At 32.0% G+C, this 57,671-nt stretch carries 51 protein-coding genes and 1 pseudogene (2 of these 52 cut by a window edge); 9 read left to right on the forward strand and 43 right to left on the reverse strand.

The genetic code is table 11. From position 1 onward, the window contains the following. Positions 1 to 510: the 3' portion of a uracil phosphoribosyltransferase gene (gene upp, locus DFQ02_RS07040; protein ID WP_116040290.1), read on the forward strand. 150 nt of this gene lie to the left of the window's left edge; only the last 510 of its 660 coding nucleotides appear in the window; its start codon lies beyond the left edge, outside the window; it ends in the stop codon at positions 508 to 510. On the opposite strand, the gene DFQ02_RS07045 is transcribed toward upp, so the two are convergent. Then, complete coding sequence (locus DFQ02_RS07045; protein ID WP_116040291.1) at positions 481 to 1,422, reverse strand: DUF6427 family protein; 942 nt, start codon at positions 1,420 to 1,422, stop codon at positions 481 to 483. The two genes, upp and DFQ02_RS07045, sit on opposite strands and share 30 nt — an antisense overlap. 160 nt (positions 1,423 to 1,582) lie before the next feature. On the opposite strand from DFQ02_RS07045, the gene DFQ02_RS07050 reads away from it, so the two are divergent. After that, positions 1,583 to 1,810 carry a DUF6341 family protein gene (locus DFQ02_RS07050; protein ID WP_116040292.1) on the forward strand — a complete coding sequence of 76 codons (228 nt, stop codon included), beginning with the start codon at positions 1,583 to 1,585 and terminating at the stop codon, positions 1,808 to 1,810. Here the strand turns inward: DFQ02_RS07050 and purD are convergent. Then, the gene (gene purD / locus DFQ02_RS07055; RefSeq protein WP_116040293.1) at positions 1,805 to 3,076 is read right to left on the reverse strand and encodes a phosphoribosylamine--glycine ligase; all 1,272 of its coding nucleotides are present in this window, start codon (positions 3,074 to 3,076) and stop codon (positions 1,805 to 1,807) included. The genes DFQ02_RS07050 and purD overlap by 6 nt on opposite strands. 148 nt (positions 3,077 to 3,224) lie before the next feature. Here purD and DFQ02_RS07060 point away from each other — a divergent pair, with 148 nt between their 5' ends. Genes DFQ02_RS07060 through DFQ02_RS07070 form a run of 3 tightly spaced genes read left to right on the forward strand, consistent with a single transcriptional unit; the run spans position 3,225 to position 6,799 of the window. Further along, positions 3,225 to 4,538: a phenylacetate--CoA ligase family protein gene (locus DFQ02_RS07060; RefSeq protein ID WP_116040294.1), complete on the forward strand. Its 1,314-nt coding sequence runs from the start codon at positions 3,225 to 3,227 to the stop codon at positions 4,536 to 4,538. A 6-nt stretch (positions 4,539 to 4,544) separates the two neighbouring features. After that, positions 4,545 to 5,639 carry a non-hydrolyzing UDP-N-acetylglucosamine 2-epimerase gene (wecB, locus tag DFQ02_RS07065; protein WP_116040295.1) on the forward strand — a complete coding sequence of 365 codons (1,095 nt, stop codon included), beginning with the start codon at positions 4,545 to 4,547 and terminating at the stop codon, positions 5,637 to 5,639. Beyond that, entirely contained in the window at positions 5,639 to 6,799 is a 1,161-nt protein-coding gene (locus DFQ02_RS07070) for a glycosyltransferase family 4 protein (RefSeq protein ID WP_116040296.1), read from the forward strand. The genes wecB and DFQ02_RS07070 overlap by 1 nt, the downstream gene beginning before the upstream one ends. Here the strand turns inward: DFQ02_RS07070 and DFQ02_RS07075 are convergent. From DFQ02_RS07075 to DFQ02_RS07215, 29 genes and pseudogenes are all read right to left on the reverse strand, one after another. Beyond that, the gene (locus DFQ02_RS07075) at positions 6,796 to 8,151 is read right to left on the reverse strand and encodes an undecaprenyl-phosphate glucose phosphotransferase (RefSeq protein WP_116040297.1); all 1,356 of its coding nucleotides are present in this window, start codon (positions 8,149 to 8,151) and stop codon (positions 6,796 to 6,798) included. The genes DFQ02_RS07070 and DFQ02_RS07075 overlap by 4 nt on opposite strands. A 2-nt stretch (positions 8,152 to 8,153) precedes the next feature. After that, positions 8,154 to 9,140 carry a UDP-glucuronic acid decarboxylase family protein gene (locus DFQ02_RS07080; RefSeq protein ID WP_116040298.1) on the reverse strand — a complete coding sequence of 329 codons (987 nt, stop codon included), beginning with the start codon at positions 9,138 to 9,140 and terminating at the stop codon, positions 8,154 to 8,156. A 10-nt stretch (positions 9,141 to 9,150) separates the two neighbouring features. Continuing rightward, entirely contained in the window at positions 9,151 to 10,308 is a 1,158-nt protein-coding gene (locus DFQ02_RS07085; protein WP_116040299.1) for an ATP-binding protein, read from the reverse strand. A 192-nt stretch (positions 10,309 to 10,500) separates the two neighbouring features. Beyond that, entirely contained in the window at positions 10,501 to 11,901 is a 1,401-nt protein-coding gene (locus DFQ02_RS07090) for a UDP-glucose 6-dehydrogenase (RefSeq protein WP_116040300.1), read from the reverse strand. After that, complete coding sequence (locus DFQ02_RS07095) at positions 11,891 to 13,159, reverse strand: O-antigen ligase family protein (protein ID WP_181896371.1); 1,269 nt, start codon at positions 13,157 to 13,159, stop codon at positions 11,891 to 11,893. Before DFQ02_RS07095 ends, DFQ02_RS07090 begins: the two co-directional genes overlap by 11 nt. Positions 13,160 to 13,168: 9 nt before the next feature. Further along, complete coding sequence (locus tag DFQ02_RS07100) at positions 13,169 to 13,882, reverse strand: WecB/TagA/CpsF family glycosyltransferase (protein ID WP_116040302.1); 714 nt, start codon at positions 13,880 to 13,882, stop codon at positions 13,169 to 13,171. Between the two features lie 111 nt (positions 13,883 to 13,993). Further along, on the reverse strand, positions 13,994 to 14,938 hold the full coding sequence (locus DFQ02_RS07105; protein WP_116040303.1) for a glycosyltransferase: 945 nt from the start codon (positions 14,936 to 14,938) through the stop codon (positions 13,994 to 13,996). Further along, positions 14,938 to 15,780 (reverse strand): glycosyltransferase family 2 protein, encoded by an 843-nt coding sequence (locus DFQ02_RS07110; RefSeq protein ID WP_116040304.1) that lies wholly within the window; start codon positions 15,778 to 15,780, stop codon positions 14,938 to 14,940. The genes DFQ02_RS07105 and DFQ02_RS07110 overlap by 1 nt, the downstream gene beginning before the upstream one ends. A gap of 7 nt (positions 15,781 to 15,787) precedes the next feature. Beyond that, positions 15,788 to 17,089, reverse strand: a complete 1,302-nt coding sequence (locus DFQ02_RS07115; RefSeq protein WP_116040305.1) for an EpsG family protein — start codon at positions 17,087 to 17,089, stop codon at positions 15,788 to 15,790. 22 nt (positions 17,090 to 17,111) lie between these two features. Then, the gene (locus DFQ02_RS07120) at positions 17,112 to 17,666 is read right to left on the reverse strand and encodes an acyltransferase (RefSeq protein ID WP_220340233.1); all 555 of its coding nucleotides are present in this window, start codon (positions 17,664 to 17,666) and stop codon (positions 17,112 to 17,114) included. A gap of 196 nt (positions 17,667 to 17,862) precedes the next feature. After that, positions 17,863 to 18,037 (reverse strand): annotated as a pseudogene (locus DFQ02_RS15435) (DapH/DapD/GlmU-related protein); the annotation flags it as partial. A gap of 418 nt (positions 18,038 to 18,455) precedes the next feature. Continuing rightward, positions 18,456 to 19,325, reverse strand: coding sequence for a glycosyltransferase family 2 protein (locus DFQ02_RS07130; protein ID WP_116040307.1), 870 nt, complete (start codon positions 19,323 to 19,325; stop codon positions 18,456 to 18,458). Then, positions 19,322 to 20,461 carry a polysaccharide pyruvyl transferase family protein gene (locus tag DFQ02_RS07135; RefSeq protein WP_147297742.1) on the reverse strand — a complete coding sequence of 380 codons (1,140 nt, stop codon included), beginning with the start codon at positions 20,459 to 20,461 and terminating at the stop codon, positions 19,322 to 19,324. The genes DFQ02_RS07130 and DFQ02_RS07135 overlap by 4 nt, the downstream gene beginning before the upstream one ends. A gap of 9 nt (positions 20,462 to 20,470) precedes the next feature. After that, the gene (locus tag DFQ02_RS07140; protein ID WP_116040309.1) at positions 20,471 to 22,216 is read right to left on the reverse strand and encodes a thiamine pyrophosphate-binding protein; all 1,746 of its coding nucleotides are present in this window, start codon (positions 22,214 to 22,216) and stop codon (positions 20,471 to 20,473) included. Positions 22,217 to 22,231: 15 nt separating this feature from the next. Next, positions 22,232 to 23,287, reverse strand: coding sequence for an NAD-dependent epimerase/dehydratase family protein (locus DFQ02_RS07145; protein ID WP_116040310.1), 1,056 nt, complete (start codon positions 23,285 to 23,287; stop codon positions 22,232 to 22,234). After that, entirely contained in the window at positions 23,284 to 24,834 is a 1,551-nt protein-coding gene (locus tag DFQ02_RS07150) for a lipopolysaccharide biosynthesis protein (protein WP_220340235.1), read from the reverse strand. Before DFQ02_RS07150 ends, DFQ02_RS07145 begins: the two co-directional genes overlap by 4 nt. Positions 24,835 to 24,869: 35 nt before the next feature. Further along, complete coding sequence (locus DFQ02_RS07155; protein ID WP_116040312.1) at positions 24,870 to 25,946, reverse strand: GDP-L-fucose synthase family protein; 1,077 nt, start codon at positions 25,944 to 25,946, stop codon at positions 24,870 to 24,872. A 5-nt stretch (positions 25,947 to 25,951) separates the two neighbouring features. Next, positions 25,952 to 27,070 carry a GDP-mannose 4,6-dehydratase gene (gene gmd, locus DFQ02_RS07160; RefSeq protein ID WP_116040313.1) on the reverse strand — a complete coding sequence of 373 codons (1,119 nt, stop codon included), beginning with the start codon at positions 27,068 to 27,070 and terminating at the stop codon, positions 25,952 to 25,954. A gap of 85 nt (positions 27,071 to 27,155) precedes the next feature. Continuing rightward, positions 27,156 to 28,169: a UDP-N-acetylglucosamine 4,6-dehydratase (inverting) gene (pseB, locus tag DFQ02_RS07165; protein ID WP_116040314.1), complete on the reverse strand. Its 1,014-nt coding sequence runs from the start codon at positions 28,167 to 28,169 to the stop codon at positions 27,156 to 27,158. A gap of 294 nt (positions 28,170 to 28,463) precedes the next feature. Beyond that, positions 28,464 to 29,612, reverse strand: coding sequence for an aminotransferase class I/II-fold pyridoxal phosphate-dependent enzyme (locus DFQ02_RS07170; protein ID WP_116040315.1), 1,149 nt, complete (start codon positions 29,610 to 29,612; stop codon positions 28,464 to 28,466). Between the two features lie 354 nt (positions 29,613 to 29,966). After that, entirely contained in the window at positions 29,967 to 31,235 is a 1,269-nt protein-coding gene (locus tag DFQ02_RS07175; protein WP_116040316.1) for a nucleotide sugar dehydrogenase, read from the reverse strand. 270 nt (positions 31,236 to 31,505) lie between these two features. Further along, complete coding sequence (gene rfbD, locus DFQ02_RS07180) at positions 31,506 to 32,285, reverse strand: dTDP-4-dehydrorhamnose reductase (RefSeq protein ID WP_116040317.1); 780 nt, start codon at positions 32,283 to 32,285, stop codon at positions 31,506 to 31,508. Continuing rightward, on the reverse strand, positions 32,275 to 32,826 hold the full coding sequence (gene rfbC / locus DFQ02_RS07185; RefSeq protein ID WP_116040318.1) for a dTDP-4-dehydrorhamnose 3,5-epimerase: 552 nt from the start codon (positions 32,824 to 32,826) through the stop codon (positions 32,275 to 32,277). The genes rfbD and rfbC overlap by 11 nt, the downstream gene beginning before the upstream one ends. After that, on the reverse strand, positions 32,823 to 33,689 hold the full coding sequence (gene rfbA / locus DFQ02_RS07190) for a glucose-1-phosphate thymidylyltransferase RfbA (RefSeq protein ID WP_116040319.1): 867 nt from the start codon (positions 33,687 to 33,689) through the stop codon (positions 32,823 to 32,825). Before rfbA ends, rfbC begins: the two co-directional genes overlap by 4 nt. Continuing rightward, the gene (rfbB, locus tag DFQ02_RS07195; protein WP_116040320.1) at positions 33,689 to 34,693 is read right to left on the reverse strand and encodes a dTDP-glucose 4,6-dehydratase; all 1,005 of its coding nucleotides are present in this window, start codon (positions 34,691 to 34,693) and stop codon (positions 33,689 to 33,691) included. Before rfbB ends, rfbA begins: the two co-directional genes overlap by 1 nt. After that, entirely contained in the window at positions 34,694 to 35,761 is a 1,068-nt protein-coding gene (locus DFQ02_RS07200) for a hypothetical protein (RefSeq protein ID WP_116040321.1), read from the reverse strand. Between the two features lie 12 nt (positions 35,762 to 35,773). Continuing rightward, a complete protein-coding gene (locus tag DFQ02_RS07205) occupies positions 35,774 to 37,462 on the reverse strand; it encodes a DUF6909 family protein (protein WP_116040322.1) in 1,689 nt (562 codons plus the stop codon). Positions 37,463 to 37,634: 172 nt separating this feature from the next. Next, entirely contained in the window at positions 37,635 to 39,128 is a 1,494-nt protein-coding gene (locus DFQ02_RS07210) for a GH3 auxin-responsive promoter family protein (RefSeq protein ID WP_116040323.1), read from the reverse strand. Continuing rightward, positions 39,128 to 39,994: a M23 family metallopeptidase gene (locus tag DFQ02_RS07215; RefSeq protein ID WP_116040324.1), complete on the reverse strand. Its 867-nt coding sequence runs from the start codon at positions 39,992 to 39,994 to the stop codon at positions 39,128 to 39,130. Before DFQ02_RS07215 ends, DFQ02_RS07210 begins: the two co-directional genes overlap by 1 nt. 114 nt (positions 39,995 to 40,108) lie before the next feature. Here DFQ02_RS07215 and tatA point away from each other — a divergent pair, with 114 nt between their 5' ends. Continuing rightward, positions 40,109 to 40,291: a twin-arginine translocase TatA/TatE family subunit gene (gene tatA / locus DFQ02_RS07220; RefSeq protein WP_116523741.1), complete on the forward strand. Its 183-nt coding sequence runs from the start codon at positions 40,109 to 40,111 to the stop codon at positions 40,289 to 40,291. A 72-nt stretch (positions 40,292 to 40,363) separates the two neighbouring features. Here the strand turns inward: tatA and DFQ02_RS07225 are convergent, their stop codons facing one another. The 4 genes from DFQ02_RS07225 to DFQ02_RS07240 form a co-directional block, all read right to left on the reverse strand. After that, positions 40,364 to 41,374, reverse strand: a complete 1,011-nt coding sequence (locus DFQ02_RS07225; RefSeq protein WP_116523742.1) for a DUF4837 family protein — start codon at positions 41,372 to 41,374, stop codon at positions 40,364 to 40,366. Between the two features lie 25 nt (positions 41,375 to 41,399). After that, on the reverse strand, positions 41,400 to 42,962 hold the full coding sequence (locus DFQ02_RS07230) for a LysM peptidoglycan-binding domain-containing protein (protein WP_116523743.1): 1,563 nt from the start codon (positions 42,960 to 42,962) through the stop codon (positions 41,400 to 41,402). Positions 42,963 to 43,170: 208 nt separating this feature from the next. Further along, the gene (locus DFQ02_RS07235) at positions 43,171 to 44,358 is read right to left on the reverse strand and encodes a phosphoglycerate kinase (RefSeq protein ID WP_116523744.1); all 1,188 of its coding nucleotides are present in this window, start codon (positions 44,356 to 44,358) and stop codon (positions 43,171 to 43,173) included. Between the two features lie 225 nt (positions 44,359 to 44,583). Beyond that, positions 44,584 to 45,432 (reverse strand): T9SS type A sorting domain-containing protein, encoded by an 849-nt coding sequence (locus tag DFQ02_RS07240; RefSeq protein ID WP_116523745.1) that lies wholly within the window; start codon positions 45,430 to 45,432, stop codon positions 44,584 to 44,586. A gap of 150 nt (positions 45,433 to 45,582) precedes the next feature. On the opposite strand from DFQ02_RS07240, the gene DFQ02_RS07245 reads away from it, so the two are divergent. Both DFQ02_RS07245 and DFQ02_RS07250 read left to right on the forward strand, forming a co-directional pair. Continuing rightward, positions 45,583 to 46,737 carry a DNA polymerase III subunit gene (locus tag DFQ02_RS07245; RefSeq protein WP_116523746.1) on the forward strand — a complete coding sequence of 385 codons (1,155 nt, stop codon included), beginning with the start codon at positions 45,583 to 45,585 and terminating at the stop codon, positions 46,735 to 46,737. Next, positions 46,738 to 47,658: a diacylglycerol/lipid kinase family protein gene (locus DFQ02_RS07250; RefSeq protein WP_116523747.1), complete on the forward strand. Its 921-nt coding sequence runs from the start codon at positions 46,738 to 46,740 to the stop codon at positions 47,656 to 47,658. On the opposite strand, the gene DFQ02_RS07255 is transcribed toward DFQ02_RS07250, so the two are convergent. The 3 genes from DFQ02_RS07255 to DFQ02_RS07265 form a co-directional block, all read right to left on the reverse strand. Continuing rightward, positions 47,655 to 50,006 carry a TonB-dependent receptor domain-containing protein gene (locus DFQ02_RS07255; RefSeq protein ID WP_116523748.1) on the reverse strand — a complete coding sequence of 784 codons (2,352 nt, stop codon included), beginning with the start codon at positions 50,004 to 50,006 and terminating at the stop codon, positions 47,655 to 47,657. The genes DFQ02_RS07250 and DFQ02_RS07255 overlap by 4 nt on opposite strands. A gap of 73 nt (positions 50,007 to 50,079) precedes the next feature. Continuing rightward, positions 50,080 to 51,009 (reverse strand): FecR family protein, encoded by a 930-nt coding sequence (locus DFQ02_RS07260; protein ID WP_116523749.1) that lies wholly within the window; start codon positions 51,007 to 51,009, stop codon positions 50,080 to 50,082. A gap of 54 nt (positions 51,010 to 51,063) precedes the next feature. Further along, positions 51,064 to 51,576, reverse strand: coding sequence for an RNA polymerase sigma factor (locus DFQ02_RS07265; RefSeq protein WP_116523750.1), 513 nt, complete (start codon positions 51,574 to 51,576; stop codon positions 51,064 to 51,066). 387 nt (positions 51,577 to 51,963) lie between these two features. On the opposite strand from DFQ02_RS07265, the gene DFQ02_RS07270 reads away from it, so the two are divergent. After that, the gene (locus DFQ02_RS07270) at positions 51,964 to 52,332 is read left to right on the forward strand and encodes a DUF6438 domain-containing protein (RefSeq protein ID WP_147297743.1); all 369 of its coding nucleotides are present in this window, start codon (positions 51,964 to 51,966) and stop codon (positions 52,330 to 52,332) included. A gap of 169 nt (positions 52,333 to 52,501) precedes the next feature. Here DFQ02_RS07270 and DFQ02_RS07275 read toward each other — a convergent pair whose 3' ends face one another. From DFQ02_RS07275 to DFQ02_RS07295, 5 genes are all read right to left on the reverse strand, one after another. Next, positions 52,502 to 53,017 carry an OmpH family outer membrane protein gene (locus tag DFQ02_RS07275; protein ID WP_116523752.1) on the reverse strand — a complete coding sequence of 172 codons (516 nt, stop codon included), beginning with the start codon at positions 53,015 to 53,017 and terminating at the stop codon, positions 52,502 to 52,504. Positions 53,018 to 53,245: 228 nt separating this feature from the next. Next, positions 53,246 to 54,100, reverse strand: coding sequence for a class I SAM-dependent methyltransferase (locus DFQ02_RS07280; RefSeq protein ID WP_116523753.1), 855 nt, complete (start codon positions 54,098 to 54,100; stop codon positions 53,246 to 53,248). 77 nt (positions 54,101 to 54,177) lie between these two features. Continuing rightward, positions 54,178 to 56,049 carry a tRNA uridine-5-carboxymethylaminomethyl(34) synthesis enzyme MnmG gene (gene mnmG, locus DFQ02_RS07285; RefSeq protein ID WP_116523754.1) on the reverse strand — a complete coding sequence of 624 codons (1,872 nt, stop codon included), beginning with the start codon at positions 56,047 to 56,049 and terminating at the stop codon, positions 54,178 to 54,180. 74 nt (positions 56,050 to 56,123) lie between these two features. Next, on the reverse strand, positions 56,124 to 56,534 hold the full coding sequence (gene ybeY / locus DFQ02_RS07290; protein ID WP_116523755.1) for an rRNA maturation RNase YbeY: 411 nt from the start codon (positions 56,532 to 56,534) through the stop codon (positions 56,124 to 56,126). Next, a protein-coding gene (locus DFQ02_RS07295; protein ID WP_116523756.1) for a DUF4175 family protein crosses the window boundary here: on the reverse strand, positions 56,527 to 57,671 show its end. 2,245 nt of this gene lie beyond the right edge of the window; the window shows 1,145 of its 3,390 coding nt (coding positions 2,246–3,390); the start codon falls outside the window, past its right edge; the stop codon is at positions 56,527 to 56,529. Before DFQ02_RS07295 ends, ybeY begins: the two co-directional genes overlap by 8 nt.

Genomic DNA, 57,671 nt, shown 5'->3' on the forward strand with positions numbered 1-57,671 from the left:
TTGCAATATAAAACCTCTACTATAGAAACTCCTTTGGGTAATTGTAATATTGATTTATTAGAAAATGATATTGTTTTATGTTCTGTTTTGAGAGCGGGAGTCCCTTTTCATAATGGCTTACTAAACTATTTTGACAAAAGTGAAAATGCTTTTATTTCAGCCTACAGACACCACAAGGAAAGCCCAGAAAGTTTTGAGATTATTGTTGAGTATTTATCTTGTCCAAATCTGGAAAGTAAAACACTCATTCTGGCTGATCCTATGTTAGCCACAGGACAATCTATGACTGCAACGTATAAAGCGCTTAAACCTTTTGGAAAACCCCGTGAAATTCATTTGGTGAGTGTTATTGGCTCAAATGATGGGGTTGCATTTGTTAAAAGTCAGTTTAACAATAATACCCATTTATGGATTGCAGCTATTGATGAAACATTAAATAGTAAAGGGTATATTGTTCCTGGGCTAGGTGATGCTGGAGATTTAGCTTTTGGTGAAAAATTGCAACACTAGAAGCACTAATGGCAATACTACTAAAACAAATAAAAAGATTTCTTTAAACCATTTTTCTTTAATGGTTTCAATATAATTGGTTATTATTATTGATAAAGGTGCGAATAAAAACAAAAACTCACTACCGTTTTTATCTGGTGCTTGAAACACAATAAAAAAAGAAATCACTCCAGCTAAGATTATGATTTTAAAGGATGCTCTATAAGCCTTTTTCTGCTTTTTAATATTTTGTAAATAAAACACCGAAGACCATGCTCCAAAAGACAATAAGGTGGTTATAGCAACTATGTAAATAATAGAATTGTAACTACTAAAATCATAACTTGATATTGGTGAAATATTTAGTACTTCAAAAAAACTATTATAACAAACTACTGAAACCCCCATAGAAATAATAATAACTGTGACTACTCCTACAAACGGAATGATCCAATGTCTTATATTATTATCTGCATAAAATGCCAACGCAAGAAGAATCAATAAAAAAAATAAAATGGCCCAAAAGTAAAACAACGATGCTATGGAAATCCAAATAGCTGCATCAAAAAGTTTTCCTTTTTCATTTCTTTGTGAACGCAGGCTCATAATTCTTCTTAATCCTAAAATCATAAAAAAATTAGCAAAAAGAATATTCGCATTAAGTGTTGTACTAGGTATTAATAATAAGAATAAGCTAAATAATAATATTTCATAGTTGTTCAACTTGGTTAAACTATTCTTACTAACAATAAAATTTAGGAGAAGTATTGTGAAATAACAGATAAAAAGTAATCCCAGTTGTTTAGTAATGTAAAATAACGATAGTGTTTCTTTTATCAGTTCAATTCTAGCTACTATAAATGCTAAAAACATGATAAAAAAAACAATAATGAAATTTACTGGCTTAGATTTACTAAAAATACTTGTTATCATTAACTGTTTTTGTATTTTTGCCTCGTAAATATACTAATCATGAAACGAATATGAATTTTCATTGTTCAAAATTCATAAAATAGAATGATTAAAATTTGTATTAGTTACTGAATGTATTCAAATTTTTTGAAACGTTCAAAAATCAAAAAATTTTAAACAGATGAAAGACTTCTTTTACGCAATACAAGATTTATTTGTTAATGTTCTATTTGCTCCTTTTGATGCATTAAGAGCACTAGAATTAGACAACTGGTGGGGTGCCAACACGATATCTTGGATTTTTCTCATTATATTATGTGTTGCTATTGTTTACTGGATGAAGCAACTAAAAATATTTAACGACAATAACGAAGAAGATAAAACGGTTTCTTCGCATTCCTTTTTATAGGTCGAAACCAATATCTTTACGATAATACATCTTATCAAAATGTAGTTTTTCTATGCTTTGGTAAGATTTTTTTATGGCCTCTTGGTAAGTTTCACCATAAGACGTTATTGAGATAACACGTCCGCCCGAGGTCACAACCTTACCATCTTTCAATTGAGCACCCGCATGGAATGGAATGGACTCTTTAATAGTTTCAATTCCAGTTATTTCCTTTCCTTTTTCATAAGCTTCAGGATACCCTCCTGACACTACCATGATGGTTGTTGCTGCGCGATTATCAATTTCAATATCAATGGTGTCTAAGGTTCCTGTTGCCATTGCTTGAAGTACCTCAACCAAATCATTTTTAAGTCTTGGAAATACCACCTCAGTTTCAGGGTCTCCCATTCTTACATTGTACTCTATCACTTTAGGGTCATCCCCAACTTTGATTAGTCCAATAAATACAAATCCAACATAAGGTAATTTGTCTTTTTTAAAACCTTCAATTGTTGGCTTTACAACGCGCTCTTCAATTTTACTTAAAAACTCATTGGTAGCAAATGGAACCGGTGACACCGCGCCCATACCTCCAGTATTTAAACCCGTATCTCCTTCACCAATACGTTTGTAATCTTTAGCGGTTGGTAGTATTTTGTAGTTACTCCCATCGGTTAAAACAAAACAACTCAACTCAATTCCATCTAAAAACTCTTCAATAACCACTTTAGTACTTGCTTCACCAAATTTGGCACCTACCAGCATACTCTTTAATTCAGCTTTGGCTTCGTCTAAATTATTTAAAATAACAACCCCTTTCCCTGCTGCTAACCCATCGGCCTTCAGAACGTAAGGTGGATTTAAAGTTTCTAAAAAGGCGTAACCTTGTTCAACTGTTTCCTTTGTAAAGCTTTCATAAGCAGCCGTTGGTATATTATGTCGACTCATAAACTCCTTAGCAAACTCTTTACTCCCTTCTAATTCAGCTGCTTTTTTCTGTGGTCCTATAACAGGAACATGCTTAATTGCTTCATCATTCAAGAAGAAATCATGAACACCATTAACTAGCGGGTCTTCTGGCCCTACAACTACCAGTTCTATTTGCTTATCTAAAACTAATTTTTTGATAGCTTCAAAATCGTTTACACCTATATTAACATTAGTAGCAACTTCGGCTGTTCCAGAATTACCAGGAGCCACATATAACGCATTACATAATGGACTTTGAGCAATTTTCCAAGCAAATGTATGTTCTCTTCCTCCAGAGCCTAAAACTAAGATATTCATGGTATTTATTTTTGGTTTCCCGTATTCAAGGGAATGACAAATTATTGATTTTTAATGCAAGCATCAAAAGTTTTTATTAGAGTGCAAAAATAGAATTAATGGCTCTAATACACGAATATTTTTTATTTACTTTACAAATATTTGTTTTATGGTAAACTTATTCGATTTTTCATTTAAACTTAAAGGCTTTCCTTTAAAAAAAGCAAAACAACGATTAATTGATATTCAAAATATTGATGAAAACGACTATTTAACTTATTTAGAAAAGCAGAAAAGGGAAATTGTTTCGTATCATTTAAATCATAATAGATTCTATAAGACATTTGCTAAAGATGTTAATCCTGAGGATTGGAATAGTATTCCAGTAATGACTAAGGCAGAATTACAACACCCATTGGAGTCTCTTTTTTCAGAGAGGTTTTCAAAAAAAAATGTTTACATCGATAAAACATCTGGGGCTTCAGGGCATCCCTTTATTTTTTCAAAAGATAAGTTTTGTCATGCCCTAACATGGGCTGTTATACAAGATAGGTTTGGTTGGCACAGTATCAATTTCAACACCTCAAAACAAGCACGTTTTTATGGCATCCCATTAGATAAAAAAGGGTTTCTAAAAGAACAACTTAAAGATTTTGTTGGTAATAGAATACGGTTTAATGTTTTTGACCTTAGTGATAAAGCTTTAGAGGGTTGGTTAAAAACTTTTAAGTCTAATAGGTTTGACTACATGAATGGCTACACTAGCTCTATTGTTCAATTTGCTAAATTCTTAGCAAAACAAAACATAGTACTTAATACCATTTGTCCTTCGTTAAAAGTATGTATGGTCACTTCTGAAATGCTTTTTGATGAAGATAGGTTACTTATGGAAAAACAATTTGGAGTCCCCATAATAAATGAATATGGTGCATCAGAACTGGACTTAATAGCTTTTGAAAACCAGAGTAATGAATGGATAGTTAATAGCGAAACACTTTTTGTAGAAATACTAGATAAAAACAACGATATCTTACCTTTAGGAGAAGAAGGCAGACTGGTTATTACATCATTATATAATAAATCGCAACCTTTTATTCGATATGATATTGGGGATACCGGTGTGCTTTCAAAAGCAAGTACTATTAAAAAACCTATTCTTGAAAAGTTAATTGGCAGGACTAATGATATAGCTATGCTTCCTGGTGGGAAAAAAGCACCTGGACTAACGTTTTACTATGTAACAAAAAGCATTATTGAAGAAGCAACTCATGTAAAAGAGTTTATAATAGAACAACATAAAAAAGACACCTTTAAAGTTTTATATGTTAGCCCTGAAAATTTATCCAAAAGTCAAATAAATAATATGACTGCCGAAATGGAAAAATACCTTGAAAAAGGTTTGAACATAAGATTTGAAAGACAGGAGCAATTAGTTCGGTCTAAAAGTGGTAAATTAAAACAGTTTTCGTCCTACTTAAATTAAATTTATATGACCATTACTATTGTTGCTGGTGCACGCCCTAACTTTATGAAAATTGCTCCTATTATTAGCGCTATCCAAAACAAGAAATCTTTGGGTATTAACATTAATTTTAGGTTGGTTCATACCGGACAACATTACGACAAAAATTTAAGCGATACCTTTTTTGACGAATTGAACATCCCTATACCCGATGTTAATTTAGATGTTAAAAGCGGTACTCAAGCAGAACAAACTGCCGCTATTATGATAGATTTTGAAAAAGAACTCAAAAATAATCCATGTGATTTGGTAATGGTAGTAGGTGATGTTACCTCAACTATGGCTTGCACTATTGTAGCTAAAAAGGCCGGTATTAAAGTAGCCCATATTGAAGCGGGTATTCGCTCTGGAGATATCAATATGCCTGAAGAAATTAACAGAATAGTCACTGATAGTTTAACCGATTATTTTTTTACAACTTCAGAGTATGCCAATAGAAACTTAAAACAGCTTGGTGTACCTGAGAACAATATTTTTTTTGTAGGCAATGTTATGATAGACACCTTACTGAAAAATAAATCTCGATTCAAAAAACCTGAAATTTGGGATACTCTAAAACTTGAAGAAAAAAAGTATTTGGTTATAACATTACATAGACCTAGTAATGTAGATGAACAGAATCAGTTAAGAAGTTTGATTTCTCAAGTAGTAGATCTTGCAAAAAATTTACCTGTTATTTTTCCGGTTCATCCAAGAACCCAAAAAATACTAAACGGTTTAAATCTAAAGTTTAAAAATCTTCACCTTATAAATCCTTTAGGATATTTAGAATTTAATTATCTCGTCAAAAACAGCTTTGGGGTCTTGACAGATTCTGGAGGTATTACTGAAGAGACCACCGTGATGAATATTCCATGTATTACATTAAGAGATTCTACCGAACGACCTGAAACTTGTGAAATAGGAACTAACGTATTAGTAGGGAATGATTCAGAAAAACTGTCTTTAGCTTTTAATAGATTACTTTCTGAGAATTGGAAAAAAGGAGGAACTCCGGAATTATGGGATGGTAAAGCTGCAGAACGCATTGTTAATGATCTTATTGAGATTTATCAATTATAATGAGAGACCTTTTAATTATAACAAATTATTATCCTCCAGAGACTGGTGCAGCCGCCAATAGAATTTTTCATTTAGCTGATGGTTTTCAAAAAAGACATTTCAACGTATCAGTCTTAACACCACTCCCCAACTACCCAAAGGGAAAAGTTTTTAAAGGCTACAGAGGAACGTTTAAAACATTTTCGGTTGAAAATGAAATAAAGTTACATAGGTTGTGGATTTATGCTTGTAATTCAAAAAACAAAGTTCTTAGGTTATTGTCAATGGTTTCTTATAGCATAAGTCTCATTTTGTTTTTTTGTTTCAATAAAGTTCCTAAAACGGTTATCATTCAATCACCTCCTCTTTTGGTGGCATTCACCTCAATCTTTTTTTTAAGATCTAAAAGCAGAAAACTTATTTTAAACGTAAGCGATTTATGGCCTATTGCCGGTCTAGAACTCGGGGCTTTCAAAAAAAATTTCGGCTATACATTACTTGAAAAAATAGAGCGTTTCAATTATAAAAATGCTGATTTAGTTTTAGGCCAAAGTCATGAGATTCTTGATCATATTAAGTCTTTATTTCCAGAAAAAGAGACTTTTTTATATAGAAATTATCCTAAAATTCACAGTCCTAAGGTTAGCTTAACACCTAATCCAACAAATAAAATAAAATTAGTTTACGCTGGTTTGTTAGGCGTGGCTCAAGGTATATACAAATTATGTCATGAATTGGATTATTCTAATTTAGAATTTCACATTTATGGAGATGGAGCAGAACGTTCTCAGATTGAAGGGTTCATTAAACATAATGATAAACTCCCTTTACATTATCATGGAGAAATTTCTAGAAGTAAGCTACATAAAGTACTCCTTGAATATGATGTAACAATCATTCCTTTGCTAAAAAGGATCTATGGTTCCGTTCCTTCTAAAATTTTTGAATACTCAAAATTAGGTATTCCTACAGTTTACTTTGGTGGTGGAGAAGGTGAAACTATAATAAAAGAAAATAATTTAGGGTGGATAGCTCAAGCCGGGAATTATACTGACCTAAATAATGTGATTTCAAACATTAACATTTCAGAATTAAGTATTATTCGGAATTCGATTAAAAAGGCGGCCGATAGAAATTTTGATTTCGATTTACAGTTTGACAGGTTGATTAAAACCATCTAATAGGCTTTCTCTTCTCCTTTTACGGCATTTAAAAGTGTTTGGATTATAACTTTTAAATCTAGTAATATAGACCAGTTCTCTACATAAAAAATATCATATTTTACCCTATTAATAATATCCTTATCCTTCTCAATTTCTCCTCGGTATCCACTTACTTGAGCTAAACCTGTAATACCAGGTTTCACAAAATGTCTTACCATAAATTTATCAACACTCTGTGCATACTTATTGGTGTGGGTCACCATATGCGGTCTGGGACCAACAACGGACATATTTCCAAAGAGAACATTAAAAAATTGAGGCAATTCGTCTATACTGGTCTTACGAATAAAAGATCCTATTTTGGTTATTCTTGCATCTCCTTTAGTTGCTTGATGCAAATGGGCGTTTTTGTTTGGCGTCATGGATCTAAACTTATAACAATCAAACTCTTCATAATTAAAACCATTTCTAGATTGTTTAAAAAACACAGGCCCCTTGGATTCTAACTTGATTAAAATGGCCAAAATAGGTGTTAACCAAGATAGAATAAAAACAATAACAAAAGACGATAACAATATATCAAACGAACGCTTTACAAACTTATTAATAGGCTCTTGCAGGGGTATGTTACGTAATGAAAGTATGGGGATATATTCATAATACTGATATTTTAACTTTTTAGAAAAAATATCCTTATTATCAGGAATAAACTTCAACTCTCTTAAATTATTATCAGCAAAATCTATTAAATTATTAATTTGTTTGTTAGACAATTCAGCAACTGAAAAATATATTTCATCTATATCATTTTCAATAATATATCCATAGCAAGCCTCTAAAGAAAAATTCCTGTCCTTAACATCAAACTTAGACTTGAAAACATAACCAAAATCAGATCTTCTGTCAAAAGTTTTTATGAGTTGCCTTGTGTTTTTATTATCCCCTATAACTATAATATTTCTTAGGTTTCCTCCTAAAATACTTCTATACCTATTCAAAAAAAAATAAACTAAAAATTTAAAAAAAGTTAAAAGCGTAAAAACAGTGAGGATATAATTACCCATATTAAGCCTACTTATATTAGGCTGCTTAAAAAACCCAATATAGGCATATGTAATTACAGAAAATAAGATTATTTGCTTTAGCAAAAGTGCCACAACCTGAATTATTCTTGTAAATCTGTGAACTTCATAAAACTTATTATAGAAAGATAACACAAACCATAAAACAGAAATATAAATATGGAAAGGAGCTGCGTTGATTAGGTTTATTTCAAACAGATATACAACACTATTTATGATAGCCAAATCTGCTAAATAAGATATGGGTTTAATATACCCCGAATACCTGCCTTTTTTAAATTTGCTCAAACCTACTTTTTTATGTGACTTTCAAAATTTTTGTGCTCACTTTTATAGAGCTCCTCTTTGCTTAAAGTTTTGAAATATTCAAACGTAATTTTCAAACCTTTATCACGATTTACTTTAGGCTTCCAATTTAATATTTTTTTAGCTAATGTAATATCTGGTTGCCTTTGCATAGGGTCATCTATTGGTAGTCCTTTATAAACAACATTTTGCTTTGTACCTGTTAATTTAATTATTTCTTTAGCAAAATCTCTAATACTAATTTCGTGTGGATTCCCTATATTAATAGGGTAGACATAATCACTCATCAAAAGTCTATATATACCCTCTACTTGATCGTCTACATAACAAAACGAACGTGTTTGTTTTCCATCTCCAAAAACAGTTAGGTCTTCTCCTCTTAAAGCTTGTCCCATAAATGCAGGAATTACTCTACCATCGTTTAATCGCATTCTTGGGCCATACGTGTTAAATATCCTAACAATTCTCGTTTCTAATCCATGGAATCTATGATAAGCCATAGTAATAGCTTCCTGAAACCGTTTAGCTTCATCATAAACGCCTCTTGGACCAATTGCATTCACATTGCCATAATAATCTTCCGATTGAGGGTGAATCAATGGGTCGCCATAAACTTCAGAAGTAGAAGCAATAAGTATTCTTGCTTTTTTTACCTTAGCCAAACCCAATAAGTTATGAGTGCCTAAAGCCCCTACTTTCAACGTTTGAATGGGGATTTTTAAATAATCTATAGGACTGGCAGGAGACGCAAAATGAAGGATGTATTCTAAATCTCCATCTATTTTAACAAATTCTGTGACGTCATGTTCAACAAACTGAAAATTTGGATTGTCAAACAAGTGACTAATGTTCTTTTTATCGCCAGTAATGTAATTGTCCATTCCAATAACATAAAAGCCTTCTGTAATAAACCTATCACACAAATGCGACCCCAAAAATCCAGCAGCTCCTGTTATTAAAACACGTTTCAATAGACTTATTTTAGTTATCGGTATTTTGAGCTAACAAATTTAAAGGAATAACTTCAAAACCATGGCTTCTTTTTTGATAATCTTCTCCCCCATAGATTACTTTACCTCCTTTAAAACCTGTCATTTTATTCCAATATTTTAATCCTTTAAAATAATCTTGGGTAATTGTCTTTCCCGATTTAATTTCAATTGGCGTAAACACATCAAAATTATCTACTACGATATCTATTTCATTGCCTTTACTATCTCTCCAAAAATATAAATTGTTTGATTCCCCTTTGTTCAAGCGTTGTTTTAACAGTTCTACTACAACCATGTTTTCGAACAAACTTCCTTTAAAAGGGTGTAGCTCCAATTGATTAGCATTTTGAACGCCCAAGAGCGCACAAGCTAAACCAACGTCATAAAAATACAACTTAGGCATTTTAACAACTCGTTTATTAAAGTTATGATGATGGGGAGATAACCTAAACAAAATGAAACTTGCTTCCAGTATACCTATCCAAGACTCTATGGTCTTACTATCGACACCCACCTCAATCGCCAAGGCACTTTTATTTAATAGCTGACCAACCCTTCCTGCACATAATTTCATGAATCTTTCAAAAACAACTAAATTTTCGATGTTCTTTAATTGTCTAACATCTCTCTCAATGTAAGTTCTGATATAGTTTGAAAACCATTTTTGAATTTCAAATGGTTTATCATATAGTGGTGGATAAAATCCTTTAAATAATTTTTCATGTATAGATTTAGGGGCTACCTCCTTTATTTCTGATAAAGTGAATGGCAATAAGTTTAAATAACCAACCCTTCCCGCTAAACTTTGGGAAATGCTTTGTTGTAACAAAAAGTTATTTGAGCCTGTTAAAATGAATTGGGACACTTCTACATTATCATCTAATACCTGTTGCAAATATGAAAACAGTTCTGGTGTACGCTGTACTTCATCTAATATAGCACCATCTGGAAATTGATCCAAAAAGCCTCTTGGATCTTCTAAAGCAAAGCTTCTCGTATCTGGATTTTCCAAACTAACATAAGACTTTGTTGAAAAAACCGTTTTTACTAATGTTGTCTTGCCTGATTGCCTTGGGCCAACAACGGCTATCGCCTTATACTGCCTAGATAAATTTAATAGTTCTTGCTGTGCTTCTCTTAAAACCATGTGTAAAGATATTAAAAATAAACACAATTTCGGAATTGCATTCCGAAATTGTGTTTATAATGTATTATACACCTTAATTATTTATAACAAGAAAAGTCTCTCATTCAAAAGAAGTGCAGCGAATGAAGATCTCTTCCTGCCTATAAAATCTTAGTCTTTGAGATGCTTCGTTGCACTCTGCATGACAATAGGCTATTTGGAACCTTTTCCAATAGTATAACAAGTAAATCCAATGGCTTCAAGGGACTCCGTATCTAAAATACCCCGACCATCAAATACAAAAGCTGGCTTATTCATAGACTCATATATTTGCTCCCAATCATAAGTAGTAAATTCGTCCCATTCAGTTAAAACAGCAATGGCATGCGCATCTTTACAAGCCTCATAAGGATCTTTGCCTACGGTTAGTAGTTCTCGGTTTTCCTCTTCGGAACGAGAATTTAAATATTCTAAATCTCCATAAATCCGCTCTTCGGTTACTTTAGGATCGTAGACGGTTAAATGTGCTAGTTCATTTAACAAATTATCGGCCACCTTGATTGCCGCTGATTCTCTGCTATCATTAGTGTCTTTTTTAAACGCCCATCCTAAAAATGTAATTTTTTTACCAGAAACGGTATTGTATAATGTACTGACTATTTTATCAGAAAATCTGTTTTTTTGATGTTCATTAATTAAGATGACTTGTTCCCAATAATCGGCAACTTCATTTAAACCATAACTCTTCGCTATATAAACAAGGTTTAAAATATCCTTTTGAAAACATGACCCCCCAAAACCAACAGAAGTTTTTAGAAATTTTGAGCCAATTCTACTATCCATGCCAATGGCCTTTGCCACTTCATTCACATCGGCACCTGATTGTTCACAGATGGCCGACATGGCATTGATAGAGGACACCCGTTGTGCCAAAAACGCATTGGCGGTAAGTTTCGATAATTCAGACGACCACACATTAGTGGTTAGAATACGATCCTGAGGCACCCAATGTGCATAGATATCCACTAGAGCCTGAATGGCTCCTTGGCCTTCTTTTGTGGTGTCTCCACCAATCAATACCCGGTCTGGATTCAATAAATCTTGTACCGCTGTCCCCTCGGCTAAAAACTCGGGATTCGATAAGATTTGAAACTGCACCCCATTACCTGTATTGTTTAAAATGTTTTTTATGGCTTCTGCTGTTCGTACAGGAAGAGTCGACTTTTCAACAACAATTTTATCTTGCTTAGCAACCTTAGCTATTTGCCTGGCGCAAAGCTCAATATATTTTAAATCGGCCGCCATCCCTTTGCCTTTCCCATAGGTTTTGGTAGGGGTATTTACCGAAATAAAAATCATATCGGCTTGGTCGATGGCTTGTTCAATAGCTGTTGAAAAGAATAGGTTTCTACCCCGGGCTTCTTTAACTACTTCATCAAGACCTGGCTCAAAAACGGGTAATTGAGTTAAGTCTTTAGCATTCCAGGAGGCAACTCTCGAGGCATTAACATCAACAACGGTAACTTTTATATGTGGACATTTTTGTGCAATGACGGCCATTGTTGGTCCTCCAACGTAACCGGCACCGATGCAGCAAATAGATTTAATTTTCATATTTTTTATTAATTGATTGTGATATAATTAAACAGTAGAAAAAACTAAAAAAAGAAATTCCAGAATATCTTTCGAACATTGACTCAAACAAGAGGTTAACTCCTATGATTAAAATAAAACTAATAATAATCTCCTTAAGTTTATTATTTTTTCTACAAACTTCTATCAATGCATGAAACATTAATAAAAAAGGAATAAATCCAATTATTCCTACATCCAACAGAATTTGAAAATATTGGTTATGGGCATGGTACTTTTCTTTTCTATCATACCATTGTCGTTTAACTGCAAAAACCTCATACAATCTATTATGAGATCCCCCTGCCCCAATTCCTATAATTGGATTTTTTTGAATTAAATCAATTGCTGAACTCCATAACATAACTCTAAAATTCTTTCTATTAGGATCATTATTTTTTATTTGCTTAAAATCTCTAACTTTAATCTCGTCTTTAGTTTCAAAAATTGATTTTCTAAAACTCTCAAACCTTGGGTTCTTTATAAACAAAGTAGTCCCCGTGACTATTAGAAGAAGCCCTCCAAGCAAAGCAATTTTTTTATTTTTAATAATTTTAAATAAATAAACCAATAATATTGATATTAAAACTAAAATTGCAGCCTTGTTTAAAGTTTGAAGAACACCTAAACTCAAAAATGCAATAAATAAATATCTAATTAAAATATTTTTAAAGACCGTTTTTTCATAGAGTAATACAGCTATCGCCAATGACAAATACATTGCAAAATAAACTGTTTGGTGAATTATAGAAAATGGATAGCTAAAAAAATAATTTTTATCATTACTTAATGATTTATTAAAACTAATGCTTTTATCCATTCTAGAATCAAAAACAAAATTTTCAAAATTAATTGAATGAAAAAAAGCTGATAACTCACAATAGCAGAGAGCTAGAATGCAACCTAAAACAAACCACTTTAAGATATTCCTAAAACAAAATATAGCGTTTTCATTCAGGATAAAAATTACAGGAAATGCCAACAACGAAGCTTTTTGTTCAATTATCCCTAATTGCAATTCACTTGAATAAAAAAGAGAACCACAATAAAATAAATAAAGTATAACGGGATACAAAAGCCCCTTTTCAGCATCAATATGCTCTTTTTTTAAAAACAAAATTGATATAATAACTAATAGAACAATATTGATAGTTGAAACTTTTTGACTAATAGGCAGAAAAAAAGCAAAAGAAATTAATAATCCCTGCTTTATTTTATTTAATGTGAAAATATTATCCATTAAATACATTTAGTGGGTTATTCGTTTTTTTAAAACGTAAAAAATAAATTTTGTGTTATTAATTAAATATCTTCTCCATAGTCGTTTTGGTTCTCGTACTAACCTATAAAACCACTCTAAATTTAAATTTATCATCCATTGAGGGGCTCTTTTTACAGTGCCCGCATAAAAATCGAAAACTGCACCTATTGAAACCACAAAGCTAACATCAATTTCATCAATGTTAGAGTCTACCCATTTCTCCTGTTTTGGTGCCGTCATTCCGATAAATAAAATATCTGGTGAAAAATTTGTGATTCTTTCCCTTAATATAATGTTGTCTTTTTCAGAAAACTCACTTTTATATTCTGGGCTAAAAGAACCCACAATAACCGCTGGGTATTCTTTAGAAATTCTTTTTTTAATTTTATCTAGAGTACTATTACTTGCTCCTAAATAAAATACTTTTAAATTATTTTTATTGGCTAGTTTTACTAGATGCTCATGCATGTCTGCGCCAGTAATCCTATTTAATTTTTTATTAGACAAAAACTTAATAGCCTTTACGATACCAATACCATCAGGAATTAAAATATCAGAATTTACTAACGCATTTTTAAACTTTTTATCTTTTACAGCAACACAAAATGAATGCGGGTTAATTGTATTAATTATAGTTTTAGATTTTGGAGGCCATCCTGGGTAATTATTATGTATATTATATTCAAAAAATTTAATGACCATATCTTTTGTATTAAATTGTTTTCATTTCTGCTTTTAAAATTTATTTTTTTAAATATGTAGCTATTAGCTGAACCAATAAATTATACTAATTCTATAAAAGATATTGAAAATCTATTTATTAAAAATTCTATTCTTTATTTCTTGCTTTATTTTTTCTCTTCCTACTTGAGTTTTTAATAAATTGAATCTAAAAAGCAATTTATAAGTTCTTTTAAAGTATTTTAAAAGTTTTTTATTCGAGCTTTTCTTTAATTTATAAAATGGCACAAGATTGAACTCCCTTTTTTCTCCGCTATCAAGATCGTTAACATAAGTATTTATACCTTTACAATGGGTTCCTTGAAGATCAAAGCCAATATTAACAATGAAAGACGAACTTGGAAATACCGCATAATTTTTATTAATAAAATGGTTTAAAGCCCACCGAATGTACCAGGAGTTAATAGTCCCAGATATGGCATTCTTTAGCATTCTAGCCATATCTACTCCACATTTTTTATTAAACTTTCTGAGCAGTTGAGGATCTGATTTTATCAATTCTTCTATTGATTGATAATTAAAGATATCTTCCGACCATCTATCATTCCAGGTGGCCCAACCCCAAGGAAAAGTTCTTTGATGAAAATACACACCGCTTTCGCAATTAATTTTTAAAGAATATCCATTTATCGATTGTATTCTATCATCATCAAAATAATAATTCAGAGATTGATTCATAAAATCAAGAAAATTTCGAGTAGTAACTAAGTCATCTTCTAAAACAATAACTTTATCATATTTTTGAATAATTGTATTTACACCATAAATAATTGAGTTAGCCAAACCTTTATTTTGATTAGATTCAATTATTTCAATCGACTTAAACCCTGAAATTGTTTTTAAATAATTTCTTAATTCTAATACACTCTTTTTATCATTATTATTTTTATAGCCATCTGAAAATATAAACAACTCACTTTTATTAGCTAAAAAATTATTTTTTAAAGCTTCAATTGTTCTAATTGTTTCCTGCTTTCTATTGTATGTAAACAAGCATATTGGAGCCAAATCTTCCATTAGTTTTTCTTTATCTTTTTATACATTGAAGGAAATAATACTCTGGCATATGCTTTAATAGCAAATAGAATCCATTTAGTTCCCCAAAATTTTTTTCTAAAAACAATATACTCTGGATAACTCAAACCTGTTGGAGATTTAAAAAGTTTCAATCTTTTTTTTAAAGGCACTTTAGGGTTTGCCCAATTAGGACTACAGTTAACCTCACACAATCCAATATACTGTCTGGTAGTATAGTTTTTAAATCCTGCATTTATAGCTCTAAGTCCGTAATCAAAATCACCCATAGCATGTGTATAGTCTGGCGACAAATTTCCTAAAGATTTAAAAATTTCTTTAGCAACTAAAACAGCATTTCCATTTATATATTTACATTCTTGTAACTTACCATTGGGCTTAACAGCACCTGTTTCATTCCTGCCTCCATAAGAAAAAGCTAAGTTATTCTTTGGATTTTGAAAAGCGCCTGTAACTATCCCTAGAACACCTTCATTTTTTAAACCTTCTAAATAACAATCCATCAATTCTTTAAGTGCAAATTTACGTAGAATTACATCATCGTTAAGCCATAAATAAAAATCATAATCTTCTGTCTGGCTTGCTTTGTTCCATGCCAATCTCATTCCTCCATTCCAAAACAAATTCCCTGTTCCTTTAATAACATTCACTTTTGGAAAGTTTATTTTTACAGCATCATAAGTCCCATCTGTAGAGCCATCATCAACAAGATAAACATCTAATCTATAAATTGTATCAGGAAGGTCTAATTCCTTTAAATTCTGTAAGCATTCTAAAGTTTTAACTTTCCGGTTAAAACATGCCATTATAACTGCAATTTTCATATAGCCTTTACTTCGAATGTCTTCCTTCGTAATATATTTTCCTTGTTTCTATTGTGGGTTCTGGATAGTTAATATAAGAGAAAAAAGAATTTGTCACCAATTCTGACAGTGGTGCATAAGTCCAAACACCAAATTCTAGCCTATAAGTAAAATAAACTATCATAGTTGTTGACATTAAAAGAGCTAATAAACTACGCTGCTTAAATTTTAATAGAAACAATGGTATTACAAACGGCAAATAAAAAAATAAATAAAAAAACAACCTATTGCTTAATTCAGACTGCTTTAAGTTTAAAACAATAAAAAAAGAAAGAATTATCATGGTTGAAAAGAAAAACTTAACATTTTTTTCAATCTTAACAGATTCAGTTTTTACTTCCGTTTTAGATAATGAATTCACCTCTTCCTGTCTTTCTAATTTTTTTTGAATTACCCCCTTACTGGTAAGAGCAACAATAATCATAGCTGCCATCATTATAAAATTCATAAATTGAAAATTACCTAAATCGAAATGTGTATCTCGGTTTGCCCTTTCCAATATATAATCTAAACTATCATTTACTCCTCCAACTACAAGCAATAAACCATAAGCGATAGATTGATAAAAAAATAAAGCAATTATAATTAAGGTATTTAAAATACCGTATTTTTTAAAATCTCCTAAAAACTTAAAATATATAAAAGAATATAGAAGCAATGATGATGCGTGCATTAATACACCCAACACAGCCATCCACCATCTATTTTTACCATAAAAAATGTTTTCAATCGCAAAATGGATAAATATGCAGCTAGCTATAAATTGTCTAATAAGGTGAGCAGACAAACTAAATAGCTGTGGTAAAAAAGCTCCTAGAACAAGCGCTAAAACCAGAATATAAAGCGGAAATTGAATTTTATAGTAGAATTTTTTAATCGCAAAAAAGAATAAAGAATAAGATACTAATGAGAATGTTAAAACCCAAACCTTTACACTGCCGCCAGAGATATAATACATTAAATAGTTAAACGCATAGCCCAAAGGTTCTTTTCTGATAGCTCCTAAGTACCCCATAAGAGTAAACTTTTCTGCCAACAAGTATTGTGACGAATGAAACATTAAGTCATTTTCAGGAATCTTGGTTAAATTTATAAATGATAAAAATATTGAAAGAAAAATAATCAACAAGTTAACAAGTTTATTTTCATCTAATTTAAGATTGAAAAAAAAGCAAAATAATACTGACATAACCCCAATAAATGGGTTTATTAAAAATATGGTTATGGATACCACAGCCACCTCAAAATTATTTATAGTTTTTTTTGTCATTTAAATTAATTATATCTTTATATTAGACTATTCTCCTTATAAATTTTGCTGGATTGCCCCCCCAAATTTCATTTTTTGGAATATCTTTTGTTACTACAGAACAGGCTCCTACAATTGAGTTTTCTCCAATTGTAACCCCTTTTAATATTGTAGAGTGGGCACCTATAAAAACATTATCCTCTAATATTACTGGTTTAGTTTTAGTACCCTCTATATCCATCTCTTTTATCTGTCTTTTTTGATAATTTAGACTATGAAAATCAGTATCATAAATAACTGAGTTACCACCAATTTTTACGTTATTACCAATTGTTATTTTATTATGGCACACAATTGTAGAAAAACTAATGCCAACATTAAAACCTATTTTCAATTTGCCCCTTTCCCTAACAACAAACGTGCATTTACTATATCTTCCAATAGGATTAGCAAAAACCTTATCGTTAACAGAAAATTGTTTGCCAATTACACATACTCCGCCTTTAGAAATATAGAATTTTGGTGTTCCTATAATTCTATAAGATGAAAAGTCTACATTATTTAAATATAGATTGAAATAATTATATACTTGAAACATTCTAGTAGCACAGAATTTAAGTAAAAACCTAAAAACCTTAAATAAAAAAACAAAAAATACCTTCATAATCTTTAACCCTTCATCATTTCAGACATAAACAACTTAATATCAGAAAAATAAGCCGCATTTTCTTTTAACCAAATTACATCTTTCTTCCACCATTTAAAGTTATTTAAAAAATCTATTTCGTTTTCTTCAAATCTATTCTTTATAAACTTAGCCGGAACACCTCCCACAATGCTATATGGTTTTACATTTTTTGTAACCAAAGCATTTGAAGCGATTATAGCCCCATCACCTATTTGAACTCCTTCCATAATGGATACACCGTCTCCAATCCAAACATCATTACCTATAACTACAGTATATTTTCCTTCTCTATCAATTGGCTTTTCAAACTCCTCGAATAATTGATTCTCGACAAAGGTAACCCCAATTTGTTTTCGTTTAGAAAAAAAAGCAGGGTGCGTTGATACAAAATTTGAAGACGGATGCTTCCCTATAATAATTTTTACGTCTGGGCCAATGGAGGTGAATCTACCTACTTTAGTTTTATTAATTTTCGTATTTTTTCCTAAATAAGATCCAAACCCCATGTGCGATGAGAAAAGCGAGCAACTATCAGAAAGTAAGTTATAACCTTCTAAAGAAGCTTGTCTGTCAATTTTCACCTTTTTACCAAAAATTATATGCTTAGATATTTTTAATTTTCTTTTCAATAAAAAATAATATGTTCGACTTAATATAGGTTTCAAAATCATGGCTTAACTATTAATAATACAATCAACACTATTTATCTACTTTTAATATCTTACTGTAAAAAACCGAAAATACTATATAAAACAAACCACCAAAGTGCTTTTTTAACAAACTAAAAGCTTCCTTGCTATTGTTATTTTTGAACCTATTTTGGATTGAAAAAAATACAATTTTTCCAATAATCATTTTAGCATAAAAATTAAAGTTTTTAAAGGTAGCATGATATGCATATTCTTTATCTAAATCTCTAGAATTAACCGAGAGGTCACTATTATTCTTCTTATAAACAAAAATTGGAATTGGACTATAAACAAACTCGTATTGCATGGCGTACTTTAATATAAACTCCATATCTTCATAATAAGATAAGTCCTCTCTAAAATAGCCAATATCTTCAAATATATTTTTGTTTAGCAAAGTATTTCCGGTTCTTGAAAACACCTTATTCAACCAAATAACTCGTGTTCCGTATTTAAAAACGCCCTCAGATCTTTCTTTACAATATACGTCTAACCTATCGCCTTTTGATACACAAAAGTTGGCAATATAAACTGATTTTCCTTCATACTTATTTACAAGGTTAAACAAGGTTTCAAAAGCATTATTGTATAATTCATCGTCTGCATCCAATAAAAAAATCCATTCACCTTTAGCTCGCTTAACCCCATAGTTTCTCGCATTGGAAACACCTCCGTTTTCCTTTTCGTATATAATTATTCTATTATCTTCTATTTTTTTTACTATTTCTAAACTATGATCCGATGAGCCATCGTCTACAATAACTAATTCAAAGTTATCGAAACTTTGATTTAATACTGTTGCTACTGTTCTAGCTATTACTTTTTCTTTATTGTAAAGCGGTATAACTACAGATATTGCTGGCTTTTTAGAAACTATCATTTAAGATTTTCTTGAAGAAAGGAAACTGAGTCTTTTTTTAAACATTCTACTCTCTCATTTATCTGTGTCCAATTAAAAGCATAATTTAATTTTTCCGGCACTAAATCTTTTGATGAATATATTAACCTGTCCTCTAGTCCTAACTTAGAAAGTATTGAAGTAAAACGGGTCATTCCTCTTCTTTTATTACCATAAATAATAAATGGCTTATTGAATATAATAGAAAAAACACATGCATGAAACGAATCAGCAATCACAAATTCAGCATCGTAAAAGCCTTTTAACCAGTTTTCAACTGGAGGTGCAATTCTTTCCTTTAACGGTACCGATTTATTATATGTTTTCTTATTATTTATTCGAAAAGACTCTATAGCTAAGTGTTTAGAAATTTTTGTTATGGTTTCTGTTATGTCTTCGCTATCATCTAAAATATACACTAACAACCCTCCTTTTGGTTGTTTTTTGTCGCGATCTATTTCATCCACTAACTTGTAATAATGCTCTTTTTCCAAAAGCATGGTAGGGTCTAAAACATGCTTAGCTTCAACTTCAAAATGCTCCTTACATAATTCAACACCTGTATCTTCTCGTACTGAAACTGCTTTAAAAGATTGAATATTTTTTGCACAATTCATTTTTTGAATCGGCGAAAAGTTCCAATCACTAGAACCAAAGGAAGCTGCATAAGACAGTTTTATTATGTTTTTACTTTTTATAAAATCAAAAAAATAATCTTCAATTTTAGAGACATACTGTGGCCTCCAAACCTGATCACTACCAACAATTACAGCATAAAATGAGTGATTATCAATTTTTCTGGACAATTCTTCAGAAGTATAAATAGCCTGGGTTTGAGGGTTAATATGTTTGTTTATGAAAGCTTGGGTATGTACTCTAATTATTCTCTGTTCCTTTTCTTCAAATACAGTTATATTTTTTATTAAAACATACTTTAATAGCATTCGTTTTACAATAGAAAAAGGTTTTTTCCATCTGGCGCTCCTATCTCTATAATTAATCAGCCAAGCATCATAACCATTATTTTTAAGAAACATTTGTAATGCATAAGCTTGCAAGAGCCCTCCATAGTTACTGTGTAATGGTAGTGTTAGTATTCCTATTTTTCTCTTTTGCACTCGAAATAATTATTTTTTTAAGGCTTTTTTTAAGGCTTTTAACCTATTCTCTCCTAAAACTTGCTTTGCAATTTTTTTTACTGACTGTGAAGTATCTTTATCAATATTCACCATCATTTCTAACGCTTTACTTTCATCATCGCTATCTGTAAACACTTCAAAAAGCATTGGTTTATCTGTTATTTTAGGCTCTAAAAATCGATTATATACATTTTCAAATTGTTCTTTATTTGAAGCAGCAAAATACTCAAATCCTAAATTCTCAGCGTAATTTTTAACAAGCACTTCAGATTTATTTCCAAAATGCCCTGCAGCAGCAATATATTTATCCGCTTCAATTCCAAAATGAGCTGCTTTATGGTTAAAGTTTCTAAACTCTGTTCCCTTACCATTATTTATCAAAAGAATTCTAATGTTATTTCCAAAATGCCGATTACCTAATGAATTCATATCGTAAAAGAAAGCTAAATCTCCAACAACACCGTAAAACAATTTATTTTTATTGCTAAGTGAGGCACCTAAAAGTGTAGAAATATTGCCATCTATTCCGAAACCACCAACCGACGATATAGAATTTATTGTATTTGATATCTCGAAAAAATTCCAAGACCGCAAACTATTTAAAATTCCAAAATGAATACAAGATTTTTCAGGCAAAAATTTAGAAAGTTTTGAGGCTACCCAAATATTTGAAAATGGAATATCTGGAATTCTATTATAAAAACTTTCTAATCGAATTTTACATGAATTAAAAAAATCATTCTGCTTCGTTCCTTTCTTATTATTTGTATAATTCTCAAAAAAGGATTGCTCTGGCATTTCGAAAACATACCTCAATTTACCAAATGTATCTCTTATTTCGCCATCTTCATTAACTCTCCAAATTTGCTTTCCTGAAATTCTAAGATTTGAATAATCCCCTGAAACTTCACCAATATGAATTAAAACATCAGGATTAAAGGCGATAGGATCTCCAATTATTTGTGAAGATGCAATTGAATACAACAACCTGTAATTTCCTTTATATCCGCTGGTATGATCGCAAAATACTGCGGCATTATTTGCGGCACAAAAATCATCAATAACTTTTGTTTCATGATCTGTCATTAACTGGTGCACTCCAATAAATATACCTATTTTACCATTTGGTAACTCTGGAAACTCATCATTTTGGCGTATGCGATTTATTACCCGAACATCTGGCAGCTCTTTGGTTGTATATTCCGAATTATAAGTAGTCTGAAAGTTTAAATGCACAGGACCTCCTCCGTGTCTAAAACTTTCTAAAATTATTCTATTAACTTTAATCTCGCAGTCAATTAAATCATTATCATCCTTAATAATTGGTAAAGTCAAACTTAACTTAGAAACATCATTGGGTAATACGCTTCTGTCAATAACCTGAGCAACATGATGCCCCACTTTATAAGTTTCGGGAGTTGCAGTAATAGCAATTATGGGAAGTTTGCGATAATAAGCCTCAGTTAATCCTGGTAAATAATTTCTAGAAGCGGTTGCTCCAGTGCAGCATATAACAACTGGCTCCTTTGTTTCTCCAGCTAAACCACATGCCATATAAGCAGCTGAACGTTCATCTACTGATGAAAATACCTCAAAATAATTATCACTCTGCATACTCGCCACAATAGTCATATTAGTGGTTCCTGGAGACGCCACTACTTTTTTTACGCCATGCTTTTTTAAAAGCGCTATAACCACTAATGCGTTTTTTTCGTTTGAATAAAATTTTTCCATATTCTATTTTAAGAATTATTTAATATATCTATTTAAAATATAAGATAGCTTTGGCTTTATTCCTTTTATTTCCTTTAGTGAAGTATGTTCGTTACTAAACTTATCTTTTAAGGCCTCTAATCTCCAATTTATGCTTAAAAATTCTGGTTTTTTTAAAAACAACTCCAAACAACTTCTTAATCCTTCCTTTAGTTCAATATAATTATGGTCTCCTAATAGTTTGGTAATTTTAGAGTTATCAAACCTTCTATCATAACATCTATCATATTTAACTTGATAATTATTTTTAACTAGTTCTATAAATTTATTAGACTCTAACAAATATACTTTTGGCAAATATCCTAATTTTTCTTCTAGTATATCCAAATAGATATTTAAAACCTCTCCCCATGAATAAGATGTCCCTGTTGTAATATTATAAGTCTCACCAAATGCTTTTCTATTTCCTAAAATAGCAAGAATTCCTTTGGAAACATCTAACCCATGAGTCATAGTTGTTAGCTTATCACAGAGTTCTTTTGAAAAAACTATAGCCCTTCCTTTTAATACTCTATAGAGCCACTCTTCTTTTTCTAAAACCCCAAGCTGAAAACGGTTTTCGCTGTAGGTTATGTAAGGCCTTATAATTGTCCAGTTATTACTTTCTGATTTTTTTAAAACATCTTCTTGTTTTGCTTTTATTAACGAATACTCATCTGTACTTAAAAACTCTTTATCTTCTAAACTATCTAATAACCTTAAAGAAGTTTCTGTAAGAGGTGTTTTTGAATTATTAAATACTCTAGCCGAACTCAAATACACGTACTGAGCAGTATTATCTAAAAAAAGACTTATTCGCTCGTTAAACTCTAATGAAGAATAAACCATAAAATCAACAATAACATCCCAATTATTACTTAATAATCCCTTAATAAAAGACACATCTTTAGCATCTCCTTTAACATAGGTTATGTTTTTACAACTAATCTTGTCCCTACGGCTTGTAACTACAACTTGATGATTTAGGCTCTTCAATTGTTTAACTAAAAAAACTCCCATAGCACCAGTTCCTCCTAAAATTAAAATTTTCATTTTTTAAATACTTTTCTAATTATTATAATTTTATCAGAAACAATATTACGCACCTTGTTTCGCATATGTTTATCCATACCAATAAAGTACATGCTTACCGATGAAAAAAGAACACTTAAAACCACTAACAAAAATTTAAGTATTAATTTATCTTCAATAAATAATTTAAAGAATGGTAGTAATGGAATTAAAGAACATAGCATTACACCTATAACAGGAACCATTACCTGCTTTAAATATTTACCAATTTGTAATTCGATTAAATATTTTAAAATTATTAATCGAATTATAAACATAAGTATATTAGCTAAGATGGCAACCAACAAAGTATAGTAAGCATCAAATCCAGACTTAAATAAAATCCAAGAAACAAAAAATATCAATATTTGTATTGTTCCTAAAACTAACTCATAAATTTTCATTTTTCCTGGAGCCCTAGCTGCTGTTGTCAAAGGGTACCCTATGGCCATTATTAATACTTCTACAAGAGATAATCTACAAAATAGAACAGTCTGCTCAGGAACCTCTTTTAACCAAAGCATTAAAATTGTATCCATTGTTAAAAACAATGGTAGAGCGAAAACCCATATTAGAAAAAACGTAAAGCGTGAACCTTTAAAAATTAAGGTAAACATTTCTTCTTTTTTCTCTGCAGCATATGCTTTAATAATTGGAGGATATAGGCTCATATTAAAATTTGCTGAGAATAAACCTACTTGGGTAGTTATATTTGTTGCTATCGCCATAGCTGCAACTACAATAGGGTTGAAGGTTTGGTTTAATAAAATAATAATACCTTGCCTTCTAAAAACTGTACTTAATTGTCCAAATAGAGTCCAACCTGTAAAATTTATTAAATTTTTAAACAGCCCTAAATCCCAATAAAACTTTTTAAATTGGCACTCTTCATATTTTTTTATACACACACTAAGGTAAATACTAAAGTTTATAATAGCTACAACACATAAAAGTAAGCCGTACAACTCTAATTTATCCCAAGGTAAATACATCAATAAAACAACAACACCTAGTTTCATTAAAACTTCTATAATAGAAATATATGCATAAATTTTCATGTCTTCATGAGCAATTATAATTGCCATAAAAGGCGTATTCAATACCGACATGATGAAAGTAAAAATAGAATAATGAAACAGTAATATAGCAGAGTCAAACCTATAAGATGGTATTTTTAATTTTTCGGAAACATACCACAAACCTATTGTTTCTAAGAGTAAAAAAGCAATTACACCAATAGAAATGTAAACTACTAAATTAACAGAAAAAGTTTGTTTTAATTTAACGCTATCGTTACGTCCAATTTCAAAAGAAAAAAAACGCTGAGTTGCAGAAGCCATTGTTCCCTTTAAAAAAACAAATAATAAAACAACACCCCCCACAACAGAATAAATCCCATAATCCTCAGGACCTAATACATTTAATACGACTCTAACCGTATATAGACTGACAAATAGAATTAATATTTGCCTTATATATAACATTATAGTATTTTTGGCTATACTACTGTTTTTGATTTCCTTTACCAAAAGGGTATGTTTAGTTATAGATTATTTATTGTATATCATTTGCCATCAAAGTACCATTCATAAATCCTTTCAATTCCCTCTCTTAACTCAACCCTATGTTTCCACCCCAAACCATTTAATTTAGAAACATCAGTTAATTTCCTCATAGTCCCGTCTGGTTTATCTGTATTAAACACCAAACTACCATTAAACCCTATAATATCTTTTATACTTTCAGCTAATTCCTTAATAGATACATCTTTTCCTGTGCCAATATTTATGTGCGTATTACGGATTTCTTTTTGGGTTGTTTCAACAGATTGCTTCATTTCATTCGCAATGACAATATCCTTAAAATCTCTGTTTTCCATTAAAAATACGCAAGCATCAGCCATATCTTCACTCCAAAGAAATTCTCGTTTTGGCTTTCCAGAACCCCAAATTTCTACACTGTTTTCAGAAACACCAAACTTAGCTAAATACTCTTTGGCCTCATTTATATCCGAAACAGCTAAGTTCTTTATGACCTCATCGTATTTTGATTCTGATAATAACTTCGCTAAATGTATTTTACGAATTAAGGCCGGCAAAACATGAGATTTTTCTAGATCGAAATTATCGTTAGGCCCATATAAATTAGTAGGCATCACCGAAATAAAATTGGTGCCGTATTGCAAATTATAGCTTTCACACATCTTTATCCCCGCTATTTTCGCGATGGCGTAAGGTTCATTCGTGTATTCTAAAACATCTGTAAGAAGATATTCTTCCTTCATGGGTTGAGGGCAATTTTTAGGATAAATACAAGTGCTTCCTAAAAACAGTAACTTCTTTACCTTATGAACGTAACTTTGATGAATCACATTGTTTTGGATCATCATGTTTTCATAAATAAACTCTGCACGGTACACATTGTTTGCTACAATACCCCCTACTTTGGCTGCGGCTAAAAACACATACTCTGGTTGTTCGAGTTCAAAAAAAGAGGCAACAGAAACTTGATTGGTTAAATCTAACTCGTTATGCGTTCGGGTTATAATATTAGTATAACCTTTATCTTGAAGATTTTTTAAAATCGCACTTCCAACCAACCCTCTATGACCAGCTACATATATTTTAGCATCTTTTTCCATGGTGTCTATTCAAAGTAATTCATAATTTTATAACCACCATCTTTAAGATATTGTTCTTTTTTCATAAGCTTGATATCGCTCTGCATCATATCTTTTACCAATGCTGGCAAATCGTATTCTGGCACCCAACCCAATTTTTCTTTAGCTTTAGTAGCATCTCCAATTAATAAATCCACTTCTGTTGGTCTAAAATATTTAGGATCAACCGATAATACTTCTTTCCCAATTGGTAATTGATATTCTGGATTTGTACATGCCTTTACAAACGCTTTTTCATCTACACCCTCACCAAAAAAGTCTAGCTCAATGCCTACCTCAGCAAAACTCATTTTTACAAAATCTCGAACCGTAGTAGTCTTATTAGTGGCTATTACCCAATCTTCGGCTTCTTTAGCCTGTAGAATCATCCACATCATTCTAACATAGTCTTTAGCATGTCCCCAGTCTCGCCTAGCATCAAGATTTCCCAGATAAAACTTGTCTTGCAACCCCAATGCTATCCTAGAGGTGGCTCTTGTAATTTTACGTGTCACGAACGTTTCTCCTCGAATAGGCGACTCATGGTTAAATAAAATACCATTACAAGCGTAAATACCATAAGCCTCTCTGTAATTGACTGTAATCCAATAGGCATACATTTTGGCAACGGCATAAGGACTTCTGGGATAAAACGGTGTTGTCTCAGTTTGAGGTACTTCTTGCACTTTACCATATAACTCTGAAGTTGATGCTTGGTATATTCTCGTTCTCTTTTCCATACCCAAAAAACGAATGGCTTCTAATAATCTTAAAGTCCCAATACCATCTGCATTAGCTGTATATTCAGGCATTTCAAAAGAAACATGTACATGACTCATGGCTGCCAAATTGTAAATTTCATCTGGCTGTACCTCTTGAATTATTCTGGTTAAATTGGTACTATCGGTTAAATCACCATAATGTAGAAAAAAATTCTGATTATCTACATGAGGATCTTGATACAAGTGGTCAATCCTATCGGTATTAAACAAGGATGATCTTCTTTTTACACCGTGAACCACATATCCTTTTTTTAGCAGGAATTCACTTAAATAAGCTCCATCTTGTCCTGTTACACCTGTAATTAAGGCTATTTTCTTCGTCATCTTTAATTAAATTTTACTGTACCTGTCCAGATTAGATTTTAGTTCAGGCAAAAGTAAGATATTTCCATACTTTAACCATGTACTTTTAGGTGTTTTTAAAATTCTCTATTAAAACCTTTAAACGCTCAACTGTTTCCCAATCTGAATTATCCCCCGAGTTATAACTAAACCCTTTTTCTACTTTTTTAGGGTTATAGGTTTTTATAAAATTCTCTACATCCCAAACAGGACAAGGAGGGACAATAGCATAGTAATTTCCCATATCATAAGTATAAAATGAATCTGAAGCAGAAATCATTTCTTCATGTAATTTTTCACCTGGCCGTATGCCTACAATGGGTTTTTCACAATCTAAACAAATAGCATTGGCAACGTCCATTATTTTGTATGAAGGGAGTTTGGGAACAAAAATTTCGCCTCCCCACGCCTTTTCTAAGGCGTTTAAAACCATTTTGACGCCATCTAATAACGAAATATTGAACCTCGTCATATTAGGATCTGTGATTGGTAATACGCCATCAATAGCCTTCTTTTTTAAAAAGAATGGCACTACAGAACCGTTAGAGCCCATAATGTTACCATAACGAACAATCGAAAATATTGTATTTGGTTGCTCTTTAATTACATTATTCGCAGCAATAAAAAGCTTATCAGAAGCCAGCTTCGTAGCCCCATACAAGCTCACTGGAGAACAGGCTTTATCTGTCGATAATGCCACTACACGCTTTACATTATTCTTCAAGCAAGCCTCTATCACATTTTGAGCACCTCCAATATTGGTTTTAATACATTCTGTAGGGTTTTTTTCAGCCGTATGAACATCCTTCATTGCAGCTGTATGAATCACATAATCTACACCTTCGGTGACCTGCAACAACCTCTCCTTGTCTCTAACATCTCCAATGATATAATCAATTTGCGAATATTTTTCCAAAGGAAATTCTTGAGCCATTAAAGCATGTTTCCTTTCATCTCTTGAAAAAACACAAACCCGTTTAACTTCTGGGGTTGTATCAAGAATGTAGGATGTTAAGGCCTTTCCTAAAGTTCCAGTGCCTCCCGTTATTAAAATGGTCTTGTCTTTATACTCCAATTTCATTGCGTTTTTTAAATTACCCTAAACTAGCTAAGTTAATGTAAAAATCCTTTGTATAATTTGTTACTGCAAAATTCTGAGTATTTAATGTGAACAATGGATAAGGAATTTATGTTAGTTTGACTGCCAAATCTGTGATTTGGTGTATTTGAACATCGCTCTGCGGAGCTATCGAAAACCAATAAATTTCACTCGAAGTAACACTCTAACTCTTAAACATTATTCACATTATTTAGCAAATCTTACTTATCAAAAGAAAGGGACATTTGAACAAGAGATTCTGCACTACATTTTATTTTATTCTGAATGACATTCGTCTAAATATGTTTTAACAACTTCCTTTACTATTTCTTTATCTTTTTTAGTTAAATTTGACCCCGAAGGTAGACATATTCCCTTTTCAAAAATGGATGCTGCAACACAACCTCCATAAAACGGGTACTCATTAAATATAGGCTGTAAATACAATGGTTTCCAAATGGGTTTTGATTCAATAGCATGCTCTTTTAAAACCTTTAACAAATCCATTCCATTTTTACCCTTTTCATTAGACAAAAACTGAATACAGGTCAACCAATGATTTGAATGAAAATTTAATGATGGTTCCGAAAAAACTTGAATGAAACGATACGGTTTAAACAATTCCTGATAGAACCTATGATTCTCCCGTCTCTTTCCCATATAAGAAGATAACGCCTGCATTTGACCTCTTCCTATGCCCGCTGCAATATTACTCATTCTATAGTTATACCCTACTTCACTATGTTGATAAAACAAGGCTTTATCTTTAGCCTGTGTTGCTAAATAAATAGCCTTCTCTTTCTGTGCTTTTGTTTTGGTAATTAACGCCCCACCTCCAGATGTTGTTATGATTTTATTTCCATTAAAGGATATTATTCCAAAATCACCAAAGGTGCCACACTTCTGTCCTTTGTATTCAGCACCTAACGCTTCGGCAGCATCTTCAATTAAAGGGATATTATACTTTTTGGAGATCGCTAATATGTCATCCATTTTAGCAGGCATCCCAAAAATGTGTACTACTATGATGGCTTTTGGTTTTTTGCCCTTTGCTATCCGATCTAGAATTGCTTCTTCTAAAAGAACTGGATCTATATTCCAAGTCTCTTTTTCGCTATCTACAAAAATAGGGGTCGCCCCTTGATATAATATAGGAAAGGCAGATGCCGCAAAGGTTAAACTTTGACAAATAACCTGATCACCTTTTTTTACACCGGCTAATATTAATGCTAAATGAATGGCTGCTGTTCCTGAAGATAACGCCGTTACATGAACTTCTTGCCCTAAATAGTGTTCTAAATCTTGTTCAAAAAAATTAATATTATCGCCTACAGGCGCCACCCAGTTGGTATCTATTGCCTCCTGAATGTACTTAAGTTCCTTACCACTCATGTGTGGCGGTGATAATTTGATTTTAAAATTCATTATTTAATTTTATGCTTGTTTGCTAAAGATACGTGAATAATGGATAAGGAATTTATGTCAGTTTGAGTGCCAAATCTGCGATTTGGTGTACTTCGACTTCGCTCAGCAGAGCTATCGAAAACCAATAAATTCCTGTTCGAAATAAGCTTCTCGATACAAAATTTTTTAAAAAATTTCACTCGAAGTGACACTCAAACTCTTAAACATTATTCACGTTAAAGATATAAAAAGACGCTTTTAAACCTTATTTTTTATAAATCTGAAATAGATAAAAAAAAGTACTTCCAACAAAAAGATTTATCGTCGCTCATGCTTCGCTCCCTGCCTGCCGGCAGGCAGGTGTTGAAATGACATTTATAATCTGGCTGATACAATGTCTCTTGGTAAAATACTCTTGACATCGTAAATAACACAATCTTTGTTTTCTTTAAATTTGCCATAGTCAATAGACTTAAACGCGTCATGCCCTACTGCTAACACCACAGCATCATAAGTATAGTCTATTTCCTTTATCAACTCTAAATTGTATTCTTTCTTCACTTCAAGGTGTAAAGCATGAGGGTCATAAACATCAATAGCTGCTCCAAAACCTTCAAGTTCTCTTACAACATCAATAACTCTAGAATTTCTTATATCGGGGCAATTTTCTTTAAATGTTATCCCTAAAACTAAAATTTTGGCGCCTTTAATGATGCTCCCTTTTTCTACTAATAATTTTATAACCTTGTTAGCTACGTGAACTCCCATATTATCGTTAACACGCCTACCTGATAAAATAACATCGGGATGGTATCCCAAGCTTTCTGCTTTGTGGGTTAAGTAATATGGGTCTACACCTATACAATGCCCGCCAACCAATCCCGGGCGAAAGGGCAAAAAGTTCCATTTGGTTCCTGCTGCTTCTAAAACATCCAAGGTATCTATATGTAGTCTATCAAATATCAGTGCTAACTCATTCATTAAAGAAATATTTAAATCTCTTTGTATGTTTTCAATGATTTTACCTGCTTCGGCTACCTTCATATTGGGTGCCTTATGAGTCCCTACAGTAACTATTGTTTTATATAAATTATCAACAACTTCGGCTATTTCTGGTGTACTACCTGAAGTGATTTTTACAATATTATGGACTTTCCTAATCGAATCTCCAGGGTTAATCCTCTCGGGTGAGTAGCCACAATAAAAATCTTTGTTAAACTTTAATCCGCTTGAACTTTCTAATTGGGGCACACAAACCTCCTCTGTACAGCCTGGATACACCGTAGATTCGTAGATGACCATATCTCCTTTTGATAAACAAGCACCAACCGTTTGGCTTGCCTGAATTAAAAATGATAAATCAGGTCTGTTAAATTCATCTATTGGGGTTGGTACAGTAACGATATAGGTATTTGCATCTTTTATATGTTCTTTACTGGAAGAAAACCTAATAGACGTCGCTTCATAAAAGTCTGATGCGGTTACTTCTTTGGTATGGTCTACACCTTCATTAAGTTCTTTTACTCTATTTTTATTGACATCATACCCCACAACATCAAATCCTTTTTTTGAAAATTCAATACCTAAAGGCAACCCAACATAACCAAGCCCTATAATAGCTATTTTAAAATTTTTAACTTCCATACGTTTTAAATGTAACTGAATTTAAATAATACCTGTTATGGATTTTGAGGCAAAAAAACGAAATTAATGTCAGTTCGAGTGATTTTGAGTTATAGAAAACAAAATATATTTTGTTTGAAGATACAAGCGAAGCTTAAAAATCGTATCGAGAACTTTTTATCTTACAAAATTCCTAATTCTCGATACAAATTTCACTCATTTCAATCGTGAAACCCACTCGAATTGACAGAATTTAATCAAAATGCAAACAGGTTTAAGTAATATAACCCCTTAACCCAAAACACTATATTTTGGTCTTTTAGCTAAGGTTTTAAAATGATCTACTTGTATTAATTTTATGTTTTTAATATTCTTTTCTGCCAATATTGATTTAGCAAAATCATACCAGGTCATTTCTTTTTTATCGCAAAAATGGTATAAGCCATATGGTTTTTGTTTGTCAAGAATTAAATCGAATAAAAACCTAGACAAATTTACCACATCTGTAGGACATCCTATTTGATCTGTTGTAACAGATATTTCTTTTTCTGTTTTGACCTTATTTAAAATACTTCTGTAAAAGTTATGACCGTACTCTCTACTATATAACCATGATGATCTTATAATAAAATACTTTTTTAAAATACGTGCTATATACTGTTCTCCTAACAATTTAGACTTCCCATATTCATTCATAGGGTTCGGAATATCTTTAGTTATATAAGGTGTTCTTTTTGTACCATCAAACACATAATCAGTCGAAATATGAATTAAAATAACATTGTGTTTTTTACAAACCTCGGCTAAATTCTTAACCGATTCGGCATTGATTTTATAAGCTATTTCAGGAGTTATTTCAGCTTGCTCTACATTGGTGTATGCCGCACAATTGATACAGAAATTAAAATTATTTGAAGCAAAACAAGCTTGTAAGTCATCAATATTGGTAATGTCTAAAGCGGCTTTTGACAGAAAAGTGAAATCAATATCATTCTTCTTTTCAGACTGTAAATCCTGAATTGTTTTCCCTAATTGGCCTCCAGCACCTGTAACTAAAACATTATTTCGCATTTACAATAGCCTCAAAAGTTGGTAATACTTGATCTTTTTCTGAAACAATTAACTTCTCCTCAGGAAACCTCCAGTCTATATTCAATGTTTTATCATTAAATAAAATGCCCGACTCTGTTGATTTGTTATAATAATTGTCACATTTATATGAAAATATTGTATTCTCGTCTAAGGCTAAGAAACCATGCGCAAATCCTTTAGGAATGTATAATTGTGTCTTTTCTATATCATCTAGGATAATAGAGAAATGTTGTCCGAAAGTCTCAGATTTTTTTCTAATATCAACACACACATCGAGTGCCTTTCCTTTAATAACACTTACTAATTTTGCTTGAGCAAATCTGCCTGTTTGAAAATGAAGTCCTCTTAAAACACCTTTAGCTGATAAGGATATATTATCTTGGACAAAAACGCTTTCAATTCCTGTTTCTTCCTTAAAAACTTTGTCGTTGAAACTTTCAAAAAAAAGCCCTCTATCATCTCTAAAAATATTTGGTTTAATAACAAAACAACCTTTCAAAGTAGTCTCCTCAACTGTCATGAATCTTCTATTAATTGTTTAAGATATTCGCCATAACCACTCTTAAGCAAAGGAAGTGCTAAGTTATTAAGCTGCTCTTTGTCAATATACCCCATCTTATAAGCCACTTCTTCGATACACCCTATTTTTTGTCCTTGACGCTCTTCAATTACCTGAACAAATTGTGACGCTTGCATTAAAGACTGAAGGGTGCCTGTATCTAACCATGCCGTACCTTTATCTAAAATTTGCACGTTTAATTTTCCTTTTTCTAAATAGGATTTATTCACATCAGTAATCTCAAGTTCTCCTCTATTACTTGGCTTTATGTTTTTAGCTATGTCAATGACATCATTATCATAAAAATAAATACCTGGAACGGCAAAATGAGATTTTGGCTTTGATGGTTTTTCTTCCAAGGAAATCACTTTGTTATAATCGTCAAACTCAACAACCCCATAACGTTGTGGGTCTTGAACATGATACGCAAAAATAACTCCTCCATTAGGATTTATGTGAGACTGAAGCGTTTCCTGCAAACCTGAACCATAAAAAATATTGTCGCCTAATATTAAGGCTACACTGTCTTTATCTATGAAATGTTCTCCTAATAAAAAAGCCTCTGCTAACCCATTAGGTTCCTCTTGAATGGCATATTCGAAACGGCACCCATAATTTGACCCATCACCCAAAAGGTCTTTAAACCTTGATAGGTCTTTAGATGTTGAAATGATAAGTATCTCACGTATACCGACAGTCATTAATGTCGTTAACGGATAATATATCATGGGCTTATCATAAATAGGCATCAATTGCTTACTTACCACTTTGGTAAGTGGATACAATCGTGTTCCCGAACCGCCTGCCAATATGATTCCTTTCATCAACTATATTTTTTAATATACCAATCAACTGTTTTTAAGATCCCTGTTTCAAAATTTTCTTCTGCCTGCCACCCTAACTCTTTTTCAATTTTCGATGCGTCTATGGCATATCTAAAATCATGACCTGGTCTGTCATTTACAAAAGTAATTTGGTTTTTATATGATTGCTTTTTAGGTATTAGTTTATCCAGAATTTCACAAATTGTATTAGCAATATATACATTGTTCCTTTCGTTTCTTCCCCCAATATTATAGGTTTCTCCAGAAACACCTTTAGTGAATGCTAAATCAATTCCCTTACAATGGTCTTCAACATATAACCAATCTCTAACATTTTTACCATCGCCATAAATTGGAATAGGTTCATCTGCCAAAGCTTTTCTAATTATTGTAGGAATCAATTTTTCATCATGCTGTTTTGGCCCATAGTTGTTTGAACAGTTTGTTGTTACCACATTCATCCCAAAAGTGTGAAAATAACTTCTAACTATAAAATCTGATGATGCTTTTGAGGCACTGTATGGGCTATTAGGGGCATAAGGTGTTTCTTCAGAAAACAAACCTGTCTGGCCTAATGTACCATAAACCTCGTCTGTAGAAATATGATGGAATCTTGAGTTTTTATGTGCTTGTTTTACCTGATATGGTGATGCCATCCAATAACACTTAGCAATTTCCAACAAGTTAAAAGTACCTAAAACATTGGTATTTATAAACTCATTAGGATTTTCTATAGAATTGTCAACATGAGACTCGGCAGCAAAATGAATGACACCCTGAAAATTGTACTTTTTAAATAAGCCCTCAACCAACCTTCTATCACAAATATCACCTTCAACAAACGCATAATTTGATTGGTTTTCAATTTCTTTTAAATTCCTTAAATCTCCTGCATAGGTTAATTTATCTAAATTGACAATTTTAACAAAAGGGTTTTGTTTTACTAAGTAAATTATAAAATTAGAACCTATAAAACCGGCGCCTCCTGTTATTAAAATTGTCATTTAATTTAATGTTTCTGACTGACTTTTCAAGAATTTAGCAAAACCAATCATTGAAAAAACCAGTAAGGTTGCTAAAAACAAAACAATTGGTAAAATAATCTTCTTTTTGTCTGTCCATTTACTTATATCATATCCAGAATTTGGAAAACCTGCCAATATATTTACTACATTTTTCTTCTCAACTAAAGCTTCGTTAATTTTCAACCTTTGATTTTCCAATTCTAATCGCTTTTCTATAATTTTAGATTCATCAACAATAAGATTGGTTGATTCTGCATTTCCCATGTAAAGGTTCGTTCCAGAATTAGGAATCTGCTGTTTTTTAGCCTCACTAATTCTAATCTTTAAATATTCTCCTACTAAAGAATCTGTTTTTTCCAACTGGGTCACTAAAACTTTATCTTTGAGGTTTAAATTTAATTTATTTACTTCAAGCAATTCTTGCAAATAAGGGTTTCCAGAAAGTTGATCTGTAAACGCCTTTTCTATTTTCTTATAAATATTTTTGTCTGTTGAGGCTACCCCAATTCTATGAATTTTAAAATCATATGGCGTCAGAGATTCTCTATATCTATCATAAGTCATTTCTAACCTTGAAATGGAGTCTAAACGACTATAAAATGTAGAATACTTTTCAGCTATGTTATTTTCATCCAAATCAGGCTCAATGTAAAATCCTTTTAATTTTGAAGCTTCACTTGCAGAGATATCAAATAGTTTCGCTAATTCTAAAGTATCCTTATCTACAGAAGCTAATTGATGTAACTGTTTTAAATTTTCATAAACTTGTCGAGCTGAATTAAAATTGGTTTCAATAAACATATTTGCTCCATATAGTTTATCAGAGCTTTTGTCTATAACAAACCCTATTAAACCCCCTAACACCAACGCTGCAGCATACCATACAAATCGTTGATATATGTGTATAAAGAGTAATAAAACAACTTTGTAAATTCCAATAAAAATATTGCCTATGAACTTAAAAAACCTATCAAAAGCATTACCTATAAGTTTAAATAGTTGTCCTAAATCTACCTCTTCAGACTGTTGAGAATCTTTTTTACTCATAATTATATAATGTTAGTTTAAAATTTGTTCTAAAATGGTTCTTGTAATTAAATAGGTGGGTTTAACGCCTGTTGTACCTAAACCTCCTGAAGCTAACGTTGCCCCAGTTTCTAAGGGGTTATCACTGGCATAATAAGCGTATCTTACTTTTACATCAGACGATATACTGCCTCTTACTTTTGAAGCTGCTTGAATCGCTTTTTGGTAATGTGCCCCCTCCATTTCCAAACCAATGACTTGCCAAGTAGAGTTGTAAAAGAACTTTAAAATATCCTTGTTTTGAAGTGAAGTCCCCAAAACAGTAATCATAGCGCCTTCATAAACATCTATGCCTTGCCCTTCTAAATCTGCTTTTTTAAGTTCATTTTCAAAAGGATAATTGTCTGCGGTTCCTTCAAAAATATGTGCCGATGGAATCATAATATCGCCTTTACCTCCCTCTAAAATACCTGCTTTACCCATTATTGAAATCGATTCTGCATTCAAAAGAATATTTTCTTTTTTCTTTTTGTAGGGTTTTAAAAGCTCATCAATGGTTTCATAAGCCTGTTCACCAAAAGCATAATCCATTACTAATATAACAGGTTTCTTTTCTTTTAAAAGATCTACATTAACTTTTATATCGACTTTTGAGGTGTCTATTTTACTAGTATCAAAAATTTGTACATCAATATTAGCACCAGACACGTCTTTTATATAAGTCATTCCATTTCGCAACGCAGTGGCATTTACTTTATTGCGTAAAACTATATTTTCCTTTTTGCTTAAAGACTCATACGTTTTAAAAATATCTACTTTAGATTCTGATGTTTTTAATATTGAATGTGCAAAAATAGTATTCATAACACTATGCATATTTGCACTTATAATATGAATGGGGCGTTCTATTAAATTATTTTTAAATAAAATATCTTTGATATTATTGGCCCAAATTTCTCCATGAATATGATGTCCAATACGCTCTCTGAGTACAGGGCTAAATGTTATGGTTCTCTTATTATCATTAACCTGTTCTTCAATAGCTAATTTCCCTAACCAATACACAATGTGTAATAATCTTTCTGGTTGTTTAGCTGTAGAAAATTCACTATAGACCTCTTTGATTTCATTAAAAGTACGACCTAAAATATAGGCTACATGCGTAATGGCTACCTCTCTTTCTTCACTTGTTAACTTCTTTTTAGAAAGAACTGCTTTTTCCAATTTTACCCAATCTCTAGTTGTAAGACCTTCATCGTTTATTAAAACTCGATTACTTATTTTATGGGATTCAATAAAAAGAAAGGTTAAATGGGTTAGAATATCGTATATCTCAGAACGTCCTCTGGTTATTTCAATATTCATTTGCTCACTATCAATTCTGTAGCAATTTCTGCGTCTTTTTTCAGGGATGATTGGTTTAAAATGAGAATCGGCGTAACCCTCATCGCTAGTGAGATTAATATAAGTGCACTCTTCTATACCTTCAGGAAGTCTATCTATAACATAGAGCAAACCTTCTAATTCGGCTTTCTCGTCACCAATAGACCCGTAAATCTCAGGCCTTAAAAGTAGTAATGAATTCCGAAGCATTTCACCCGAAACACCCATGGGTTTGTAGAAACCACGAATAAATAAATGCCGCATGGTAATATACATCCTTTCAATAGCATTCGAGCTCTCTTGAGCCCTCGTTCTTTCGTGATGTTTTTTATTACTCATTTGCGCTTTTTTCAGTGCCAAAAGTACGTTATTTTTTTCATTTAAAAATTCATGAATACTAAATGAAAAATTGCGTATTGACAGAGTGTTTACATAATTGACGCTAAATTTCGTATCTTTTTATTTGAACATAATTTAGTTCTTTTAAAGAAAAATGGAGATATTATTTGATTTAATACGTGTATGGAAAGTCTTCAACTATTTTCCTGTCATTTGATAGTCTAGGTAACTTGTTTTGCCCTCCTAATTTACCGATAGATTTCATGTAGTTTTTAAAACCACCTTTCTTTACTCTAGTAATTTTGAGGGTTTGAAGTACCTTGCCTTCAATTAAATCAAAATAATACACATTTTGTTTTTGAAGCGATGCATCAATTTTTTGGGCAAAAGCTAAAATATCCTCTGGTTCTTTTTCAAACTCAATGAACCACTCGTGATATGGTAATCCCTCTACTGGATTTATTTGAGGCACAACCGTAAATTCTGTTACACTTACATCTGCATTAGTCGTTGCTTCTTGCATAGCTTGTTCCACCTCCTTACCTATAACGTGCTCTCCAAATGCAGAGATAAAATGCTTTATACGTCCTGAAACAATAACACGATATGGCTCTATTGATGTAAACTCAACCGTGTCACCAATATTATAGGCCCAAAGCCCTGCATTTGTTGAAATTATCATCACGTAATTAACTCCAATCTCAACATCTTTAATAGTGATTCGTTTAGGGTTTTTCTTGAAGAACTCATCGGCTTTGACAAACTCATAAAAAATGCCAGAGTTTAACTGAAGTAGCATGCCTTTTTTATGTTGAGTATCTTGAAATGCAAAAAATCCCTCGCTGGCAGGATATAATTCAATACTATCAACTTGGCGTCCTATTAGACTTTCAAACTTAGACCGATACGGTTCATAATTAACTCCCCCGAATATGAATAAATTGAAATTCTTAAAAATATCTCCAACAGGTTTTCCAGTTTTTTGAACTAATTTTTCAAAATACATCTGAACCCAAGAGGGTATCCCAGAAATTACCGTCATATTTTCTGGCAAAGTTTCTTCAACTATAGCATCTACTTTGGTCTCCCAATCTTCAATGCAATTGGTTTCCCATGAAGGTAGTCTGTTTTTTTGCAGATACTTAGGTACATAATGTGCTACAATACCAGAAAGCCTCCCCAATTTTATACCATTCTTTTCATTTAAAATAGGGCTTCCTTGAAGGAAAATCATCTTGCCGTCAACAAATTTGGTGTTCCCTGTTTCATGAATGTACATTAAAATAGCATTTCTAGCAGCCTTAACATGACTGGGCATACTCTCTTTTGTTATAGGGATATATTTAGCTCCCGAAGTAGTCCCAGATGTTTTTGCAAAATAAAGAGGTTTTCCTTTCCAAAGGATATTCTCTTCTCCGGCTACCACCTTTTCCACATAAGGCTTTAAAGCCTCGTAATCTCTTACAGGAACCCTTTTAACAAAATCTTCATGTGAATTGATACTTACAAAATCATGATCTTTACCAAATTGGGTGCTTGCTGCTGTAGCAATTAATTCCTGAAAAACTTTTTGCTGAGTCTCAATGGGGTTTTTAGACCACTTAGCAATGCTTTTATAAACACGTTTTGCAAATGGTTTTGCGAGTGCAGATTTTATTGATAGCATTATTTAAAATCTATAAAATTTGTTGGATTGATAGGATACCCATCATTCCATAGTTCAAAATGTAAATGAGGTCCTGTTGAAAGTTCACCTGTATTTCCAGCCATAGCAATAACTTCTCCAGCCTTCACCAAATCGCCTTGCGATTTTGTTAACGATGCATTATGCTTGTAGACCGAAATAAGTCCGTAACTATGTTCTAAAATAATCACATAACCTGTAGCCACAGTCCATTCAGAGAAAATAACAACGCCATCGGCAGTGGCTTTAACAGGCGTGTCCTTGGACACAACAATATCAACTGCATAATGTTTTTCTTCTAGGTTATAATGCTCACTAATAGTTCCGCTTACGGGTGGAAATAATACAAAATTGGTTGCTGTGGTAGCTAACTCAAATAGATTATATTTATCTTCTTTATCTACCTTTTCTCTTAAAATGGAATCTTCTGCTGTTGGAGCTAAATCTACTTCACTAGCTTCTAATTTCACAGCTTCAATTATAGAATCTTTATTAAAATCTGCAGCACTTACATCTCCTTTTAGTACTTTTTTTATCGAACCGTAATACAGTTCATTCATAGCAATGATACGTTGCAGCGAATCAGTTTTAAAACTAAGTTCTGTTGCCTTATTTTTTAACGCTGTTGACGAATATCCTGGGATATATTCTCGTAATGGTGTAAATGCAATGATAAGATAGGTAATCGTTATAAGAAATAAAGCCGACAAAGCCCCCAACACAAATACGTTTAGCCTTGTTAGTTTAAAAGATAAGCGCTCCTCAAAAGTATGCTCATTAAGAATAACAAGCCTGTACTTATCAAGTAATTTCCTTTTAATCCTTTTTGGTTCCTTTTTTCTTTTCATTGAAAGCAAAAATAAAGAATTTTATGGCAAGACATCTTATGCAAATACTAAAGTTATACTTTAAACGATATTATTAAACTATAATTATTAACTTTGCTTTTTAAATTGATTATTATGAGTTTATATATGTTACCGTTAGCTATTGGACCTTGGCAAATAGCACTGATTGTTGTTGTTGTTTTGTTGTTGTTTGGAGGTAAAAAAATTCCAGAATTGATGCGTGGTTTAGGTAGTGGAATAAAAGAGTTTAAAGATGCCAGCAAAGAGGAGAATGATGAAACTAAAGGAAAAGAATAAAATTTTATTTTTTATATCGAAAAGCCAGCGCGTTGCGCTGGCTTTTTTTTTGTGTTACTTTATTGTTGAAGATTACTCAATCTTAACAGATTTTATAATTGATTCTAACTCCAGCATGTAATTACGCTTTTCTACTGAGGGAGCAAACACGAAACCTTCGATACCGACCCAACGTTTATTAACTTTATCCTCTATGGTATAATTTATAAAAGGCCCTCCCATAAAATCATTTGTTAATTCCCAAATACCCTTAGTTTCATAGGCAGGTTTGTTATCTACTATGGTTTCTGCGTGGAAAGGCGTATAGGCATCCTCTGTTACCATAAAAGAACTTATTTTATTACCGTTAGCATCAACTGTTTCATCTAAGCGCCCTTTAAAATATGCTTGCCCAATAGAGTCTCTAATTTTTATTATTTGAGTTACAGTGCTATCGTTTCGCTTTAAAGCCCCATAAGGCAAATCGTAAATCATGATATGGGCATGCCCTGTGGTAATATTTTTTCTAAACCAAAATAGATTATCTTCACTTTTAGCTAAATCATAAATTGATGGAAACTGAATGGTTAGCCCTAATTTTTCTTTTATTTTAGTAACGTAATGATGTGGTGATTTAGCCATCTGGCGCTGCCTTTCTTCAATTTCCATGGCTCTAAATGTATTTACTATTTTTTCAGCATTTTCTGAGATTACATCAATCACATCTTGTTTACTTTTACCTGAAACTGTAATGACTTTTTGTGGTTTGGCATAAACATTTTCCATTATATCCATTCCTGAATTTCCATCCATCTCTACCTTTAAAATAGTTCTGTTCTTTGTTACAAATCCTGAAAAAACGGAAGGTGGAATCTGACTCAATGTAAACATGGGTTCGTCCTGCGGAAGTCCGTAAACAATTTGAGTTAGCACTTCTCTAATGGCTTCCCCAACACTACCATTCCATAAGTCATTTTCTACAACTACGGAAACATGATTTATATTACCGCTGGAGTCAAAAAGAAATTTGTCAGACGCACTGTTTTTGTCTTTACATGACAATACTAGCAACAAAACTATGGCCGATAAAAAGATTTTTCTCATCTGTATTTTATAATTTTAAAAGGAATTAACCTTTGGATATTTTAAGTTTCATTCCAGGTTTTAGGTTATTACCACTAATACCATTCCAATCTCGAATATTTTGAACAGAAACTCCAGAAAATTTTTGTGAAATGCTCCATAAAGAATCTCCATTCTTTACTGTGTAGATAATTACGTCTTCAGAAAGTGGTTTAGTAATGGTTTTCTTTTTGGTTGATGAAGAAGACGAAACCACCTGAGGTGTATAAGGTTTGCGCGGGTAAATTGTAAGTCTTTGACCAATTTGCAAATCATTATTTCTTAGTCCATTCCATTGTTTAATTTGGCTAACTCTAACGCTGTAGCGTCTTGCAATTTTGCCTAAGTAATCACCAGATTGTACTTTGTAACGTACTCTATCTGTAGCATTAAAAAACTGTGGCAATGGCTTTTCTCTTTTTGCAAATTCTTCCTTAACAAAAGCATATATTTTTTCTTCATTATTTACAAAAGTACCTACAACATCTCGTGGAAGTCTTAAATAATAATGCTCTCCTTTTATAACTGGAATAATATCTAATTTATAGGAGGGGTTTAAAAATTGAAGTTGCTCTACCGGTGTACCCGTAACTTCGGAAACTTGATCTAGAGTAATCATATTTTTAACTAGAACAGTATCTGTTTCTGTTAATGTAAACTCAGGCTTTATTTTTTTAAAACCATGCGCTTCAGCGTATTCAAATATGTACATATTAGCTAAAAAGGCGGGCAAATATCCTGCTGTTTCTCTTGGTAAATTATGCCTGATGTTCCAATAGTTTTTATAACCTCCCGAACGACGAATAGCCTTAGTTACATTGCCTGGACCCGAATTGTATGCCGCCAGAGCCAAATCCCAATCGCCAAATATTTCATAAAGTTTGGCTAGGTATTTAGTAGCTGCTTTGGTTGATTTTATAGGATCACTTCGTTCATCAACATAACTACTCACATCTAGGCCATACATTTTACCTGTGCTAAACATAAACTGCCACAACCCAGTTGCACCAACTCTGGATTTTGCTTTAGGTTTTAAGGCAGATTCTACAATAGCTAAATATTTTATTTCTAAAGGAATATTGGCATTATCTAATTCACGTTCAAACATTGGGAAGTAGAAATGACTTAAGGTTAATAACCTTTGTATTAAATCTCTTCGGTGTTTCAAATAGGACTTAATAACACTTTCTAAAGAGGGGCTATACTCAACATTAAAAGGTGTTCTGGCATTAAGCGCTTCTAACCTTGCTTTTAAAGTATCTGTGGGCAGTTCTGGATACTCAACGTCTTTAAAATCTAATTCTGAAACTGTTTTATAAATGGTATCAAACAGATTATTACTGTAAAGTTCCTGAAGCCATTTTTCGTCTATATTAGCAGCTAATTCATGGTCCTCTAGCTTCTTAATATCTATACTATCTGTAACCGTTTCAATTGGTTTAACAATTTGCTTCCCATAAACCAAGGTGTCCTTTACTACAAATGATAACGAATCTATCTCATTTTGTGCAAGAGACAGACAAAATGAAAAACTAAATAAAAATGTAAGTATATAAAAACGAAAAGCCATAGTATCTATTCTATATGAATGATAGTATGGCTAAATTCGTGTTTTTTGCGGTAAATAAAAAATTTGATTCCTTAAGTTGTAAAATCTTTTATTTTTATAAATGCGTTAGCGATTGAAGCAAGTTACCCTGTCTACCTGCGTTATCGCAAGCTAGCGTGTAATGCTTAAAGTACGACCCTGAAATTGTTTCAGGGAAGGCCTTAAAAAATTACTCTAAAATAGCTGCAATTCCTGGAAGTGTTTTGCCTTCTAAGCTTTCTAGCATAGCACCGCCACCTGTACTTACATAACTTACCTTATCTTGAAAACCAAATTGCTTAACTGCCGCTACAGAATCTCCACCGCCTACAAGAGAGAACGCTCCATTTTTAGTAGCCTCAGCTATTGAATTTCCTAAATCTATGGTACCGCCAGCAAAACTTTCCATTTCAAAAACTCCAAGAGGACCGTTCCAAAGAATGGTTTTAGATTCTTTAACTACTTTATCAAAAATTGCTCTTGATTTTGGTCCAGCATCAACACCTTCCCATCCATCTGGAATGGCATTAATATCACATATTTGCGTATTGGCATTGTTACTAAAATCATCTGCAGCAATAGTATCTACCGGAATATGTACTTGTACATTTTTTTCTTTGGCTTGCTTTAAAATATTTAAAGCCAATTCTAGCTTATCATCTTCACAAATTGAATTACCAATGCTTCCGCCTTGGGCTTTAACAAAAGTAAATGCCATACCTCCACCAATAATTAAATGGTCTACCTTATCTAAAATATTTTCTATAATAGTAATTTTTGATGACACTTTTGCTCCACCCAATATGGCTAAAACAGGTTTTTCTCCTGTTTCCATTACTTTTTTAATACTTTCTATTTCTTGTGCTAATAAACTTCCAAAGCATTTGTCTTTTGGAAAAAACTGTGCTACAATAGTAGTTGATGCATGGGCTCTGTGCGCCGTACCAAAAGCATCGTTTACATATATGTCTCCTAATTTAGAAAGCTTTTGTGCAAAGTCAACATCACCTGCTGTTTCCTCTTTATAGTAACGTAAGTTTTCTAATAGTAAAACTTGACCTGGCTCTAAACTTGCCGCTGCAGCCTCTACATCTTCACCAATACAATCTGGTACAAACTTAACTTCTACACCTAAAACATCTTGTACTTTTTCGACAATATGCTTTAATGAAAACTCCTCTTGAAATCCTTTTGGACGCCCAAGATGCGACATTAAAATACAGCATCCACCATCCTCTAAAATTTTAATAATGGTTGGTTTTGCCGATATAATTCTGGTAGCATCAGTAACTTCAAATTTTTCATTCAAAGGCACATTGAAATCTACACGTATTAAGGCTTTTTTATTTTCGAAATTAAAATCGTTTAGAGTCTTCATTTTTATAATATTAACTTATTAATTCAACAAAAGTAACTAATTAAACTGCACCAAAAAATGTCTTTTTTAACGAAAACGTTTGAAGTCGTAAAGATTTTTTAAAAAGTTATTTTTTGTGATGTTAATGACTAAAATAATTAAGAACATCTTAAAACAAATTTCAATAAAAAAAACCGTCAAACTTGAGTTTAACGGTTTCATAAAATTAAATAATTTCCTAATTGTTTACCTTTTGATAATTTTTGATGATTGAACTATACCTTCAGATACTATCTTCATTATATAAATTCCAACAGGATAATTTGTTAAGTCAACAGAATATTGTTTCGATTTGAGCTTTCGCCTCATTAATTCCTTTCCTAATAAATTATAGATAGATATTTCATCTAAAACCACATTAGCCTTAAAATTAACATGATTTCTAGTTGGATTTGGACCAAAAGAAAACCCATTAATTAAACCGTCTTTATTGGATAAAGTTGCTGTTTCAATCTCAAATTTATCAAAACCTAAATACTCATTTCCGTTTTGATACACCACTAATCTCATTCTTACATAATCATGCCCCGAAGGGATATTGTAATTAAATTTATTCCATCCACGTGAATTAAAATTTCCGTTAGAGGTTGTTTTGAATACATCTTCTTTAAAGTCTGCAGAATTCCAATCTGTAGCATTATCATATCTTAATTCATAATAGATATAATCTCCTTTATCTAAACCTACATATTGCACTTGAAAAGACAATTCTGCTTCTAATCCGCCTAAATAAATACTATCAAAAGTCAGAATATGTTCTGGTGAAGCTTGACCTGTTATCTGCTCAGAGTATTCATTATCTAAATCACGTCCTGCTAAAAAACTTGATCCAGAATGCGGTCCTGAAATTCTACCATTAGCTCCAGACTGATTTCTCCAAACATCTGTCCCACTATTATTAAAATAAAAAGGGATGTTAGATGAATAGTTCCAATTATCCTCCTCTTTGTTATCAAAGCCTTGTTTAGCAGACTGTGCATTTAAATAAAATACACAAACAAGAAAAATTACGAATGAAATAGTAGTTCTTTTCATGGCGTTTTAATGTTAAACAATTAAAAACTAATAGATTAATGAGGGACTCAAACTTATTACAAAATACAATCACCCCCTATTATATTCGATAATTAGCCTTTTATTTAGGTCTATTACATAAACCATTAGCTTTTCTACTATATTTGTTCTATGCTTTTCAAAGATGTTTTAGGACAAGAACATATTAAAAATCATCTTACTCAGAGTGTGGATAATGGAAGGATATCACATGCTCAATTGTTTGTTGGTAATGAAGGCTCAGGCACTTTACCTATGGCCTTGGCCTATGCTCAATACATATTGTGTAATAACAGGCAAGGTGAAAATAATACAGGAAATGAAGCTTGTAACTTGAAGTTTCAAAATTTATCGCATCCAGATTTACATTTTGCTTTTCCTGTAACGACTTCAGAAAAGGCTAAAAAACACCCTGTTTCCAGTCATTATCTTGAAGAATGGCGCCAACTGTTAAAAGAACAACCTTACGGAAATCTTTTTGATTGGTACAAACTATTGGGAGTGGACAATAAACAAGGGCAAATTGGTGTTGATGAAGCTCAAGATATTATAAAAGCATTATCACTTAAGGCCTATGAAGGAGGTTATAAGATTATGCTTATATGGATGGCCGAAAAAATGAATAGCGCCTGTGCTAATAAACTTTTAAAACTTATTGAAGAACCACCAAACAAAACTATTTTTTTACTTATTGCTGAAGACGAAGAGCAAATAATTAATACTATTAGGTCACGTTGTCAAGTTTTGCATTTTCCCCCCTTAGCTGAAAACGTTATAAAGGAAGCTCTGTTGGAAAATTATCAAGTAGACGAAGCAGTGGCCACTAAAATAGCACATCAAGCTAATGGTAATTATAATAAAGCTTGCGATTTAGTGTATCAAGACTCTGAGGACATTCAGTTTGAAGAATGGTTTATTTTTTGGGTTCGTAGCGCTTTTAAAGCAAAAGGCAATAAAGCTGCTATTCATGATTTAATTTCTTGGAGTGAGAATATTGCTAAAACAGGTCGGGAAACCCAAAAACAATTTTTACAATTTTGCATCGGCTTTTTTAGGCAAGCACTTTTGTTGAATTATAACGCTTCAGATCTGGTGTATTTAGAACCTAAAACAGAAGCGTTTAAACTAGAAAAATTTGCACCTTTTATTCATGGCAATAATATTTTAGAAATAAGTAATGAATTACAAGACGCTATATACCATATTGAACGAAATGGTAATTCTAAAATAATCTTAACCGATTTATCCATAAAACTTACACGTTTGCTTCATAAAAAATCTGCATAGATGAAGCTAGCTTTAAAAAAGTGGTTCGTAATTGTAAATCCTACTTCTGGAAACAATACAGCTAAAAAATTATGGCCAGAAATTAAGCGTCTCCTTACACATTATGAGTTTGATGTTGACTATGCGTTTACAGAATATGAAAGACACAGTATCAAGCTTACTCATAAAGCCCTAGAACTTCACTACAAAAATATTATTTGTGTAGGTGGTGATGGCACTCTACACAATATTGTAAATGGGATTATGACTCAAAATTATTTCCCCACGTCTGAAATATATGTTGGAGTCATTCCCATAGGAACTGGAAATGATTGGGTAAGAACATTTAAAATCTCTAGTCATATTGAATCTGCAATCAAAACTATAAAAAAAGGTCATGTATTAACCCAAGACATTGGGATGATTAATTTTATAACCGGCACAAACTCTCCTGAATACTTTATAAATCTTGCCGGTACTGGTTTTGATGGATTTGTGGTTTCTAAAGTAGCCAAAATGAAATACTTGGGAAAGGTAGCTTACCTGATTGGGGCTCTTGTTAGTCTGTTTTCGTTTAAAAATTTCAACTCTAAGGTAACCGTTAATAATGAAAACGTTTCTGGAAAAACATTAATGATACTTATAGGGTTGTGTAAATATTCTGGTGGAGGCATGCAATTAACTGATAATCCGAATCCTTTTGATGGAAAGTTTGATGTAAGTATAGCCCAAAACTTAAACAAATTTGAAATTATAAAAAATATTCCCAAACTATTCAATGGAAAAATTACTCACTACAAAAAGGTGAAAACTTATAAAACTAGTAGACTAAAAGTGGTGTTTAAAAATACGCTCCCTTTTGTTCAGGCAGATGGCGAGTTAATAAGTGAAGGGAATTTTGAAGTAAAAATTATTGAAAAAGCATTTTCTTTTTATGGCTAAAAATCCATTCTGAACAATAAATTAGGGGTTATCCCTATTGATGATTTATTCACTTCCCTTAAAGCATCTTCATTACTAGCGCCTTGCCTTCTTTCATAAGTCCTGCTCAATAAATTACTTTTATTGTAAATATTTAATATGGAAAAACCTATCTTACCTTTCCAGTTATCTTTATTAGAGACATTAAAGGTATATGTGGTTGATAGATCAAGCCTATGATAATCTGGTAAACGAGCTCCATTAACTTCATCATATTCAATTTGAGGGCCGTCTGGTGTATCAATAATACCAGTTGCTTTAGTATACGGAATTCCTGTTCTTATATTCCATCCTAATGAAACATTAAAATGGTTCCACTCATAAGTATGAGACCAAGTAAGTTGATGTGTTATATCTGAGTTTCCAGAAAACTCCTCTCCACTATTTATGTAATCAAAAGAGAAGTCATTGTTTACATAAGAATAACTCAACCAAGTCCTATAGTTTTGTATTCTCTTCTTAATTAAGACATCCATCCCAAAAACTTCACTTTCTCCTTTTGAAAAGAAATTATCTGAAATTTCAAAACCCAAAGTGTAAGATGTTAGTCCATTAATTTTTTTGTAATAGGCTTCAATATCAATGTTCCATCCCCTTTTACCAAATATAAATCCAGATGTAAATTGTTTGCTTTTTAAGACAGGAATTTCTCCATCTTCAGATAAAACCCAAATTTGATCTTCCAATCCAAACTCCTGAGTATTAAATTCAACCACTTGACTCACTGCCTGATGCAAGGTCTCACCAGAAACCTTATACTTTAATGAAGATGAAAGGCGTGTTTCAAACTGTACCCTTGGCTCAACAAAAAATTGATTTAAAACCGAAAAATAGTTGGTTCTCAACCCTGCGTTTAAGAGCCATTTATTAGATCTCTTATATTGATAATCTAAATAAAGAGCGTGGGTGTTATTTGTATTCTCATTAGATTCATTAAAATCTTCTTCAGGACTTTCACTGTCTGTAAAACTAAGACCATAGTTGACTTTATTTGAAGAAAATTCATACCCAACACCTAAAGTAGTTGGTTCATTTAATTTTAAATTAGTGTTATACGAAAACCCAAAATCATCAATAGTATTTAACTTTCTTAATTCATCACTAAATTCATCTGTGATACTGTTACCTCCTACATACTCTAAATCAAATTTTGAATAGTAAGCGTTGAAATCATGAGAAAATGAATTATTAAAATTATGTTTCCAATTGAGGCTACTTCCTTGATTTGTTATCTCTAATTTATCATTTGATGCTTCGTCAAACTCTTCAATTAGAAAACCGTAATCTAGTTTATTGTTAGTAAACAAAGTGCTTACAGATAGCTGATTATTTTTATTTGGCTTAACTAAGGCCTTTATTGTAAAATCTCTAAAGTTAAAAACATCTTTGGTGGTTAATACTTCATCATCTTCAAAAACCTTATTACCTTCAGAAATTTTAGTTTCCTGAAAAACACGCTTTGAAAGATTTCTAAAAGTTTCCGTATCAAAAATATCTGTTATTGATCGTCTTGCCGATGTTATAATAGCCGCTTGATTACTAATTGGAGCTTTTAAATAAATGTCGGCATGAGTCATATTTAAACCAGCGCCTCCTTCTATTTTGTTTGGAATGTCATTATCTGATGTTATATCTATAACACCAGATATTCTATTGCCATACTTTGCTCTTGTTCCACTTTTATAAAGTTTAATTTCCTCTGTTATATAGGGATTAAATGCTGATATGGTACCGAAAAAATGCCCAGAATGATACATTTTTATACCATCCCATAATATCAAATTTTGATCAGGTGTTCCTCCTCTTATGTATAAACCTGAAGCAGTCTCTGTGGGGCTTTGAACCCCCGGTAGCAATTGAATGCTTTGTAAAACATCGGGTTCTGTTAAACCAGGAAGAATCCCTAGTTTATTGGGTAGTAAAGAAATGGAAGCGTCATCTTTTTTTTTACTTATTCCAGTGGTTAAGTACTCTTTTATAAGTACCTCTTGCAGTTGTTGGGTGTCTGTTATTCTAGTTTTTCTTGGTTTAACTGTATAATATCTTCTAGATTGCTTTCTAAAAACTACTGTGGCTTTTTCTTCAAGAATTAGTAAAATCTCATCAAGAGTGGCATTTTCAATGTTTAAACTAATAGTTTTATTGTTTATGAGATCTGAATTATAGGAAAATTTAATATCAAATTTCTCTTCTATATCTTGAAAAACTTTAACTAATGCGACATCAGAATAATCTAAGGAAACTTTCTCTTGGGCAAATAGGTTTAATGAGAAAAGGACAAAGACAAAGGTTAATAACTTGATGTTCATTTATACTTAATTCAAGAAGGGGCTCCTAAAAATATAAATTTAGGACGATTTTGCTAAAATAAGTATAATTTAACTATTGTTTTGAATTAAGTACAATAATTCCTTTTTCATTGTTAACAGTGTAAGACAAATTCATTGGTGCTGATACGGTCCTTAATGCTAAACTTAAATCTGTATGCGTAAAGGCTCCTGTAAATCTCTTATCTAAATCAATATTTGAAGTATCGAATGTGATTTGAAATTGATTTTCTAAAGCTACTAACACTTGAGAGATTGGCGCGTTGTAAAATGTACTTTCTCCAGCTAACCAATTAGGTTCATTTAAAGTAAAGTTCCATTCTTCAAGACTTTTGTTTATAACTCTAACAGCTTCTCCAGGTAAAAGTATGATAGCCTTTTTCAATGAATTACTAGTAACTCTTACTTTTCCTTCCATGCATTGTACTTCAAAATAAGTATCTCTAGAGATTACATTAAATTCAGTTCCTAATACTTCTACAATACCTTCATTTGTCAAAACCTTAAAAGATTCTCCTTTTTCAACATCAAAAAAGGCTTCGCCTTCTAACTCTAAAGCTCTGTTTGATTTCCAATTTAAAGTCTTATAATATAAATGGGAGTTGGCATTTAATTTTACTTCAGAATTATCCGGAAGTACAACTGCTAATTGTTCACTAAATCCTGTAGTGAAATGAGACTGCATGTTCATAACATAGAACATACCCAAGGCAACAACCACCACAGCGGCAGCATAAGCCCAATTAGGAATTAGTTTTATTATTGGAGTCTTGGAAGTTTTGGGCTTCGCGCTCGTTTGTTCTCTGAGCTTGTTTAATAACGCTTGACTGTTAAAAGTAGGAGCTTTTAGTGTTTGGGACGCATCATTAATCTTTTTAAGAACAGGATAATCTTCTGAGTTTTCAAATTTTTTAAGCTCTTCTTTAGAAAGTTCTCCAGCAATCCATCGAGCTAAAAATTCGTCTTCTTTGATAAATTTTTCCATTCTAATTAAAGTTCTTATAATTATAAAACAGTTGATTTTGGTTTTACCCTACTTTTATATTTTCCCAAATTGTTTTCTTAGCGTAACTAGAGCTAAACTCATTCTTTTTTCAACTGCTTTTAAACTTACTCCCGTTATTTCAGCAATCTCAGAATATTTCTTTTTATCTATTCTACTTAACAAAAAAACTTCACGTTGCTTTTCTGGTAAATTAGCAATAGCTGTTTTAAGTTTTTGCATGAATTCCTGCTCTTCTAAAATAAACTGAGGTGTTTCATTACTCACTTTATTTATTTGAGTATTTTGATGCTCTAATACAATTTTCTTATGAGCCACTTCATTTAGAAAAATATTTCTGGCCACTGTATATAAAAACGACTTCGCCTTATCAAAAACAACTTTTGAACAATTATTCCATAGCTTTATAAAGGCATCCTGAACAATATCTTCTGCTTGTTGCTCATCACCACATTTATAATATATATAATTATAAAGCGTTTTGGAGTGCGTATTAAATAGGTACTCATAGGTTACTTTTTCACAAACAGATTTGGTTTCGCTACTCATAGAAAGTAAAAGCTTTTTTTTCAAATTTAAAAAAATTAAAGATAGTAGGTAGGGTGTTTTGATTTTAAACTGTTTAATATATAAACTAGGGCACTAAAGCCCCAAATAGTGTTCCTAGTTTGCCCCAAAACCCCAAATTTATAATTCTCTTACCTACGTTGTAATGGTTTAGTATCATGTCTTAATAATGGTTTTAAGATTTGGTTGATTAAACTTAAAAGTTAAGTTACATGATACTTTCAAGTTAAAACTTGAATATGGTTGAGTTAGCTAATTTGTGCCAAAGCGTGTTCCCCAAATCTATAAGTCTTTGTCACAAATTTGCAGCTTAAAATGAATCATCAATTTACAGGTACAATAATTATGACTTTATTAACGTCGTATTTCGTGAGTAAGAAGGAAGAATTGAAAAATACAAGTGATGCTGTACTAAGTTTATCCAAGGGCAAAGATTTAAACGGTTCTCCTGTTTTTGATTTATGGATTTATAGAAATGGTCAAATTACTTATAATGGCATTGAAAATGTAGATAAAATAGGAATACATAATACCTATATACCTTTAGACATTGTAAAAAAGATTACAGAATACACTTCGATTATAAGCCCCAAGGAAACAGGAGATAATAAAGGTAGAGACAATTCACTTAACATTGTTAAATACAACAATCGGATGCTTGTTTATCAACCATCTAAAGCCAAAGGAAATTTACAAGAATTAAATACACTTTTAGAGAATATAGCAAATAGCATATAAATATTAAAAATGACAATTAAAAGAAGAATGAGGGTTCGTACTTTTATTGTTAACCTCTGCTAATTAAATTTAGCAGGGGTTTTTTTTGTTTTAAAGAACAATAATCTATAAAAAAAACCTCTTTTAATTGCTTAAAAGAGGTTAATTTTTTGATTATTAATTCCTTGAGTTATTTTTTATTATACTCTACATCTAATGCTTCCAAGATAGTTTGAGTTAAATTGTTTTCATCAGTACCATATAATACTGAAGAAGCACCATCGCTAGTACCTAAAATGTAAGTATAACCATTTGCTTTCCCGTAGTCTTTCACAAAGTCTTTTACTTTACTAATTAAAGAATCTATTTCAGTCTGAAATGCTTGTGATATCTGTTGCTGCTCCAATTGAATTTTCTGTCCTAACAACTGTTCTTTTTGTTGTATTTCTTGAGATAATGCTTGAAGCTTAGACTGAGACATTTTCTGTGCCTTCAACTGAGCCTCTTTAAGTTCTATCTGATAAGCAGCTATCATACTATCTCTTTTCTTATTAAAGGCATCTTCTCTGCCTTTAAATTTAGCTTCTAAATCTTTCTTTTCCTGAATCTCATTTATTAGTGTTGAATTATCAACGAAACCAATCTTTTGTTGTTGGCAAGAAGTAAATACTACTACAACAAAAAGTGCGAAAAAAATATATTTCATTTTTAAAATTTTTTAGTCGGACAAATGTAATAAACAAAACTATTCGAAATACTTAAATTAAGCTCGAACTAAGACAATAACTAAAACTTATAACGAAATAAAAGAACTATCGATAACAATTATTGATTAAGAATTGAAATAAAGCGTTTTAAGCGTCTTTAAAATTCACACTGAACACATCAATAACAATAATACCAAAACTTGAAATAATGGCTTCAAAAATCGTTTTTAGATATTTTTAATGATATAAATTAAAGAAGATGCTTCTTTTGTCTTTAGTGCTTTCAAATTAGAGAGCGCTCCTATATAAAATCCTTTAATGACATTCATTTTATCAGTTTTATATTTTTCAGAAAGTAGACTCACATAAAAAGCATCAAACCACATGGGTTTTATTTTTATAACTTGCATTTTCATTTTTGAAAATAAACTAGAAACTGAAGACCTATTAAAATGCCAAAGATGTCTAGGTACATCATATGCCGCCCAAAATTCTTTATAGTATTTTGCATCATAGCTTTTAAAATTAGGTGCAGCAATAATTAAAACACCATTTGGTTTTAATAGCTTTTGAAAATTTTTTATTTGATTTTCAAGTTGTGGAAGGTGTTCTAAAACATGCCAAAGGGTAATCACATCAAAACTTGCTTCCTTTAGATCTGAGAAGAGCTTTTCAATTTCAAAAACCGAGTTTGGTGTTTTGGAGTTTGCAATGGCCCTAGCTTTTTCATTAGGTTCTATACCAAAAACAGTCCAACCATTTCTCTTAGCCATATATAAAAAATCACCTGTACCACATCCAACATCAAGTAAGTTTTTAGATTCTAAATGAAATGAATTAATTAGAATTACCTTTTTTTTAAGAGCTAATACTCGAACCCAATGATAAACTTTTTCGAATAAGTTGCGTTTAGAATCTGTGTGTGAAATGTAATCTTCACTCTTATAATATTCTTGTAATTTTTCTTTTTTAGGAGGTGGTGTAGTTTCTAAATAACCGTAAGTAGGATTTTGAATTAACTCAAATATTTCTCCCGAAACAGAATGGTCTTTTACAGTTAAAAAAACAGGCTTTCTATTCATTTATGATAAAATCTGAAACAGGATAGTTGTTTAAAAAAACTATTGTTCCACGTGGAACAATAACTCATGCTTTTAGTTTAACGCCCCATGTAAACCAACAAAACAGAAATGTCATTTGGTGAAACACCGCTAATTCTTGATGCCTGAGACACTGTTGTTGGTTGTACTTTTTTAAGTTTTTCTTTTGCTTCAAAACTCATTGACTTGATTTTAGAATAATCGAAATTCTCTGGTATTTTAACATATTCTAATCTATTAAGCTTATCAGCATTGTTCTTTTCTTTGGCAATATAACCCGAATACTTTACTTGTATTTCAGCCTGTTCAATCACTTCTCTGTCTAAATTATGTTCCTGAATATACTTTTCAACACTATGCACCTTCCTAACATCATCCATATAAATGTTTGGTCGTGCAAAAATTTTAAACAGTTTTCCAGACTGCTTTACTGGAGCAGAATTCTTTTGCTTTAATATCGGATTTATAATCTCTGGCTTAACACTAGTGCTTTCAAAAAACGACACAAACTTTTCAGCGCTTTCGTGCTTTTGCTCCATCCTTCTTAAACGTTTCTCAGATGCCAAACCTAATTTAAAACCTTTAGGTGTTAATCGTAAATCTGCATTATCTTGCCTTAATAATGTTCTATATTCGGCCCTTGAAGTAAACATTCGATAGGGCTCTTCTGTACCTTTGGTTATTAAATCATCTATTAAAACACCAATATAGGCCTCATCTCTTTTTAGAGTAAACGCTTCTTGTTCCTGTACTTTTAAACTAGCATTAATTCCAGCTATTAATCCTTGTGAAGCTGCTTCTTCATATCCTGTAGTCCCATTAATTTGACCAGCAAAATATAAGCCACTAACAATTTTTGTTTCTAAAGTATGTTTTAATTGTGTAGGAGGAAAATAGTCATATTCAATAGCATATCCCGGTCTAAAAAACTTTACATTTTCAAATCCCACAACAGAACGCAATGCTTTATATTGAACATCCTCAGGTAACGAAGTTGAGAAACCATTCACATATACCTCAACAGTGTTCCATCCTTCGGGTTCTATGAATAATTGGTGCCTATCTTTGTCAGCAAAACGGTTTATCTTATCCTCAATAGACGGACAATAACGTGGCCCTAAACTTTTAATCCTACCATTAAACATTGGCGATCTATCAAAACCTTCCCGAAGTAACTCATGTACTTCAGGACTTGTGTATGTCATATAGCAAGAACGCTGCTTTTGTAATGGTTTTGTAATATCTAAATACGAAAATTTTTCTGGATTATTATCACCAGGTTGCTCTGTCATTTTAGAGTAATCCAACGATCTACCATCTACTCTTGGAGGCGTACCAGTTTTCATTCTACCTGAGTCAAAACCTAAATCCACCAACTGCTCAGTGATTCCTGTGGCAGCTTTTTCCCCTGCTCTACCACCACCAAAATTCTTATCTCCTATATGGATAAGACCGTTTAAAAAAGTGCCATTAGTTAATACAACCGCTTTTGATTTAATCTCAACCCCTAATGATGTCTTTATACCAATAACCTTGTCCCCTTCTATCAATAAACCAGAAACCATTTCTTGATAAAAGTCTAGATTCTTTGTTTGCTCTAACAACAACCTCCAATCTTCAGCAAAACGCATTCTATCACTCTGAACTCTCGGACTCCACATTGCAGGTCCTTTTGATTTATTAAGCATTTTAAATTGAATAGCAGATGTATCAGAAACAATACCACTATAACCCCCAAGTGCATCAATCTCACGCACGATTTGACCCTTTGCAATACCACCCATAGCAGGATTACAAGACATTTGTGCAATGTTTTGTAAGTTCATGGTAACAAGCAATGTTTTACTTCCCATGTTAGCAGCCGCCGCTGCAGCTTCGCTACCTGCATGACCCGCCCCTACAACAATTACATCATAAACATCGTTAAACATTACTAATCTATTTTACTTGTTCCACGTGGAACATGAATAATTTAAGTCTGCAAATATACACTGAACTTTTCATTTCATATAAGCTTTGTTAAGTAGTAGTTCTCTTTATCACGCATCATTGTAGCTTCAATATCAGACTTGTCTTTGTATCCACAATAATGAAGTATACCATGAATAATTACTCGATGGATTTCATCATCAAAAGACACATTGAAATCCCTTGCGTTGTCTTCTACTCTTTCAATTGAAATAAAAATATCACCTTGTATAATTTTTCCTACTGAATAATCAAAGCTAATAATGTCCGTTAATGTATCGTGATTAAGAAACTCTAGGTTTAATTTGTGTAAATAATCATCATCACAAAATATATAATTTACTTCTTCAATTTTAAACCCTTCTTCATGAATAGTCTCTAGAATCCAATCTGAAATTCTACGTTCATTTTGAATTAGAAACTCAGTTTCATAATTAAAATTAATCATCACTCGTCCTGAAATATTCTTGTACTTTCTTTCTGTAAATTTGCTGCAAAGGTAGCGCTTGTTTATCTAATATTTCAATAGTATTAAAATATTGTTTTGCTTTAGGAATTACATTATTGGGGTTATTTTTAAACTGGTCTTGGTTGGTTTTAGATTCTCTTTTCTCATCCTCACCTTGTTCATGTGTCGCATTTTCTAATTTTAATAACTGATGTTTAAGTTCCAGCATTTTATTTAGTGCACTATTTGTAAATCCTTTATTTAATAATTCCAATTCAATATCCTCCATTTTTCTAACCAAACTATTGGCATTATTACCTAGTCCATCTTTGGCTATTTTATCTTTTAAAGCTCCACGAAGTTGCTGCTGCTGCTGATATATTTCAAATAACAATCCGTTTAATTCTTCGCTATTACCTTCGCCTTCTCCGTTCTTACTTTTTCCCTCGCTTGGCTTTTCTTTACCCTTATCACCTTTATTTCTCTCACCTTCATTTTGTTCTTTGCCTTCTTTAGATTTTTTCATGCCTTCCTCTAACATCTTTTGCAATTCTTCTTGACTCATAATGATGTCTGGCAATTGCATATCGCCTTGACCCTTACCTGGAGACATACTCAAACTTTCTTGCATATTATCTAATATATCACTTAAAAAATCGGCTAAATTATTGGCTGCTGTTACGGCAAACTGTTGCGCACCTACACCCTGATAAAGTTGGTTTTCTGTTAACAAACCCATGGCTTTATCTATATTAAAATAAACCTCTGATATCTCCTTGTTAACCGTTTCTGAAAGCTTTGGCTGACGTAATGAAAGTGCAAACAAACTATCATCTATATGCTCAAAATGTTCCTTTAAAGTTTGCTGCTTTTTGAGATAACTAGCAAATTTACTATGGTTTATATCCACTCGTTTAAAGTTATCCATAAGATCTTCTTGATCAAAAGAATACAGCACCAAATTATCAAGAATTTGACGCAACATTTCCATATCTTCCTGCAGTTGTTCACCTCCTGAGGCGTTCATAGAACTTTGCATACTTTTAGCCATTTGTTTCATTTTCTTGGCGGCATTTTTTTGTCTCTTTTGGGCGTTCTGCTTACTCTGACTTTGTTGTTCTTGATTTTGCTTGCCAT

This window comes from Seonamhaeicola aphaedonensis (genome assembly GCF_003386195.1).
Classification (GTDB): Bacteria; Bacteroidota; Bacteroidia; order Flavobacteriales; family Flavobacteriaceae; genus Seonamhaeicola; species Seonamhaeicola aphaedonensis.

What these genes read in the sequence shown, in the direction of transcription:
- DFQ02_RS07045 (WP_116040291.1), bottom strand. Translation starts at nt 1,422, where the DNA reads ATGATAACAAGTATTTTTAGTAAATCTAAGCCAGTAAATTTCATTATT.
- DFQ02_RS07050 (WP_116040292.1), top strand. Translation starts at nt 1,583, where the DNA reads ATGAAAGACTTCTTTTACGCAATACAAGATTTATTTGTTAATGTTCTA.
- purD (WP_116040293.1), bottom strand. Translation starts at nt 3,076, where the DNA reads ATGAATATCTTAGTTTTAGGCTCTGGAGGAAGAGAACATACATTTGCT.
- DFQ02_RS07060 (WP_116040294.1), top strand. Translation starts at nt 3,225, where the DNA reads ATGGTAAACTTATTCGATTTTTCATTTAAACTTAAAGGCTTTCCTTTA.
- wecB (WP_116040295.1), top strand. Translation starts at nt 4,545, where the DNA reads ATGACCATTACTATTGTTGCTGGTGCACGCCCTAACTTTATGAAAATT.
- DFQ02_RS07070 (WP_116040296.1), top strand. Translation starts at nt 5,639, where the DNA reads ATGAGAGACCTTTTAATTATAACAAATTATTATCCTCCAGAGACTGGT.
- DFQ02_RS07085 (WP_116040299.1), bottom strand. Translation starts at nt 10,308, where the DNA reads ATGGTTTTAAGAGAAGCACAGCAAGAACTATTAAATTTATCTAGGCAG.
- DFQ02_RS07090 (WP_116040300.1), bottom strand. Translation starts at nt 11,901, where the DNA reads ATGAAAATTAAATCTATTTGCTGCATCGGTGCCGGTTACGTTGGAGGA.
- DFQ02_RS07095 (WP_181896371.1), bottom strand. Translation starts at nt 13,159, where the DNA reads ATGGATAATATTTTCACATTAAATAAAATAAAGCAGGGATTATTAATT.
- DFQ02_RS07100 (WP_116040302.1), bottom strand. Translation starts at nt 13,882, where the DNA reads ATGGTCATTAAATTTTTTGAATATAATATACATAATAATTACCCAGGA.
- DFQ02_RS07105 (WP_116040303.1), bottom strand. Translation starts at nt 14,938, where the DNA reads ATGGAAGATTTGGCTCCAATATGCTTGTTTACATACAATAGAAAGCAG.
- DFQ02_RS07110 (WP_116040304.1), bottom strand. Translation starts at nt 15,780, where the DNA reads ATGAAAATTGCAGTTATAATGGCATGTTTTAACCGGAAAGTTAAAACT.
- DFQ02_RS07115 (WP_116040305.1), bottom strand. Translation starts at nt 17,089, where the DNA reads ATGACAAAAAAAACTATAAATAATTTTGAGGTGGCTGTGGTATCCATA.
- DFQ02_RS07120 (WP_220340233.1), bottom strand. Translation starts at nt 17,666, where the DNA reads ATGTTTCAAGTATATAATTATTTCAATCTATATTTAAATAATGTAGAC.
- DFQ02_RS07130 (WP_116040307.1), bottom strand. Translation starts at nt 19,325, where the DNA reads ATGATAGTTTCTAAAAAGCCAGCAATATCTGTAGTTATACCGCTTTAC.
- DFQ02_RS07140 (WP_116040309.1), bottom strand. Translation starts at nt 22,216, where the DNA reads ATGGAAAAATTTTATTCAAACGAAAAAAACGCATTAGTGGTTATAGCG.
- DFQ02_RS07145 (WP_116040310.1), bottom strand. Translation starts at nt 23,287, where the DNA reads ATGAAAATTTTAATTTTAGGAGGAACTGGTGCTATGGGAGTTTTTTTA.
- DFQ02_RS07155 (WP_116040312.1), bottom strand. Translation starts at nt 25,946, where the DNA reads ATGGAAAAAGATGCTAAAATATATGTAGCTGGTCATAGAGGGTTGGTT.
- gmd (WP_116040313.1), bottom strand. Translation starts at nt 27,070, where the DNA reads ATGACGAAGAAAATAGCCTTAATTACAGGTGTAACAGGACAAGATGGA.
- pseB (WP_116040314.1), bottom strand. Translation starts at nt 28,169, where the DNA reads ATGAAATTGGAGTATAAAGACAAGACCATTTTAATAACGGGAGGCACT.
- DFQ02_RS07170 (WP_116040315.1), bottom strand. Translation starts at nt 29,612, where the DNA reads ATGAATTTTAAAATCAAATTATCACCGCCACACATGAGTGGTAAGGAA.
- DFQ02_RS07175 (WP_116040316.1), bottom strand. Translation starts at nt 31,235, where the DNA reads ATGGAAGTTAAAAATTTTAAAATAGCTATTATAGGGCTTGGTTATGTT.
- rfbD (WP_116040317.1), bottom strand. Translation starts at nt 32,285, where the DNA reads ATGCGAAATAATGTTTTAGTTACAGGTGCTGGAGGCCAATTAGGGAAA.
- rfbC (WP_116040318.1), bottom strand. Translation starts at nt 32,826, where the DNA reads ATGACAGTTGAGGAGACTACTTTGAAAGGTTGTTTTGTTATTAAACCA.
- rfbA (WP_116040319.1), bottom strand. Translation starts at nt 33,689, where the DNA reads ATGAAAGGAATCATATTGGCAGGCGGTTCGGGAACACGATTGTATCCA.
- rfbB (WP_116040320.1), bottom strand. Translation starts at nt 34,693, where the DNA reads ATGACAATTTTAATAACAGGAGGCGCCGGTTTTATAGGTTCTAATTTT.
- DFQ02_RS07200 (WP_116040321.1), bottom strand. Translation starts at nt 35,761, where the DNA reads ATGAGTAAAAAAGATTCTCAACAGTCTGAAGAGGTAGATTTAGGACAA.
- DFQ02_RS07205 (WP_116040322.1), bottom strand. Translation starts at nt 37,462, where the DNA reads ATGAGTAATAAAAAACATCACGAAAGAACGAGGGCTCAAGAGAGCTCG.
- DFQ02_RS07210 (WP_116040323.1), bottom strand. Translation starts at nt 39,128, where the DNA reads ATGCTATCAATAAAATCTGCACTCGCAAAACCATTTGCAAAACGTGTT.
- DFQ02_RS07215 (WP_116040324.1), bottom strand. Translation starts at nt 39,994, where the DNA reads ATGAAAAGAAAAAAGGAACCAAAAAGGATTAAAAGGAAATTACTTGAT.
- tatA (WP_116523741.1), top strand. Translation starts at nt 40,109, where the DNA reads ATGAGTTTATATATGTTACCGTTAGCTATTGGACCTTGGCAAATAGCA.
- DFQ02_RS07225 (WP_116523742.1), bottom strand. Translation starts at nt 41,374, where the DNA reads ATGAGAAAAATCTTTTTATCGGCCATAGTTTTGTTGCTAGTATTGTCA.
- DFQ02_RS07230 (WP_116523743.1), bottom strand. Translation starts at nt 42,962, where the DNA reads ATGGCTTTTCGTTTTTATATACTTACATTTTTATTTAGTTTTTCATTT.
- DFQ02_RS07235 (WP_116523744.1), bottom strand. Translation starts at nt 44,358, where the DNA reads ATGAAGACTCTAAACGATTTTAATTTCGAAAATAAAAAAGCCTTAATA.
- DFQ02_RS07240 (WP_116523745.1), bottom strand. Translation starts at nt 45,432, where the DNA reads ATGAAAAGAACTACTATTTCATTCGTAATTTTTCTTGTTTGTGTATTT.
- DFQ02_RS07245 (WP_116523746.1), top strand. Translation starts at nt 45,583, where the DNA reads ATGCTTTTCAAAGATGTTTTAGGACAAGAACATATTAAAAATCATCTT.
- DFQ02_RS07250 (WP_116523747.1), top strand. Translation starts at nt 46,738, where the DNA reads ATGAAGCTAGCTTTAAAAAAGTGGTTCGTAATTGTAAATCCTACTTCT.
- DFQ02_RS07255 (WP_116523748.1), bottom strand. Translation starts at nt 50,006, where the DNA reads ATGAACATCAAGTTATTAACCTTTGTCTTTGTCCTTTTCTCATTAAAC.
- DFQ02_RS07260 (WP_116523749.1), bottom strand. Translation starts at nt 51,009, where the DNA reads ATGGAAAAATTTATCAAAGAAGACGAATTTTTAGCTCGATGGATTGCT.
- DFQ02_RS07265 (WP_116523750.1), bottom strand. Translation starts at nt 51,576, where the DNA reads ATGAGTAGCGAAACCAAATCTGTTTGTGAAAAAGTAACCTATGAGTAC.
- DFQ02_RS07275 (WP_116523752.1), bottom strand. Translation starts at nt 53,017, where the DNA reads ATGAAATATATTTTTTTCGCACTTTTTGTTGTAGTAGTATTTACTTCT.
- DFQ02_RS07280 (WP_116523753.1), bottom strand. Translation starts at nt 54,100, where the DNA reads ATGAATAGAAAGCCTGTTTTTTTAACTGTAAAAGACCATTCTGTTTCG.
- mnmG (WP_116523754.1), bottom strand. Translation starts at nt 56,049, where the DNA reads ATGTTTAACGATGTTTATGATGTAATTGTTGTAGGGGCGGGTCATGCA.
- ybeY (WP_116523755.1), bottom strand. Translation starts at nt 56,534, where the DNA reads ATGATTAATTTTAATTATGAAACTGAGTTTCTAATTCAAAATGAACGT.